This is a genomic window from Amycolatopsis alba DSM 44262, from assembly GCF_000384215.1.
Classification (GTDB): Bacteria; Actinomycetota; Actinomycetes; order Mycobacteriales; family Pseudonocardiaceae; genus Amycolatopsis; species Amycolatopsis alba.
In genome coordinates this window covers 2,300,442-2,356,272 of record NZ_KB913032.1, presented here as the reverse complement: position 1 = coordinate 2,356,272, position 55,831 = coordinate 2,300,442, and the positions used below count along the sequence as shown (strand labels likewise).

Sequence of the window (55,831 nt, the reverse complement as noted above, 5' to 3'; positions counted from 1 at the left end):
GCAGAACCACTGGCGTTCGAAGATCTTTTCCTGCTCCGCGGCGAAGATCGCGGGGTCGGTGTAGTAGCCGCCACCCAGCGTCGGGATGAGACTCGTCATCTCGGGACTCCGGTCAGCCGGGCCGGGTCGAACAGGGCGATCGGATGCCCGGTGGTGCCGTCCACCACCAGATCGGCGAGCACTTCGCCGACCACCGGGACGAACTTGAAGCCGTGCCCGGAGAATCCGCAGGCGACCACCACGCGGTCGTGCGCGGGGTGGCGGGAGATGACGAAATGCTCGTCGGGGGTGTTCGTGTACAGGCAGGTCGCCCCGCGCAGGAACGCGCCGGGCAGCGACGGCATCTTCCGCCTGACGAACTCCGAGATCTCGCCGACCTCTTCGGCGTGCACCGTCCGGTCGATGGTCTCCGGCGTGCAGGTCTCGCCGCCGCGGAAGAAAGCGACCTTCACGCTCCCGGCGTCGTCGTGGGAGGGGAAACCGTAGAACTGGCGGCCGCTTTCGCCTTCCCAGACGTAGATCGGATGCCGCTCGGCGCGGAACGGCCCCGCCCCGCCCGACGGCGCGAACCAGTACTGGACCTGCCGCTCGATGGTGAACTCGACGCCGAGTTCGCCGAGCAGTCCCGGTGCCCAGGCGCCGGGGCAGATCACCAGCTGTTCCGCGGTGTAGAAGTTCTGCGACGTCCCCACCCGGACCCCGGTGGACGTCTGCCGCCACGAAAGGACCGCCTCCTCGTGGTGCAGATCCGCCCCGGCCCGCGCGGCGAGCTGGAGATGCGCCGCCACACTGCCTTCCGGCACCACGAAACCGGCGTTCTCCTCGTACAGCGCGATTTCGTGGTCTTCCGGGCGCATCGTCGGGAACCGGCGCCGGATCTCCGCCGCGTCCAGCAGCTCGTGCGGCAGTTCCCATTTCCGGGCGCTGGCCAGGCTGCCCGACACCGTCCGCGAGCCGGGGCCGCCGAGCATGATCCCGCCGCAGCGGGTGAAGATCTTCCGGCCGGAGTCGCGTTCGACGCCGTCCCACAGTTCATGCGCCCGCAGCAGGAGCGGCACATACGCGGGATCCTCGAAGTACGCCTGCCGGGTGATCCGCGAGCCGCCGTGGCTCGACCCGAGGTTGTGCACCGGCGCGAACCGGTCGATCCCCAGGACACGCTGCCCGCGCCGGGCGAGCCGGTACGCGGCCGCGCTGCCCATCCCGCCGAGGCCGATGACGATGACGTCGTAGTGGGTCATGCGGCGCTCCTGAGCCGGGCCATACCGGGGTCGAACAGCGGTTCAGCCGCCACGACGGCGGGGATCCGCTCGCCGAAGTACTCGATCTCCAAAGGCGTTCCCGGCACCGACAGCCCGGCGGGAAGCCACGCGTACGCGATGTTCTTGCCGACGGTGTAGCCGTACGCGGCACTGGTGACGTACCCGGCGGGACGGCCGCCCGCGAACACCGGTTCCTTGCCGAGTACGACGGAATACGGATCGTCGACGGTGAGACAGGTCAGTTTCCTGGTGGCCGTTTCCCCGGAGCGGCCGACCAGCGCGTGCCGGCCGATGAAGTAGCCCTTGTCCATCCGCACCGCGAATCCGAGCCCGGCTTCGTACGGGTCGTGCTCGGCGGTGACGTCCGTACCCCACAGCCGGTACCCCTTTTCCAGCCGCATGCTGGAGAAGGCGTCCCGCCCGGCGGCGATGATCCCGTGCCGCTGCCCGGCTTCGGCGAGCGTGTCCCACAGTTCGCGGCCGAGATCGGCGCTCGTGTACAGCTCCCAGCCGAGTTCGCCCACATAGGACAGCCGCATCGCGGTCACCGGCACCAGGCCGACGTAGGCCTGTTTCGTCTTGAAGTATCCCATCGCCCGGTGCGAGAAGTCCGTTGTGGACAGTGGCTGCAGGACGGCCCTGGCGAGGGGTCCCCACAGGCCGATGCAGCAGGTACCGGGGGTGGTTTCGTGGATCTGCGCGGCGCCGTCGCCGGGCAGATGCCGCCGCAGCCAGTCGATGTCGATGGCGCTGTTGACGCCAACCTGGAACCGTTCGGCACCGAGCCGGGCGACGGTCAGATCGCTGCGCACGCCACCGTCTTCGTCGAGCAGCAGCGTGTAGGTGACCGAGCCGGGTTTCTTGTCGAGCTGGTTCGTGGTCATCGTCTGCAGGAACGGCAACGCGCCGGGACCGGTGACCTCCACACGGTTCAGTGACGTCATGTCGAACATCGCCACCCGCTGTCGCGCGACGAGGGCTTCGGCGCCACCGATGGGGGACCAGTATCGCGCGGCCCAGTCATTGCGTTCCGGGACGAGACCGACCTCGGGGAGGTTCGCGTTCGCCTCGTACCACTGCGGCCGTTCCCAGCCGTTCGCTTCGAGGAAGAACGCGCCGAGCGCCGCTTGGCGCTCGTGGAAGGGACTCGTCCGCAGCGGCCGCGGTTCTTCCATGGGCTGCAAGGGATGGACGATGTCGTAGACCTCGACGAAGCTTCGGCAGCTGCGCGCCATGACGTAGTCCGGGGCCAGCCGCGCCCGCTCGAACCGGGCGAGGTCGCAGCCGTGCAGATCGGCGCCGGGCTGCCCGTCGACCAGCCAGCGCGCCATCGCCCGCGCGACACCCGCCGAATGCGTGATCCAGACGGCTTCGGCGACCCAGAACCCGTCGAGATCCGGATGCTCGCCCAGGAGCGGCATACCGTCCGGGGTGAAGGAGAAGAGGCCGTTGATGCCCTCTTCGACCTTGGTCTCGCCCAGCAGGGGCAGCAGGTCGACGGCGGCGGCCCAGGACCGCTCGAAGTCCGCGGGGGTGAAGGCGAGTTCCGACGGCATGCCCTCGCCCGCGCCGATCTCCCCGGCGGGCAACGGCATCGGCCGGTGCCCGTACGCGCCGATGCCGATCCTGTCGGCGTGCTCGCGGAAGTAGAGGTCGGCGTCCTGATGCCGCAGGATCGGCCGGGTCCCTTCAGACAGGCGGGGCAGGGGACTGGTGCGCGCGTACTGGTGCGCCATCGGGACCAGCGGGATCACCAGGTCCACCAGTTCGCCGAGCACCGGGCCCCACATCCCGGCGCACGAGACCACGAGGTCCGCGCGGAAACTCCCGGTCCCGGTGGTGACGGCGGTGACCCGCCCGCCCGCGGTTTCGACGCCGACGACCTTCTGGTGCGCGAGGAACTTCGCGCCGCGCCCGATCGCGCGGCGAGCCTGCGCTTCGGCCGCCCGCAGGGGTTCGGCCAGGCCGTCGGAGGGAATGTGGAACCCGCCGAGCACCTTGGCCGGATCGAGCAGCGGATGCAGCGCGACGCATTCGCCCGGCTCGATCAGCCTGCTTTCGACACCCGAAGCGGTCGCCCAGCCGTGCCGTCGCTTGAGGTCGGCGAGCCGTTCCGGCGTCGTGGCCACCTCCAGCCCGCCGACCGGCCGGAAGCAGGGGCTCCCGTCGAGTTCGAGCGCGCCGTACTTGGCGACGGTGTACCGGGCGAACTCGGTCATCGTGCGGCAGGCGTTGGTCTGGAAGACCAGTCCGGGCGCGTGCGAACTGGATCCGCCGGTGGTGAACAGGCCGCCCTGTTCCAGCACGGTGAGATCGGTCCAGCCGCGTTCGGTGAGTTCGTCGGCGAGCGCGCAGCCGACGATGCCGGCGCCGATCACGACGACGCGGGGTCCAGAGGGCATGGTGGGAGGAACCTCCTGCCTGCCCGGAGGTCCACAAAGGACACGCGGGCATCGGGGTGACAGGCGCAGTTGCGGATGAGGCACGTTGTTCCGTCTTCAGCAACAAAGTGCGGCACGCGCGGGCGCGCTGTCAAGAGCCCGAAAAGGTCGCCTGCTTCACTCCGTGAAATACCCGAGCTGGTCCGAGAGATCCGCGGACGCCTCGGCGAGCGGCCGCACGATCTGCCGCACCCGCTGTTTCGAAAGCCGGTACGACGGACCGGAAGCGCTCATCGCCGCGACGACGGCGCCGCCGGGGCCGTGCACCGGCACCGCGACCGCGTGCATCCCCAGCTCCAGTTCCTCGAAACAGGCCGCGTACCCGTCCTCGGCGACCCGCTCCAGTTCCGCGGTCAGCTCGTCCGGATCGACCGTGGTCCGCGGCGTGAACTGTTCGAGTTTCCGCCGGAGCAAGCGTTTGCGCTCGACGTCGCCCATGTACGCGAGCAGGACCTTCCCGCTGGACGTCGCGTGCAGCGGCGTGCGCTGGCCGGTCCAGTTCTGCGTGGTGATCGCGGCCGAGCCGCGGGCCTGGCTGACGTTGATCGCGACGCCGTCGTCGGCGATCGCGATGTTGACCGTCTCGCCGAGCGTCTCCGCCAGGCCCTGGCACGTCCGCCTGCCCAGTTTCGCCAGATCCATCCGGCCGGTGGCGGCGCCCGCCAAGCGGACGATGCCGAAGCCGATCGCGTACTTGCCGCGTTCGCCGAGCTGCTCGACGAGGCCGCGGTTCTCCAGGACGCTCAGCAGGCGGGAAGCCGTCGACTTGTGCACGCCGAGTTCGCCCGCGATCTCGGTGATGCCCGTTTCCCCGTTGCGCGCCAGCAGTTCCAGCACGCTGATCGCGCGGTCGACGGACTGCACCTGACTGGGTGTTGCGTTCCCCGCGTCCTGGTTCCGCATGACGCAACAGTAGCCGTTTCGCCCGGATCCGTTCGGCTGAGTGGGCGAATCCCTTGACGCACCGCCCCCTCGGGCGCGATTGTTGCGCAGAGCACGTCCCGTCTCGTAATACGCAACATCAACAACCGTCGGTCCTTTCCCCGGAGGCCCCGATGATCCGTGCCTGCTCCGTCTCCGAACTTCCCGAGGGCGAAGCTCTCCGTCTCGAAGGCCCAGTGCCCGTATCGGTTTTCCATTCCCAGGGCGGCTACTACGCCCTGGACGACACCTGTAGCCATCAGGACGCGTCGCTCGCCGACGGCTGGATCGAGGACTGCTTCGTCGAATGCCCGCTGCACGCGGCGCGGTTCGACCTGCGGACCGGCGTCCCGGACTGCCTGCCCGCGAAGAACGCCGTACGCACGTACCCGGTCGTGGTCGCCGACGGGGTGATCTACGTGGACACCGGGGTGCGGCAGGACGTCGCTTGAGAACCGTCGCCGTCGTCGGCACCTCCCTGGCGGGACTCCGGTCGGCGCAGGAGCTGCGCGAGCGGGGATTCGACGGACGGCTGGTGATGATCGGCGCCGAACCGCCCTACGACCGGCCGCCGCTTTCGAAGGATTTCTTGCTGGGCAAGGTTTCCGCCGGTGATCTCGCGCTCGCCGGGCCGGACGGCCTCGACGCGCTGGCCGCCGAATGGCATCTGGGCGTCCGTGCCGAGAAGCTCGGCCGCGAAGGCGTGACGCTCGCCGACGGGACCACGATCGCCGCCGACGGCTACGTCATCGCGACCGGAGCGGTGGCCAGAACCCTTGGTGTGGCAAGGAACCTGAACGGCGTTCACACCTTGCGGACGATCGACGACGCCGTCTCGCTGAAACGGGATCTCGCGGCGGGGCCCGCTTCGGTGATCGTCGTCGGCGCGGGATTCATCGGCGCGGAGGTCGCGTCCGCCTGCCGTCTGCTCGGTCACGACGTCACCGTGATCGAGGCGATGCCCGTCCCGCTCGCCCCGGTCCTCGGCGCGCGGATGGGCGCGGTGTGCGGGGAACTGCACGCCGAAAACGATGTCCGGCTGATCACGGGCGTCGCCGTCGCCGGGTTCGCCGGGGCCGATCGGGTCACCGGTGTCCGGCTCGCCGACGGGAGGGAGTTCCGTGCCGATCTCGTCGTCGCCGGCGTGGGGGCGCGGCCCGCCACCGGATGGCTGACCGGCTCCGGGCTCGCCGTCGACGACGGGGTGCTGGTCGATTCCGGCTGTGTCACAGCGAATCCTCGAGTGATCGCGGTGGGTGACGTCGCGCGGTACCAGTGCCGTTCGCGCGGCAGGCGTGTCCGGTCGGAACACTGGACGGCGGCGAACGAACAGGCGGGGGTCGCGGTCGCGAACCTGCTCGCCGGCGCGACCGTCACGCATTTCGCACGACACGGTTACTTTTGGTCCGATCAGTACGGACGGCGGCTCCAATTCGCCGGAGTGGCCACGGAAGACGTGCGGATCGTCGAAGGCGACGTCGCTTCGAAGCGGTTCGTCGCGGCCTATCACCGCGGTGACGTCCTGACCGGGGTCTTCGCGATCGACTCCCCGAGGCCGTTCACCAGGCTCCGGCGCGCCCTCTAGGGGCCGAAGACCCTACTCGGATGGAGCAATTTGACCGATTCGATGATCTTTCTGGTGGTCACATCGCCGGGTCGTGCGCCCGCGCGGGGAAACTAGTGCGAACATAGGTTTATGAAGGCACGTGTTCTGGTCGTCGACGACGACCCTGCTCTCGCGGAGATGCTCACCATCGTGCTGCGTGGGGAGGGGTTCGACACAGCCGTCGTGGCCGACGGCTCACGAGCGCTGCCCGCGCTTCGTGAGCTGAAACCGGACTTGGTCCTCCTCGACCTCATGCTGCCGGGGATGAACGGCATCGACGTCTGCAAGGCCATCCGGGCCGAGTCCGGCGTGCCGATCGTGATGCTCACCGCCAAGAGCGACACCGTGGACATCGTCCTCGGGCTCGAATCGGGGGCGGACGACTACGTGGTCAAGCCCTTCAAGCCGAAGGAACTCGTGGCCCGCGTCCGCGCCCGGATGCGCCGCACCGAGGCCGAGCCCGCCGAGTCGCTGACGATCGGCGACCTCGCGATCGACGTCCCCGGCCACGAGGTGACCCGTGAGGGCAAGGCCATCCCGCTGACCCCGCTGGAGTTCGACCTCCTGGTCGCGCTCGCCCGCAAACCGCGTCAGGTGTTCACCCGCGAGGTGCTCCTCGAACAGGTGTGGGGCTATCGCCACGCCGCCGACACCCGCCTGGTGAACGTGCACGTCCAGCGTCTGCGTTCGAAGGTGGAGAAGGACCCGGAGCACCCCGAGGTGGTGTTGACGGTCCGCGGCGTCGGGTACAAGGCAGGCCCGCCGTGATCACCCCATGAGCGGACGCTTGCCGAGGCTTGCCCAGACCACGATGCGCCACGTCCGGCGCATCGTGGTTTTCGTGCGCCGCAAGATCGTCTCGTTCAACGAGCTGTGGCGGTACTCACTGCAGTTCCGGGTCACGGTGTCCACGCTGGCGCTGTCGTCGGCCGTGGTGTTCGTGCTGGGCATGGTGCTGCAGAACCAGATCACCGACCGGCTGCTCGAGACCAAGGAAAACGCGGCGATCGCGCAGACCAGGGCGGTCGTCGAGACCGCGGCCAATGAACTGATCGGCGTCGGTGCCGAAAGCCCGGAAGCGCTGACGGCGCGGATGAACAACGCGCTGAAGAAGATCTCCAGCACGACGACTTCGCAGGACGGCGCGGGATCGGCCGCGGGCACCTTCGAACCCGTGCTGGCCGCGGGCGGCCGCGATCAGTCGAGCAGGCCGGTGGCCGCCGGTCCCTACGACAAGGTGCCGGTCCGGCTGCGCCAGTTCGTGGAGACCGAACAGCTCAGCACCCTGATCCACACGGTCACCGAGCCCGACGGCGGCAAGACGACGTATCTGATCGTCGGCGCGCCGCTGAGCACGATGATCAACCCGCTCCAGCTCTACCTGCTGTACCCGCTCACCAGTGAGCAGAACACCGTCTCGACCGTGCAGAACACGCTGCTCGTCGGCGGTCTCGTCCTGCTGCTCCTGCTGGCGGGCATCACGAACCTGGTCACCCGGCAGGTGGTCCGGCCGGTCCGGCAGGCCGCCGCGGCGGCCGAACAGTTCGCGGGCGGAGACCTCGACCAGCGCCTCGCCGTGCTCGGCGAGGACGATCTGGCCAAACTCGCCGTGTCCTACAACGAGATGGCCGCGAGTATCCAGGGGCAGATCCGCCAGCTGGAGGACTTCGGCGGGCTGCAACGCCGGTTCACCTCCGACGTCTCGCACGAACTGCGGACCCCGCTGACCACCGTCCGGATGGCCGCCGACGTGCTGCACGCGTCGCGCGAGCAGTTCCCGGCCGGCCTCGCCCGCTCCACCGAACTGCTGGTCGACGAACTCGACCGGTTCGAGGCCCTGCTCGGCGACCTGCTGGAGATCAGCAGGCTCGACGCGGGCGTCGAGGAGCTTTCGGCCGAGCTGATCGACGTCCGGCCGATCGCGACCAGGGCCGTCGAACAGGTCCGGGTGATCGCGGGCAACGCGGGCAGTTCGGTCGAGCTGGTCCTCCCGGACGAGGAGGCGCCCGCCGAGGTCGACGCGCGCCGCGTCGAGCGGATCCTGCGCAACCTGCTGGCCAACGCGGTGGACCACAGCGAAGGCAACCCGGTGGTGCTGACGCTGGCGGTCAACGAGACCGCGGTCGCCATCACCGTGCGAGACCGCGGCGTCGGGCTCCGTCCCGGTGAGGCGGAACTGGTGTTCAACCGGTTCTGGCGGGCCGACCCGTCCCGCAACCGCCGGACCGGCGGCACCGGTCTCGGCCTCGCGATCAGCCAGGAGGACGCCCGGTTGCACGGCGGCGTCCTCGACGCCTGGGGCGAGACCGGCCACGGCGCCTGCTTCCGGCTCGTGCTGCCGCGGCAGCAGGACACGCCGATGGGGGAGAGCCCGCTGGTCCTGCCACCGCCCGATCACAAGGCGACCGACACGCACGGCTCGCCGTCAGGACTGCTCGAAGTCCGGCCGGCCCCCGACGCGATCCTCGCCGAACCCGAGGAGGTCGGCCGGTGAAGCGGCTGCTGACCCTGCTTGCGGTGTTCCTGCTGGTCGCGGGCTGCGCGAACATCCCGCTCGAAACCCAGCCCGCCGTCGTCCCCGGTGACAAACCGGGGCAGGCGCCGGTGGACGTCCCCGAACCGGCGGCGGGCATGGACTCGCTGACCCTCATCCGCCAGTTCATCCGCAATTCCGCGACGCCTGGCTCGGCGAACGCCGACGCGCGGGTGTACCTCGACGACGATGCCCGGCGCAACTGGAAGCCGTCGCCGGGGCTGACGATCATCGACAACACCTTCGGCACCGTGTACGACACCGCGTCGCAGCCGGGGAACCCGGACGAGCAGCTGGTGAACGTCCGCGGGTTCAAACTCGGCAACCTGGGCCCCGACAACGCGTTCATCCCGGTGAAGGCCGAGTACTCGCAGCAGTTCAAGGTGCGGAAGCAGCAGAACGGCCAGTGGCGGATCGCGGACCCGCCGCAGGAGCTCGCCGTCACCGACGAGGACTTCGCGCTCAACTACTTCCGGGTGCCGATCAGCTTCTACTCGCCCGACTCCGGCGCCTTCGTCCCCGACCTCCGGTACGTCGCGGCGAAACCGCAGGCCGGACTGCCCGGCCGGGTGATGGACCTGATCCTGCAGGGGCCGTCGGAAGGGCTGAAGGGCGCTGTCAAGGACCTGCTGAACGACCAGGTCGCCACCGACACCAACGTCCGCAGCACGGACGACGGGACACTGAACGTCGCACTGACCGGGATCGGCGGGGCCAGCCTCGTGGACCGGAACCTGATCGCCGCGCAGATCGTCCTCTCGCTGCAGACGGTGACACTGAGCCGGATCCGGCTGCTGGCCGACGGCACCGCGCTGGTGCCGGAACACGAATACTGGCGCTCCAGCGAACTGCCCAACTACAACGTGGACATCGCGCCCAACTCGGAACTGCTGGGACTGATGACCGTGAACGGGCGGGTCCGGTCACTCAGCGACGGGCAGCCGATCGGCGGGCCCGCGGGCAACGGCGGGTACAAGGTCATCAGCGGCGCGCAGTCCGTCGACGGCAGACGGCTCGCGGTGGTCGAAGAGCGCGACGGCAGGCAATGGCTCCGGGTCGGGGACCTCGGCCGCGATCTCGCTTCGGTCGACCTGTTCGGCGGCAGCCTGAGCAGGCCGACCTGGCGCCCGGTCGCCCGCGGCGGCGGACTTTCGGGTGAGGTCTGGACGGTCGTCGACCACAACACCGTCGCCAGGGTCACCCTGGCCGCGGACGGCCGCTGGGTGAAGGCCGGCGTCGACGCGACCATGCTCACCGGACTCGGCCAGATCACCGAACTGCGGCTTTCGCGCGACGGGTCCCGGCTGGCCGCGGTGGTCAACGGGCAGCTGGTGGTCGCCTCGATCGTGCGGACGGCGGACTCGGTGGCGCTGCGGGCGCCGCGCAAGCTGCAGGAACGCGACCTCAAGGACGTCGTCGACGTCGACTGGTCCGCCCAGGACCACCTGGTCGCCGCGACGTCGTCGAACACGCTGCCGGTGGTCATGGTGCCGCTGGACGGGCAGCGGATGGACGCCTTCAACAGCTCGAACCTCACCCCGCCGGTGCACGGCGTCACCGCGGCGCCGAGCAGGCCGAACCTGGTCGCGGACGCGGGCGGGCTGTGGGTCGCCTCCGAGCTGGGCGAGGTGTGGCGGCCGCAGGCGCACACCGTCACCGACGCGGACCCGTTCTACCCCGGCTGAGCGCTCGGCGGCCCGATCCGTGAAGGCCTCCTTCCCTACCTTGAGAGTAGGGAAGGAGGCCTTCACTACCTCTCAAGTCGCCACTTTCGCCCCAGACGCACCAGCAGTCACAGCGGCTGCCCCCTCGCCGCAGCTCAGCCGAGGGAACCCGACCTGCACACCCGACCTCCCGGCGGGAGCAAGGGACCTTTAGTAACGGCAGCTCTCCTAGCGGCGCTAGTGAACCGGGTAGTCCGTGAAGGACTCCTTGAGGGACTCAGAGTCCCTCAAGGAGTCCTTCACGGACCGAGGCGGGGGCCGCGTAGCGTCGCGAAGGGGCCCAGAGTTGCGAAGGAGCCTGGCGTCGCGAAGGAGCGCAACGTCGCGAAGGAGCCTTCTCCTCAACAGGGGGTCCAGCCTTCTTCTCGACTGCCTCTCCTGGCACGTCACCGAACCCCGGCACCTTCTCCTCGACTGCTGTCGTGACTGGTCTCCTGTGGACGAAAAGTGTCCTAAGGGGACCAGTCATGACGCAAAGGGGCCAGGAACTGTCGGGGCCCGGCGCGATCCTCGAAGGCATGATCAAAATCCTGGATCTCCTCATTCCCGCCCGCTGCGCGTCCTGCGGGGCGCCCGGCGCGCCGTGCTGCGCCACCTGTCAGACGGCTTGGGGTTCGCTCAGCGAGATCACCCGCGCTCCGACGGCCGGTCTCGTACCCGTCTACGCCCTGGCCCGCTACTCCGACGACGCCCGCCGCTTGATCCTCGCCTACAAGGAACGCGGCCGTCGCGACCTCGCGCCGTCCTTGGGGCTGGCTCTCGCCGAAGCCCTGCTTCACCTGCCCGAACCGGCAGCGGGACACTGTCTCGTCCCGGTCCCGTCGAGACGTCACGCCTCGCGTGTCCGGGGCGGCCCGCATGTCCGGCGCATGGCCGAAGAATGCGCGAAAGTGCTGTCGAGCAAGGGAAAACCGGCGACGGTCGCGCCTGTGCTCGAACTCAAGGCCGGGGTTCGCGACGCCGTGGGGCTCACCCGTGCCGAGCGGGCGGTGAACCTCGACGGCCGCATCCGGCTGGTCGCGGGAGCCCATCCGGCACGGGCCATTCTTCTTGACGACGTGATCACAACCGGAGTGACGGCCGCCGCTTGTGTGCGCCTTTTGGACATAAGCGGAATTCACGTTTCCGCGGTGGTCGCACTGGCCGCCGCCGGGTGATCGGAGGGTCACCTACAAGAGTGATGAATGATCGGGAACGGGAATGGGTACAAGGGCGTTGACAGGATATGAGGAGGCTTCCGGGGAACACACCGACAGCCCGCCACTCCACCGGGGTGGCGGCGGTTTCCCCTGGCGGCGTCACCCTCGGCTTTTTCCTGTCCGAAGGCTTGCGCCGTCCGCGTGAAAACAAATCACGGGGACGACGCCCGACAGGCCGGATTGCCCCGCTGGGCCCACCGTCACCGTCGCGTGCGGTGACGAGGTCTCACGTCCTGATATCCCCCGGCTCGGGGGCTGTTGCTCGCGGCGTGATGCAGCTAACGTGCAGCGCTATCAGCAATCCCGGCAGGCAGGGAGGTGACCAGCCCATGTCCCTGGCGCCGGAGCCGCGCTGAGTCCGCGCTCGGACATCCGCCACGAGACGTCGTGTCCGTATGCCGAGTTCCCTCATCGCCCGCGATCCGGGCTTCGTCCCCGCTTTACCGGCGCCCTAGTGAACACATCTACAGCTCGCAGTCATTTCAGCGAGGGAGGTCGTGTATGGACATCGTCGTTAAGGGCCGCAACGTGGAGGTGCCCGACCACTATCGGGCACTCGTCAGCGAAAAGCTGGCCCGGCTAGAGCGCTACGACAAGAAGGTCATCCGTTACGACGTGGAGCTCTTCCATGAGCCCAATCGCCGTCAGTCGAAGAACTGCCAGCGCGTCGAAATCACCGGTAAGGGCAGGGGCCCCGCCGTACGCGCCGAAGCGTGTGCAGGCGACTTCTACGCAGCGCTGGATTCCGCACTCAACAAGCTCGAGAACAGGTTGCGGAAGACACACGACCGCCGGCGCGTGCACTACGGCCGCAGCCGCCCGGAATCCGTCGCCGAGGCGACTTCGATGGCGGCCGCCGGTGGCATGACCACCGACACCCGGCATCTGGCGGGTACCGCTGTGCTCGAGGCGCCAGAGGCCGAACCCCTGGCCGACGGTTTCGCCGTCGAGAGCGGTGAAGAGTTCGAGATGCCCCAGCAGCGCTGGGATGACGGGGTGACCGAACATCAGCCCGGTCGCGTCGTCCGCGAGAAGAAGCACGACGCGGAACCCATGACGGTCGACCAGGCCCTCTACGAGATGGAACTGGTCGGTCACGACTTCTACCTGTTCAACGACTCCGACGCCGGATGCCCGAGCGTCGTCTACCGGAGGCGAGGCTTCGACTACGGCGTCATCCGGCTGAGCTAGCCGGTCCCTCCGACCACCCACAACGCCTATGAAGCGGCCCGTACGCGCACGCGTGCGGGCCGCTTCCTGTCCGGATCAGGCCGGATACGTGCCCGCCCGGTCAGGTACCGACCGACGGTGCGTGCGCGAACACCGAAGTGTTCCCTACGATGGGGGTCGGACGGCGGTGCGAATGCCGGCGCCGTCGTGTACGAGACTGCCCGAGATCGGCTCGGGTGCGATCACAATCAGCTAGTGAGGTCGACCGGATGGTGCTGAACCGCCTGCTCCGCGCGGGCGAGGGCAAGATGGTGAAGCGGCTGCGCAACATCGCCGATCACATCAACACCCTCGAAGACGACGTCAAGGAACTTTCGGACACCGCGCTGCGGGCCAAGACCGACGAGTTCCGTAAGCGGAACGCGGACGGCGAGTCACTCGACGACCTCCTGCCGGAGGCGTTCGCGGTGGCGAGGGAGGCAGCCTGGCGCGTGCTGGGCCAGCGGCCCTACGACGTCCAGGTGATGGGCGGTGCCGCGCTGCACCTCGGTCAGGTCTCGGAAATGAAGACCGGTGAGGGCAAGACCCTGACCCAGGTGCTTCCCGCGTACCTGAACGCGCTGTCCGGCAAGGGCGTGCACGTCATCACGGTGAACGACTACCTCGCCAAACGTGACGCCGAGTGGATGGGCCGCATCCACCGCTTCCTCGGCCTCGAGGTCGGCATCATCCTGGCCGATCAGACGCCCGACGTCCGCCGTCAGCAATACGCCGCCGACATCACGCACGGCACGAACAACGAGTTCGGCTTCGACTACCTCCGCGACAACATGGCGTGGAGCCTCGAAGACTGCGTGCAGCGCGGCCACAACTTCGCGATCGTCGACGAGGTGGACTCCATCCTCATCGACGAGGCCCGGACGCCGCTGATCATCTCCGGCCCGGCGGACCAGTCCTCGCGCTGGTACGTCGAGTTCGCGCGGATGACGCCGCTGATGAAGGCGGACATCCACTACGAGGTGGACATCCGCAAGCGCACCGTCGGTGTCACCGAGAAGGGTGTCGCCTTCGTCGAGGACCAGCTCGGCATCGACAACCTCTACGAGGCCGCGAACACGCCGCTGGTCGGCTACCTGAACAACGCGCTGAAGGTCAAGGAGCTCTACAAGCGCGACAAGGACTACATCGTCCGTGACGGCGAAGTCCTCATCGTCGACGAGTTCACCGGCCGTATCCTGCACGGCCGCCGCTACAACGAGGGCATGCACCAGGCGATCGAGGCCAAGGAAGGCGTCGAGATCAAGGCCGAGAACCAGACGCTCGCCACGATCACGCTGCAGAACTACTTCCGGCTCTACAGCAAGCTCGCGGGCATGACCGGTACCGCCGAGACCGAGGCGGCCGAGTTCCACCAGACCTACAAGCTGGGTGTGGTGCCGATCCCGACCAACAAGCCGATGGTCCGCGCCGACCAGGCCGACCTGATCTACAAGACCGAGCAGGCCAAGTTCGAGGCCGTCGCCGAGGACATCGCCGAGCGGCACGAGAAGGGCCAGCCGGTGCTGGTCGGCACCACGAGTGTCGAGAAGTCCGAGCACCTGTCGAAGCTGCTGCTCAAGCTGGGTGTCCCGCACGAGGTCCTCAACGCCAAGCACCACGACCGGGAGGCCCTGATCGTCGCCCGCGCCGGGCGCAAGGGCGCGGTCACGGTCGCCACCAACATGGCGGGCCGCGGTACCGACATCGTGCTCGGCGGCAACCCGGACATCATCGCCGACGAGGTGCTGCGCGATCGCGGTCTCGACCCGGTGGAGCACTCCGAGGAGTACGAGGCCGCCTGGCCGAAGGTCCTCGAAGAGGTCCAGGCCGACACCAAGTCCGAGGCCGACGAGGTCCGCGAGGCGGGCGGGCTGTACGTGCTCGGCACGGAGCGGCACGAGTCTCGCCGGATCGACAACCAGCTCCGCGGTCGTTCCGGCCGTCAGGGCGACCCTGGCGAGTCCCGGTTCTACCTGTCGCTCGGTGACGAACTCATGCGCCGCTTCAACGCGACCATGGTCGAGCGGGTCATGACCACCATGCGGCTGCCGGACGACGTGCCGATCGAGCACAAGATGGTCTCCAAGGCGATCAAGAGCGCGCAGACGCAGGTCGAGCAGCAGAACATGGAGATCCGCAAGAACGTCCTCAAGTACGACGAGGTCATGAACGAGCAGCGCAAGGTGATCTACGCCGAGCGCCTGCGCGTCCTCGAGGGCGAGGATCTCCGCGAGCAGATCGAGCACATGCTGGTCGACGTCATCAACGCGTACGTCAACGAAGAGACCTCTTCGGGCTACGCGGAGGACTGGGACCACGAGAAGCTGTGGACCGCGCTCAAGACGCTGTACCCCGTCCAGGTCACCTGGGACTCGCTGACCGAGGACGACGACCTCGACGCCGACGGCCTGCGCGAGGCGCTGCTCGAAGACGCTCACCGCGCGTACGACACTCGCGAAGTCGAGATCGACGGCAAGGTCGGCGAAGGCGCGATGCGCAGCCTGGAGCGCCAGGTGATGCTCACCGTGCTCGACCGCAAGTGGCGTGAGCACCTCTACGAGATGGACTATCTCAAGGAGGGCATCGGCATGCGGGCCCTGGCGCAGCGCGATCCGGTCATCGAGTACCAGCGCGAGGGCTACGACATGTTCCGCGCGATGCTGGAGTCGCTGAAGGAGGAGGCCGTCGGCTTCCTGTTCAACCTCCAGGTCGAGCAGGCCGAGCCCGCCGCCCCGTCGCCCGAGTCCGCGTCCGCGCTGCCCGCCGGTGTCGGCTCCGGGAACGGCCAGGCCGCCAACGGCGACGGACGGCACGCCCGCCCGACGCCGCCGCAGGGTCCGGCGACCGACACCGAGTCCGTGCCGTCCGCCTTGCGGGGCAAGGGACTCGGCGGTGGTTCGCAGTCCGGGCTGACCATGTCGGGCCCGTCCGAGGACGGCGGCGTCGAGTCGCATTCGGACAGTGCCGGCAGCGACGGCGGTGACCAGAGCGGAACCCGCCGGGAGCGTCGCGCCGCGCAGCGCGCCTCCCAGAAGAAGGGCAAGAAGGGCCCGCGCCGCTGAGACGGTCATCAAAGGGGCCTTCACCGCATCACGTGCGGTGAAGGCCCCTTTGTCATGCAGCGAGCCGGAGCGAGGAAACGCGCCGCGGCGGCTTCAGCAGGTGGAAGCGGGTACACACCCAGCCTGTCGGGGTCCGCTCGAACCGGGCGGCCAAGGCGAGGGAGCGGCCGTTCTGCTCGACCGTCGCGCAGGCCTCTACGACGCCGTCCGCCGGATGGCACAGGTGAATCGACTTCGGCCGGTAGCCGCCCGGCGGACGACGGCGGCCCTTGTCGAGCAGCGCGCTGTGAAGCGCCGGGTCGAGGATGGGCCGCACCTGGCTCGCCGGACGGCGTCCGTCGCAGGCTTCGAGGATGGTGGTCAGCAGCCTGCCCACCTGTCTGCGGTCCGGCGTGTCGGGAGCAGGCTGGAATTCCTCCACGACCGGTGGTTCCCCCGCCAGCCGCAGGTCCAGCACGAGCTGGTTGTCCGGCGGCGGCGCACGGTGCACCTGCCTGCCCTCGACCCGGTACGGCGGCTCATACGATTTCAGCCGTCTCAGTACGTACGAACGCATCAGGCAGCCCCCTCTTCCGCGGCCCCTCGGCCGCCCCCAGCAACTAAGGGGCCGGAGACAGGCCGCGCCGCGACAGGAACCGCCCGAGAGGATGAACCGGGCGGTGATCGCTTGTGTACGGTGGGCCGGTGCTGAAAGGGCTGGTCATCGACTACGTCGGGGTGCTCACGGACGACGGCGCGGCTGAGTTGTACGCCTTCCTGCGAGCCGCCAGGGCACGCGGCATCAAAACGGCCTTGCTCTCGAACGCCCCCGGCGCGTCGGACGAGGCCAAGCGGTCACTGGCCCCGTTCTTCGACACGCTCGTCTTCTCCGGCGAGGTCGGCGTGGCCAAACCCGAACGCGAGGTCTACCTGCTCACCGCGGGCCTGCTGGAGCTGCCCGCCGGCCGGTGCGTGTTCGTCGACGACGCCGCGCACAACGTCCGAGCCGCGGTCGCGGCCGGGATGGCGGGGGTGCACCACACCTCGGTCGAGGAGACGCTGACCGAGCTCAGCGCCCTCTTCCCGCAGCATCGGTAGCGCGGCGGACCAGCTCGAACGAGAGCACGGCGGCGGCCGCGGACACGTTGAGTGACTCGACCTCGCCGGGCATCGGGATCGACACCCACTCCGTCACCAGCTCGCCGACCTCGGCGCCGACGCCGTTCGTCTCCCCGCCCAGTACGAAGGCCGCGCGCTGCGGCAGTTCGACGTCGAACACCGTCTCGCGGGCCGAAGCGCCCAGCGCGTAGAGGCCGTACCCGGCTTCGGTCAGCATTTCGGCGGCCTCACGCGCGCTGCCGCACCGCAGCACCGGCGCGCGGAACGCGACCCCGGCCGAGGCCTTGACCACCATCGGGTCGAGGGCGGCGACCCCGCGCCGCGGCACCACGACCCCGTCCAGCCCGGCGGCGGTCGCCGTGCGCAGGATCATCCCGACGTTCGCCGGGGTGGTGATGCCGTCGAGCAGCAGCACCCGCGACGGCGGCCTGCCGTCGGACAGGGCGGCGTGCAGTGACCGCATGCGCGGGGCGACGACGTCGGCCAGCACCCCCTGGTCCTGCTTGCCGTTGCCCGCGAGCACCTTGACGCGATGCGCGCTCGCCCGCTGCACCGGCACCCCTGCGGCTTTGGCGGCGCGCTCGATCTCGGCGGCGTTCGGTCCCCGCACGGTGTCGGCGAGAATCACTTTGTCCACCTCGAGCGCCGCGTCGTCCAATGCCTCGAGCACCGGTTTCCGCCCGTACACCGTCAGGAACCGGTCCTTCGGCGAGATCGCCGACTCATCACCCACACCGGCGAGTGTCCCACTATGTAAGGATCGGCCCATGCCCGACCGCCTCTCCGCGCTGGACGCCTCGTTCCTGTACGTGGAAGACCACTCGACCCCGATGCACGTCGGCGGCGTGGCGATCTTCGAACGGCCGCGTGACGGCTTCACCCATGAGCGGCTGCTGCACCTGATCGGGCAGCGCCTGGCGTTCCTGCCGAGGTACCGGCAGCGGGTACTGGAGGTGCCGGGACACCTCGCCCGGCCGGTGTGGGTCGACGACGTCGACTTCGACCTCAACTACCACGTCCGCCGGTCCGCCCTGCCGCAACCGGGCTCCGACGGCCGGCTGTTCGACCTCGTGGCGCGGCTGATGTCACGGCGGCTCGACCCTGGACGGCCGCTCTGGGAGGCGTACTTCGTCGAGGGGCTCGCGGGGGACCGGGTCGCGCTGGTGACCAAGACGCACCAGTCCGTTGTGGACGGGATCGGCACCATCGAGCTCGGACAGCTGATCCTCGAGACCACTCCGCAGGAGCCGGAGCCGTTCGACGACAACTGGCATCCGCGCCGGGAACCGAGCCGCACCCAGCTGATCCTCGACGCCGTCGCCGAGACCGTGCAGCGGCCGACGGAACTGGTGGAGAACGTCCGCTCCATCGCCCATGACGCCACCGCGATGGCGGGCAAGGTCACCGAAACGGTCGGCGACGTCGCGTCGGCGCTGAAGACCATGGTGAATCCCGCGCCGTCCGGGCCGCTCAACGTCCGCACCTCCGGCGGCCGCATGTTCGCGGTGGTCCGCACGCGGCTGGAGGACTTCCGCAAGGTCCGCGCCGCGCACGGCGGCACGGTCAACGACGCCGTGCTCGCGGCCATCACCGGCGCGCTGCGGCAATGGCTGCTCTCCCGCGGGTCGAATCTGACCGCGACCACCACCGTGCGCGCGCTGGTGCCGATGGCCGTCCGCGACGCCGAGACGGCCGAGTACTCGACGCCGGCGCTGGTCGGGAACCAGGTCGACGCCTACCTGGTCGACCTCCCGGTCGGGGAGCCGAACGCGGTCCTTCGGCTGCAGCACATCGGCCATGCCATGGCGGACCACCTCGACTCGGGCCGTTCGGTCGCCGCCCGCGGGCTGCTGACCGTCGGCGGGTTCGCGCCGGCGACCCTGCATTCGCTGGGCGCGCGGGCGGCCGGTTCGATGTCGGGGCGCATCTTCAACGTGCTGATCACGAATTCGCCGGGCCCGCAGGTGCCGCTCTACGCGGGACAGGCGAAGATGGTGGAGATGTTCCCGGTCATGCCGCTGGTGCGCAATCAGGCGCTGGCGATCGGGGTCACCTCGTATCACGGCGGTGTCTACTTCGGACTGAACGGCGACCGCAAGGCCGTGTCCGATGTGGACCTGCTCGCCGGGATGATCGAGGAATCGCTGGAAGAACTGAAGGGTGCGCACTGGTGAGGGTTTATCTTCCAGGGACGATCGCGATGCTGCGCGACCTCGAAACCGCCGGTGAGTTCCGGGCGCGCAGCGGTACGGGCTTCGCGCTGACCCCGGCGCTGCGGGAGTCCTACGCCAGCGGGTCCGACGAAGAACTCGAGTACGCCGCGCTGCTCGACGCCGCCAGGGCGTCGCTCCGGCTGATCGCGGCCGAGGAGAAGCCCGAGCCGCGGCGGGTGGTGATCTCCGCCGACATCGACGAGGTCACCCAGCGCCCGGATCTCGACGCCGCCGTGGTCCGGCTGGCCGGGCCGGTGAAGATCGCCGAAGTCGCCGCGATCCACGTCGACGCGGCCGAGGCCGCCGAGTCCGTGCTGGCCGCCGCCGCGGTGATCGACCAGGCCGACCTCGGCGACCCGGACGCCGAATTCACCCTCGGCGACGCCGAAGACCACGAACTCGCCTGGTACGCGCCCCAGGAGCTGCCTTTCTTGCTGGAACTCCTGTAGTCCAGCGGGGTGTCGCGAAAGCCACTTTCGCGACGCCTGGTGTCCCGAAAGTGGCTTTCGCGACACCTGGAACCGGGTAAGCGGCCAGGTGACACGGCACGTTCGCCCTACCGGCATCAGAACCAGGAAGGGCCCGGAACCGGGCGTTCGGGGCGCCATCCGGTCGCCTCGGTGAGCCGGGCCGAGACGACGCGCTGCGAACGCGCCAGCACCGCCATCGATCCCACCCGATTCGCCAGCCACTTCGGCAGCGCGCGCGCCCGCCGGACACCGGCCGCGACGGCCATCGCTTCGCCGAGTTCCCGCTTCCGCACCGGATCCGCGGCCAGGTTGTAGACGCCGCTCGGCGCCCGCAGCGCCGCGATCGCGCCCGCCGCCGCGTCGTCCGGATGGATCGCCGCGGTCCAGTCGGTCCGGCGGCCGATGATCAGCGGCGAACCACGCCGCGCGGCCGTCAGCATCATCGTGGTCATCGGGTCGTCGGAGACCAGCAGCCCGATCCGCAGCCGGATCGCGGTGCGTCCCTCGTCGGCCAGCTCCGCGATGTTCGCGTGCGCCACCGTCGAAGACGCGATGTGGCCGTACGGCGCGAGCGGCGCGTCCTCGTCCAGTTCTTCGTCGCCGCCGTCGGCGTAGACGAACGAAATCCCTTCCTGCACCACGATTCCCAGCTCACCGACCCGGCGCGCGGCGGCCGCGAGCGTCCGACTGCCTTCGGCCCGAAGGCGGTCGTTCTCCGCCCAGCCGGACGCTTTCATCGCGTGGCGCGCGTCCGGGATCCGGGTCGCGACGTTCACCACCGCGTCGTGCCCGTTCAGCGCCCCGGCCAGGGAATCGACGTCGAACAGCGAACCCGCCACCGGTTTCGCGCCGGTCGCGCGCACGGCCGCGACCCGGTCCTCGCCGCGGGCCAGCCCGTTCACCTCGTGGCCCTCGGCCAGCAGACGCCGCACCAGCGGCCGTCCCAGCACCCCGGTCGCCCCGATCACCATCACCCGCATGTTCGTTCCCTCCTGTCCGCCTTCACGAGCTGGACGAGACGGGCGCGGGGAACGTGACAGGATCAGCCCGCCGGGATCTCCCCGATCTCCTCCGGCGGCGGCGCCTGGATGTCGGCCTGCGTGCCCCACTCGCGGTAGCGCGTGACGATCCGCGCCATCGCGCTGTCCGGAACACCCGAAGCGGCGAGGACCGGGGCGAGGTCGAGCACGATCTGCACCGGCCGGTGCGCGTCGTCGAGCCAGACCTCCATGGGGATCTTCCCGAGCTTGCCGTTCAGCTCCCCGACAGCCTCCGCGGACAGCCCGGCGGGCAGGTCACCGCCCAGCGCGGCCATGTCGACGTCCAGCCGGTAGTGCTCGGTGGAGACACCGTCGAGGTCGGCGTGCCCGGACTCGGTGAGCGTTCCCGCCCGCCGGAGCTGGTCGAGCGCGCGGCCGGGGTCGTTCTGTTTCGCCAGCTGGTCGATGCTGCCGCCGGCGACCTGGGAGAACGGGTCCGCCCCGTCGGGGGAGACCTTGACCCACGGTTTCCCGCCGGGAACGTCTTCGCGGACGTTCTCGGGGACCTTGGCGAAGACGACCTTGTCGACCAGCCGGAGTTCGAGCGGCTCGCCGAGGAAGTCCGTGGTCATGGCCAGCGCGGTGCCCGTTCGCGCGACCCTGGCCTGTCCCTGGCTCTTCGACCGCATCGTGCCCGCCGTGACGTCGGTGGTGAACTTCGCGGCCTTGCCGTCGGTGGCGGACGCGGCGCCGTCGGCGAGCGCGCGGGCGTCGGCGAACGAGACGGTTTCGCCGTCACACGCGCCGAGCAGCGCGCCGAGGACGAGCATGACGGCGGGCAGGGCCGTTCTCCGCATGAGGACCTGCTTTCACAAGGCGGGCACTCAAGCGAAACACAGCCGGGGGCCTCGCCCCGATCGGGGGAACGGCTCAGCGGCTGTCGCCGATGGCCTCGGGCGGCGGCGCGATGATCACCACGTCCGAGGCCCAGCTGTCGTACTTGACCGTGGCCTTGCCGATGCTGACCTGCACCGGACGCTGTTCGCCGTCCAGCCACACCTCGGCCGGGGCACCGCCGAGGTCGAGGACGTAGTGCGTGGCGGCGGTCCCGTTCAGGTCGGCCTGTTCGGACTTGGTGACCTTGCCGGACTTCGAGATCCGCTCGATCGTGCGCGTCGGGTCCATCTTCTCGACGACGTCCGTCATCAGCGCGCCGTTGGCCGCGGAGAGCGCGTCCTTGCCGCCTGCGGTGATCTTGACCCATTCCTTGTCGGTCTTGAGTTCCTGGACCTGGGTGTCGGACAGGTGGTAGTAGAGGACGCCGTCGGCGTAGATCAGGTCCCGTTTCTCACCCGCGACCTCGGCGACCATGGAGAACTTGCTGTTCGCTCCCTCGTAGAGCCCGGAGCTGGTCACCACGACCTTGCGGCCGTCCTCGGCGGTGGTCTCCAGTGCGATCTTGGACGACCGGGCCTTCTGCGTGCCCGCTCCGGCGGCCGAGGCCAGCTGTGCCGCGTCCGCCGGTGGCGCCGCCGGTTTCTCTTCGCCGGAACAGCCTCCCAACAGCAGGAGAGCGGTACAGACGACGGCGAATCCGGTGGCACGCATAGGACTCCCTCGGGTGAATGGTCTGTACCACTACCGTAGCGCCTATCGCGTGAATTTCCACCGTCCGATGGTCCGGAAGCGCGTGAAGGCCCCCTTCCCTCGGCTGACCAGAGGGAAGGGGGCCTTCACACGCGACAGGGGGTCTAGATTCCCTGCTTCATCAGTTCGGTGTAGTCGCCCACTTCGGCGGCAGGCGGCGGAGTGACCTCCACCGGCGTGCCCCAGTCGCTGTAGACGTAGGTCGACTTGGCTTCGCCGGTCTGGCGGCTTCCCGCCGACTTCATGAACGAGGTCATGTCCATGGTCATCTTCAGCGGGAGCTGCTCGGCGTTGAGCCAAAGTTCGGCCGGGATCCGCAGATCCTTGCCCTCGAACCGCTTCTCGATCTGCGCCCGCTGCTCGGGGGTGAGGTCGTCGCCGAGGAACAGCGCGATCTGCTTCTTGGCGTCGAACTCGACGAAGTAGTGGTTCACCGGGACGCCGTTCAGCTCGGTCTGCTCCGACCTGATGATGCGGCCGGTCTTTTCGACCATCTCCAGCTGCTTCGCCGGATCACCCATTTCGAAGGACCGCTGCATGGTCTTCCCGATGGCCTTCGTCTGGGGATCCTCGCTGTTCAGGTCGATCTTTCCCCAGCTCTTGTCCGTCTTGAGCCGGGTCTTCTCGGCCTCGGGCAGCTTGATGAACAGGGTTTGGTCGACCAGGCGCAGAACGCCGGATTCGCCGTCGATGCTCATGTTCGCCTCGAGCTTCGAAGCTGGACCGTCGTAGTACGCCACCAAGGTGCCCGTGACCTTGGAGTCTCCGGACACGGCATCGATGGTCGCCTTGGAGGACTTGGTCTTCCGCGTCCCCTGCTTCGCGGCTTCGACGAGGCCGAGCGTGTCGGTGAACGGGGTGGCCAGCGCGAGCTCGCCACCCTTGTTGTCGCCCGGCGCGTCCGGACGGGTGCCGCAGCCCGTGACCACCAGGGTCAGGGCCGCGGCCATCGCGGTGAGCTTGACTCCGGCACGCATCTACCGGCCGCCGGCCTTCTTCATGATCTCCGAGAGGTCGCCGACCTGGTCCGCAGGCGGGGCCTCGATGGTCACCGGGGAACCCCAGTCGGTGTACTTGACCGTGGTCTTGGCGACACCGTCACCGGGGGCGCCCATGGCCTTCACGAACGCGGTCTGGTCCGAGACGACCTGCACCGGCAGCTGGTCGGCGTTGAGCCACAGCTCGGTGGGGATGGTGACGTTCTTGCCCTTGAGCTTCGCGTTGAGCTGGTTCAGGGTCTCGGCGGGCAGCGGGATGCCGATGTCGCCCATGATGAGGGCGATGGCCTTCTCGGCCTCGATCTCGACGACGTAGTGGTTGGTCTTCTCGCCGTTCAGCTCGACCTGGTCCGACTTCGCGATCTTGCCTGCCTGCGAGACCTGCTCGAGGATGCGAGACGGGTCGCTTTCCTTCACGGCCTTCGACATCATCTTGCCGAGCACCTGCGACATCGGGTCCTGGCCGTCGGCCGAGATCTTCAGGTACGCCTTGTCGGTCTTCATCTCGGCCTTGTCGGCGGCGTCGAGCTTGAAGTACAGGGCTTTGTCGATGAACAGCATGTCGAGCTTCTTGCCCTCGCTGTCCATGACCATCGAGAGCTTGCTGTTCTCGCCGTCGTACAGACCCTGGCCGGATGCTGTGCTCTTCTCGGTGCCCGCGACGGTCTCCATCGTCATCTTCGACGACTTGGCCTTCTTGGTGCTCTCGCGGGTCAGTGCCGCGAGCTGGATCGGGTCGCCGAGCGGCGACGAAAGCGAGCTCTTCGCTTCGGAAGGTGCGGGAGCAGCCGCGCCGGACTGCTTCTCGCCACCGCAAGCGGACAGCGCCAGGACGGCGGCCGTGGTGACGGTGGCGAGTGTGGTTACGCGCTTCAAGTGGACCCCTCAGAAAAGTTGATCTAATCCGAACGGGTTATCGCGCGCGGGCCAAATTAGTTACCGATCGTCGTCATGTCCAGCTCGGGAGCCCAAGAGCCTTCGCAAAGAGTCCAAACGGTCCATGCTTGCGTGACCCTCGGTGACCACGTCGTCGAGCGCGCAATCCGGGTCCGAAGGCGGTCCGAGGTGGCCGCAACCGGAGGGGCACTCCTCGGCCGCCGCGGCGAACTCCTCGAACGCGAGCACGATGTCGTCGGCGGTCACGTGCGCCAGCCCGAACGAACGGATACCCGGCGTGTCGACCACCCAGCCGCCGTCGGGCAGCGGGAGCGCGACCGCCGCGACCGACGTGTGCCTGCCCTTGCCGACGGCGCTGACCACGCCGGTCGCCAGCCCGGCGTCGGGCACCAGCCGGTTGACCAAAGTGGACTTCCCGACCCCCGAATGCCCGACCAGCGCGGTGACCCGGTCCTTGAGCCGTCCGAGGAGTTCGTCCGGGAACTCGTCGTGCCGGGTGACCACGGCGGGGATGTCGAGGCCCGCGTAACCGGCGAGGAGTTCGTCCGGGCTCGCGAGGTCGGCCTTCGTCAGGCAGAGGACCGGCTCGAGGCCACCCGCGTAGCAGGCGACGAGGCAGCGGTCGATGAAGCCGGTGCGTGGCTGGGGATCGGCCAGCGCGGTCACGATCAGCAGCTGCTCGGCGTTGGCGACGACCACCCGTTCGAAGGGATCGGTGTCGTCCGCTGTCCGGCGGAGCACACTGGAGCGTTCCTCCACCCGGATGATCCGGGCGAGGGTGTCGGGCTTGCCGCTCACGTCGCCGACGATGCCGACGGTGTCGCCGACGACCACCGAGACCCGGCCCATCTCACGGGCCCGCATCGCGGTGACGACCCGCTCCGGATCCGAGTCGATCGCGCAGGTCCAGCGGCCGCGGTCCTTCCCGATGACCATCGCGGTGGAGGCGTCCGCGTGCTCGGGACGACGTTTGCTGCGCGGCCTGGTGCCCTTGCCGGGACGGATCCGCACATCGGATTCGTCCAGCTTGCGCCAGTCCTTGCCAGCCAAACCGCCTCCTGCTCTTCGAACACCGCGGAACAATGATCCCATGCTGCTCGCCATCGCCTGTCCGGCGTGTAACGATGACTGACGATTAGGGAGGTTTTCGCATGTGCGGGCGCTATGCCGCCACCAAGGACCCCGCGGCGCTGATCGACGAGTTCGCCGCGGTCGACCTGACCGAGGGCCGGATCCGGGCCGATCACAACGTGGCGCCGACCAAGGACGTCCCCACCGTGGTGCAGCGCCATCCGCGGGACGCCGACGGCGCGGTGCTCGAAGACGAGCCCACCGTCCGGTCGCTGCGGATGATGCGCTGGGGCCTGGTCCCGTTCTGGGCGAAAGACCCCGGAGTGGGTTCGAAGATGATCAACACGCGCGCCGAGACCGCCAAGGAGAAGCCGTCCTTCAAGAAGGCGGTCTCCGCACGGCGTTGCCTGGTCCCGGCCGACGGCTGGTACGAGTGGCGGCGCGACGGCAAGGAGAAGCAGCCCTTCTTCATGACCGGCCCCGGCGACGGGTCGCTCGCGTTCGCCGGCATCTGGGAGACATGGCGGCCGAAGGACGACAGGGACGCGGACCCGCTGATCACCTTTTCGGTGCTCACCACGGATTCGGTCGGCAGGCTCGCCGACATCCACCACCGCATGCCGCTGCTGATGCCGCGTGAGAAGTGGGACACCTGGCTCGACCCCGACCTGCCCGACGTCACCGACCTGCTCGTCCCGCCTCCGGCGGACCTGGTCGACACGATCGAGCTGCGGCCGGTGTCCAGCCTGGTCAACAGCGTCCGCAACAACGGCCCCCAGCTGCTGGACAGGGTCGAGCCCGTCGTCGAAAGCGCGCTCTTCGACGCGCCGAACTCATGACGACACTGGAGATCGACACCGCCTACGGCCCCGCTCGGGCCGAGCTGCACTGTGCCGAGGAGGGCGTCGCCGTGCTGATGCTCGGCCACGGCGCGGGCGGCGGGATCGGCGCGAAGGACCTGGTCGCGGTCACGCGGGCGGCGCAGGCGGCCGGGGTGCACGTCGCGCTCGTCGAACAGCCGTACCGGGTGGCGGGCCGCCGGGCCCCCGCCCCCGCCACGCAACTCGACACCGCCTGGCTCACCGTGGCCGATGAGATCTCCGAGCGTTTCGACGATCTCCCGATCGTGTTCGGCGGCCGCTCCTCCGGGGCCCGCGTCGCCTGCCGGACCGCCGCGGCGGGGCAGGCGGTGGCGGTGCTCTGCCTGGCCTTCCCCGAGCACCCGCCGGGTAAGCCGGAGAAGACCCGGCAGGGTGAACTGGACGCCGTCGAGGTCCCGACACTGGTCGTCCAGGGCGAACGCGACCCGTTCGGCCTGCCCAAAGCGGGGCCGCATCACGAGATCGTGGTGCTCAAGGGCGACCACAATCTGAGCGCCGACCTCGACGGCGTGTCACGCGCGGCCGCCGAGTGGCTCGAGCGCGTGCTGCGGCCGCTCGCCTGAGAGCCGTCGCCGGGCGTAGTGCACGGTGACCACGGCCAGCAGCGGACCCCAGAGCAGCAACGGCGCGTAACAGACGGCCATGACGATGCCGTAGACCGGCGAGTCCTCCCAGCTGCCCGGTGACATCGACGACCCCGCCTCGTTCCAGCCGAACAGTGCCTGGACGCTCAGCACGGTCAGGGCGATCGCGCCCGCGGCGGCCAGTGCGATCGCGACGAGCGGCGGGACCCGCCGTCCCCGCAGCACCGGGATCCAGCGAGGCCACACCTCACCCCACGGCCGGACGAGCCCGAGGGTGAGGAACGCGAGCGTCTCGGCGAGGAGGCTCAGGCCGAAGACGTAGGCGGTGCCCCAGCCAGGGATGCCGAACTCCGTCAGTCCTTGCGCGGTGAACCCGACCGGGATGCCGAGTCCCATCGCGATCCGCCACAGCCCGGAGGGCAGGGTCGTCAGCAACGTCGCGTGGGCGGCGAGGTTCGCCCACCTCGGCACGCCGGGCACGGTCTTGGTCATTTTCGTCGCTCCCCAGGAGTTCGTCGTTCGCTTGCCGACGACGATTCCCCAGCACGGGCGCGTGATCTTCCCGCTCCGGACCGACCCTGCTCCCTCGGGAGGGTGACCACCCCGACCCACTTGCTGCCACGTCGGGTGTCGCGAAAGCCACTTTCGCGACACCAGACGTCCCGAAAGTGGCTTTCGCGACACCCGAAGCCGGCACGCAGGCCGGCACCACGGTGACCCAAGCAGTCGACTGAACGCGGGAGATCACCCCGCGATCGGGGCGACCACGGCGCCCGTGAGCCGTACCAGATCACCCGGCGCGAGTTCGACTTCGAGGCCGCGACGCCCGGCCGAGCAGTGCACGGTCTCGAACTTCTCCGCCGAGGCGTCGATCACCACCGGCAGCCGGCTCCGGTGCCCGAGCGGCGAGATCCCGCCGAGCACGTACCCCGTCGCGCGTTGGGCGGCCGCGGGGTCGGCCATCTTCGCCTTCTTCCCGCCCGCGGCGGCGGCAAGGGCCTTCAGATCCAGCTGGCCGGTGACCGGGACCACGCCGACGGTCAGTTTCCCGTCGACGTCGGCGACCAAGGTCTTGAACACGCGCTCGGGGTCGAGCCCCAGCGCTTCGACGGCTTCGAGGCCGTACGACCCGGCCCGCGGGTCGTGGTCGTAGGCGTGCAGAACGTGCGCCACTTTCTGCTTCGCCAGCAGCGCCGTCGCCGGGGTTCCCTTGCCTGCCATGGGCGAAGTCTACGAGCGCGCCGGGAATGCCCGGCCGGGCCGCACTGTTGAAAGGCACGTGTCCACCACACTCGAAGCTCCCCGAATCCTGATCCCGCGCACGCCGGGCGGCCAGGTGATCCGTCCGCGCGTAAACTCGACGACGTCTCATGCGCACAAGCGCATCGACGCCGATCGGGAAGGGAACGGTTTGCCGAGCACGCAGAATCCCGCGCCGGACACGGGCACGGACGCCGAAGAGGCGGCCGCGCGGGCCGAGCGCTTCGAGCGGGACGCGATGCCCCTGCTCGACCAGTTGTACTCGGCCGCCATGCGGATGACCCGGAATCCGGCCGACGCCGAGGACCTCGTCCAGGAGACGTACCTGAAGGCGTACGCGGCCTTCGCGTCCTTCAAGGCGGGTACGAACCTCAAGGCGTGGATGTACCGCATCCTCACGAACACCTACATCAACGGCTACCGCAAGCGTCAGCGCCAGCCGGTGCAGCAGCCGACCGAGGAGATCACCGACTGGCAGATCGCCAAGGCGGAGAGTCACACCTCCAGCGGGCTGCGCTCGGCCGAGGTCGAAGCGATGGACAACCTGCCCGACGCCGACGTCAAGGAAGCGCTGCAGAAGCTGCCCGAGGAGTTCCGCCTCGCGGTCTACCTCGCCGATGTCGAAGGTTTCGCGTACAAGGAGATCGCCGAGATCATGGACACGCCCATCGGCACCGTGATGTCCCGGCTGCACCGCGGCCGCGCCCAGCTCCGCGACCTGCTCGCCGACGTGGCCCGCGAACGGGGCTTCATCCGCGCGGGCAAACAGCAGGAGGTGGCGGGGCGATGACCGACGACTACTGCTCCGGCGCCGACGACAAGGTCAAGTGCGAGGAAGCCCTCGCCGACATCTACCTGCTCCTCGACAGGGAGTGCAGCGCCGAGCGCGACGCCGCCCTGCGCAAGCACATCGAGGACTGCCCGCCGTGCCTCGAGGAATACGGCATCGACGAGCACATCAAGCAGCTCCTCGCCCGCAAGTGCGGCGGTGACCACGCGCCGGACGACCTCAAGTCCCGGCTGCGGGCCTCGATCCGCCAGACCGTGCAGACCAAGGGCGCGATCACCATCGAACGCACCGAGGTCAAGATCGAGCAGACTTTCGAGTAGCCCGCTCAGGACACACGAAGGCCCCCGTACCGGATCGGTGCGGGGGCCTTCGCTGTCTGATCGATGATCAGGAGTTGGGCTTCTTGCCGTGGTTCGCGCCGTTCTTCTTACGGTCGCGACGCTTGCGGGCGCGCTTCGACATGTTTCACTCCTCGTCCGAGTGGCCCTCGCGGGGTGATACGACACCGCTGGGCCAGGGTCAACCTGTCCAGTGTGTCATGCGGCCCTCACCCTGCTTGGATGGGGACGTGTCCACCCTTTCCGATCTGCTCGCGGAGAACACCGGCCTGTCCGGCGAAGCCGCGGACCATCTCCAGACCGTGGTCGCCGAATGGCAGCTGCTGGCCGACCTGTCCTTCGCCGACTTCCTGCTCTGGGTCGCCGTCTCACAGGAGCTGCAACCCGACGGCGGCGACTACGTCTGCGTCGCGCACGCGCGCCCGACGACGGCGCCGACGGCCCATCCGGAGGACGTCGTCGGCACCCGGTTCACCGAGGACGAGCATCCGCAGCTGGCCAAGGCGAGCCGCGAGGTGCGGATCTGCCGCGAAGAGGACCCGCATTGGTACCGCGACCTGCCGATGCGCCGCGAGGCCATCCCGGTGGTGTTCGGCGGAACGGTGATCGCCGTCCTCAGCCGCGAGACGAACCTGGCTGCCTCGCGGGTGCCGAGCCCGCTGGAGATCGCCTATCTCGGCAGCGCGGGCGACCTGTGCCAGATGATCGTCGACGGCACCTTCCCCAGTCCGGGGAACCAGACGGACACGCACACCAGCCCACGCGTCGGCGACGGCCTGATCCGCCTCGACCCGACCGGCACGGTGGTCTTCGCCAGCCCGAACGGGCTGTCGGCCTATCACCGGATGGGGCATGAATCCGACCTCGTCGGGCAGCGCCTCGCACCGCTGACCAGGTCGCTCATCCGTGACCCGTTCGACGCGACCGAGGTTTCGCACCGGATCATCGAGGCGCTCGACGGCAAGCCCAGCAGCCGCACGGAGGCCGATTCCCGCCGCGGCGCCGTCGTGCTGTTCCGTGCGCTGCCGCTGCGTCCCGCCGGGCAGGCCGCCGGCGCGCTGGTGCTGGTGCGCGACGTCACCGAGGTGAAGCGCCGTGACCGCGCCCTCCTGTCGAAGGACGCGACCATCCGCGAGATCCACCACCGGGTGAAGAACAACCTGCAGACCGTCGCCGCGTTGCTGCGGCTCCAGTCGCGCCGGACCTCCAGCGAGGAGGCGCGGCTCGCGCTCGGCGAGTCGGTGCGCCGGGTCTCGTCGATCGCGATGGTGCACGAGGCGCTGTCCATCTCGGTGGACGAGCGGGTCGACCTCGACAAGCTGCTCGACAACGTCCTCCCGATGGTCGGCGAGGTCGCGACGGCCGAATCGCAGGTCGGGCTTTCGCGCACGGGTTCGTTCGGCGTCGTCGTCGCCGAGATCGCGACGCCGTTGGTGATGGTGCTGGCCGAACTGGTCCAGAACGCCATCGAGCACGCGTTCCCCGACGGGCGGCCGGGCAAGGTCGAACTCGTGGTGGAACGGTCGGCCCGCTGGCTCGACGTCGTCATCCGCGACAACGGGCGCGGGCTGCCTTCGGGCTTCTCCCTGGAACGCAGCGACGGTCTCGGACTGCAGATCGTGCGGACCCTGGTGGAGTCGGAACTGCGCGGCTCGCTGTCGATCCGCGGGCTGCGCGGGGAGGCCGAGGAAGCAGGCGGCCGCCGGGCGGGAACCGAAGCGGCCTTGCGGATCCCGCTTTCCCGGCGGCTGTGATTTCGGGAGTCCGCAGTGGACTGTCCCTGGTGATCATCCTCAAGGGACAGTCTCATCCGGACACGTTTTAGGGCCGGCGCCCGAAGAGAAGTGGCGCCGGCCCTGTAACGGTTCCGCGGGAGGACTGGGAAAAGTCCTGGAAGCCATACCCCCGTGGGGGTGTGTCGGCCTCGCTTGTTAAGCTCAAGTCGGGTACGTATCACCTCGCGACACAGGGCCATACAGCCACTGCGCCGCGGGATTTCCCGAAGCTTGGGGTGCTACTCGATTTTGGTTACTGCGATGAAGCGTGCTGAGTCTTGAAAAACTCAGGCGGAGGTACGCGTGCCGATGTGCGTACGACGGCGCTTCAGGGCCCGTCGCTCGTCCTCGCTCATCCCGCCCCAGACGCCTGCGTCCTGCCCGCTGGCCAAAGCCCAGGCCAGGCAGTCGGAAGCGACGGTGCAGCGGTGGCACACGGATTTCGCCTGAGTTACCTGCGACAGAGCAGGACCGCTGGTTCCCACCGGGAAGAACAGCTCGGGGTCCTCGTCTCGGCAGGCCGCGTCATGGCGCCAGTCCATGTTTCTGAGCTCCTTCATAACGGCGCGGTACTCCGCGCCATAGTCGTCATGGCGGTCGTTTTTTTGGGTGCTTGTGAATGCTTTCACGAAGCACCCGTTTCGACAAGGGTTTTCTGAAGATCGGTGAGTCAGCTCACCCGGCCGAGCGACGCTTCTGACCTGCGGTTTCGTTCCGAAACGGCCTCCCGATGGGAAGGCCGATGCGGTGAGCGGAGGTTCTGCGTCGATGAGCGGCAGGTCGTACTTTGCCGCAGGCGATCAGCGGTCCGGTCGTCACACGATTACTGTCAGTGCTTCCGGGACGCTGAAGAACTCCACCCTCTTCCGCTGGCCGACGAGGTCGCCGTCCACCTGGAAGTTTACCGGTTCAGCAGCGTCGATGCGGATCATCGGCAGGTCATCGTGACGAAGGAGACGTCGTCCGCGTTGGTTGCTCTTCGTGAGCAATGCCTGCCGTACATGCTTGAACACGGTGGGCAATCCCAGACCGCTCAACGCGAAAAGGCCCAATCCCGTGTCGAACGAGCTGCCGGGGTTCAGGTGGACCGGACGGTCCCCCAGGTAACTCCACGGATCGGTGTTCGACACGAAAGCGGTCAGCACTTCGGTGGGCTCTTCACCCGGAATCCTGACGGTGAGGGACGGACGGCCGAGCGGGGGCCGCAGATGTGACGCCACCGCGGCCCTCATGTAGAGCCCCGCGCTGGTTTGCTTGCCCCGCCGCTTGGCCACGCGGCCGACGACGTCGGCGTCCCAGCCCAGGCCGGCGTTGAAGGTGAACCAGTGGCCGTCGGCGATCCCGAGGCCGACTTTGCGGCTTCGGTCGTTCTCGATGGCGTTGAGGAGCTGATGGGTCGCTTCCACCGGATCGTGCGCGATGCCCAGTGCGCGGGCGAAGACGTTCGCCGAGCCGCCCGGCACGACACCGAGCATGGGGATGTCGCCGACCTTCCCCGGATCGCCGTCGGCGTCCGCGAGGAGACCGTTGACCACTTCGTTGACCGTGCCGTCGCCGCCGTGGGCGACCACCAGGTCGATCCCGTCACGGGCGGCGGACCGGGCGACGGCCATCGCGTGGCCGCGATAGTCGGTCTCCACCACGTCGAGTTTGACCTGGCTGGCCAGCGCGTGCGCCAGCACGTCACGGCCACCGGCGGTGGTCGAGGTGGCCTGGGGGTTCACGACGAGGATTGCACGCACATACCGCAGGGTAAGTGACTCCGGCCCGAAGGTGGGAGCTTCACGTGACGCGAAGCTCAGCCGCGGAGGCGTCCTCGAGGCAGCACGCCTTTGAGACAGCACCGTGAGGCCCCTGTGGCGGGCGTCCCTCCTTCACTGCCGGTGAATGACAGCTCCGTCGTGACAAGTGCACCCGAGCGACCGCCCGCTCATCGACGACATCCTTATTTTTTCCCTGTCGGCGGCCGGACGAAAACGGCCGACCGGGTGGCATACGATTGAAAGTGCTCACGTACGGTGACCCGCCCTGGTGGAGCGCCGTGTCCGGAAGCCTGGAAGGCTGTTTCGCCGTGTCCATCGCCGACAAGCTCTCGCCCGCGCCCCGTGAAGTCCGCCTCGCCGGGGTCATCACCGCGCTGCCGGGGCTCGCCCTGATCGTGTTCGCCGTCCTGCTCCTGGTCAACGGCCAGGCCGGACCGGAGAACCTGCTGGCCGAGGTCGTCTATTACCTCGTCCTCGCCGCCGGAACGGTGGCCTGCGCGGCCGGGCTGGTGCTGGGGAAGACCTGGGCGAGGTCGCCCGGCGTGGTCGTCGCGCTGATCCTGATCGGGGTCGGCTGGTACGGCGCCGGCCCGTCCGGGCAGCCGCTGTGGGGTGTACCGCTGGGCCTGATCGGCGTCGCCGTCATCGTGCTGCTGTTCCGCCGCCCGGCTCGCGCGTGGGCGCTCGGGCTGCGGGAAGGCGAGACCGAAGAAGAGGCCGCCGAACGCGACGGCGCCGCGGGGCGCGCGGCGCGCCGCGAACGCGAAGAGCGCGACTCCTGAACTCGGGGCTTGCGTGCTCAGGGACGGAACTCGCGTGCTTGGAGACGGAACTCGCGTGATCGGAGCCGTACCTGCGAGTTCCGCCTCCAGTCACGTGAGTTCCGGGTCTGAGCACCCGAGTCGCGTCTTCGGGCCGGGCTAGACCTGGGCGGCGAGCGCCTTGAGGGGTTCGTCGGTGAGCCGGTCGACGGTCCACTCGTCCATCGGCACCGCGCCGAGGGACTTGTAGAAGCCCTGAGCCGGGTTCCAGTTCAGCACCGACCACTCGAGGCGGGCGTAGCCGCGCTCGACGCAGACGGCCGCGAGGGTGGCCAGCAGGGCCTTGCCGAGGCCGGAGCCGCGCTGCTCGGGGCGGACGTAGAGGTCCTCCAGGTAGATGCCGTGCACGCCGCGCCACGTGGAGAAGTTGAGGAACCACAGCGCGTAGCCGACGATCTCGCCGCCGACTTCGGCGACGTGACCGAACAGGCCCGGAGCTTCACCGAACAGGGCGACGCGCAGCTGCTCGGGCGTGAGGTGGCATTCGTCCGGGGCGCGTTCGAACTCGGCGAGGTCGTAGACGAGCTGGACGACGGCGTTGACGTCTTCTTCGCGGATCCGCCGGATTCGGTCGTCCATTTCAGTCCTCTGTGGTGGGGAGCAGGTTGAGGTGTTCGATCTGCGGCTCGCCGCGTTCGTCGCCGAGCACCGCGACACCGGCCGGGTCGAGTCCGAAGTGGACGCCCGCCGTCGACGGCAGGCCGATCCAGCGCGCGACCAGCACGCGGCTGAAGTGACCGTGGCCGACCAGGATCACGTCACCCTTGCCGAGCGGCTCGCGGACGCTGTCGATCAGCTTGTCCGCGCGGGTGTTGACGTCCTCCGCGCTTTCGCCGCCGGGGATCGGATGCGACCAGACCGTCCAGCCGGGAACGGTTTCGCGGATCACGGGCGTGGTGACGCCTTCGTAGTCGCCGTAGTCCCATTCGGCCAGCTCTTCGGTGACCTCGTCGACGCGCAACCCGGCCAGCTCGGCCGTCCGCAGCGCGCGGGTGCGGGGGCTGGAGAGGACGAGCGCGGGGCTTCCGCCGAGCACCGCGCGCAGGGTGCCGCCCGCCGCGCGGGCCTGCCCTTCGCCCGCGGCCGTGAGCGGGATGTCGGTGCGTCCGGTGTGCCGTCCGTTGACGGACCACTCGGTCTGACCATGCCGGAGGAGGAAGAGCCGATGAGCCACGGTTGCGAATATAGCCTGCGGTCCGGTTATGCTACCGGTGAGTAACATGATGAGGAGACCGTGATGGCGCAGAATCCGACCTACGCGATGTGGAACCGGCTGGCCGGGAAGCCGGTCGGCAAGCAGCTGTTCTCGGCGGCGATGTGCCTGCGTGTGCCGTACTTCCGGACGGTGCTCCCGTCGGTGCGCGAACTGCGCGCCGGCCGGTGCGAGGTGACGTCCCCGAAGTGGTGGGGTGTTTACAACCACATCAAGACTTTTCACGCGATCGCGGCATGCAACCTCGCCGAGATCGCCATGGGCATGCTCGCCGAGGCGACCGTCCCGGCGACGCATCGCTGGCTGCCCAAGGGGATGACGGTCGAGTACGTGGCGAAGGCCGAGACGGGCCTGCGCGCGGTCGCGGAACTGCCGGAGCTGCCGGAATTCGGCGACGAGGGTTTCGAACTCCCCGTGCCGGTGACGATCACGGACACGAACGGGAAGCCCGTCGTGACCGCGACCATCACCATCTGGGTCACCAAGAAGAAATAGGTACGACCGCGTCGATCGGGAGGTCAGGATTCCAGCGTGACGATCGAGGCGTTCGAGGACGGCGACGAGGCTTGGGTCCCTTGGCTGAGCGAGGCTCGTCCGGTTCCGGACTCGTAGGCCGGAACGCTCCCTTCGTGTCACGCCCGCTGGGTTCTGGCGCCCCCGAGTCGCGCTCCAGGATGTCCTGAAGGGGGCCTTTGGGACGTCGAACGTCTTGAAGGGGCCTTCGGGACATGAGGTCGAGCTTCCTCGGTTGAGCCGGGGGAGGTGACCTGCACGGACGTCGGCCGAGTGACGGCGCCCGCGGCGGGTCAGAGGGCCTTGAACTGCACGTAGGTCACCTGTTTGAAGGTGTTCTTCCCGCTCTCCGAGGGCAGTCCGAGCAAGTGGTCGGCTACTGGCGACAGTGGACCGCAGCCGGTCGTGCGCGGCAGGGCGAGCTGAGAGTCGACGACGCCGAACTTCACCGTCTTCGGGTTTTGCGAGATCACCTCGAGGGGTACCGCGGGATCGTCCTTGACCACCGAATGGAGCGGCGCGTCGAGGGTGCCGATCGTGCATCCCTTGGGCAGTAAGGGATGCCGCAGGACCGCGTAGAGGTCCAGCTCGCCGCGCCGTTCGGCGTTCGACAGGAAGTCCGAGTAGCCGCCGTACTTCAGCTGCAAGCTCGCGCCGAAGGTGTCCTTGATCCGCGCCGGGGCGTGCCGCAGTTCGCCGAACACCTGCGCGTACTTCCCGCCGATTTTGCCTTCGGAGAACGTCAGCCGTATCTCGCCGAGCTGGATCTCGCGGTCGCCGATGGTCAGGAGTCCTTGGGAGACAAAGGCTTCGCAGCGCCAGGTGCCGGGGTCGGCGCCGGCGGGCGGGGCGGGGCACGCGGAGAAGTCGAAATCGGGGGACGACGCCGCGGAGGCGTGGCCGGGCAGGGCGAGGAGGGCGGCGGCGGAGAGCGCGGCCGCGGCCGCTGCGAGGAGGCGTCTCATGACTCGAAAGAGTGGTCTGTCGCGGCCGCGGTCACATCGGGGAAGGCCCCCAAGGGGACCCCGGAGATCACCCCGTTCGAGTGAAAATAAACGGTGTTTACCCAGCTGACGCGAATCCATTTCGGATTCGGTCTTGAAGCCGCCTCGAACGGCGGGCGATCATCGGCCCATGTCCCCACTGTCGCGCCGCAAGTTCCTCGGGTTCACCGCGCTCAACTCCGCCGCCGCTCTCGGGCTCACCACGATTTCCACCGCGCAGGCCGAAGAAACGGCACCGGGCTTCTCGACGGCCGTGGTCGTCGGCACCGGTTACGGCGCCGCGGTCACCGCGCTGCGCCTCGGCGAGGCCGGGATTCCCACCGTCATGCTCGAAATGGGCAAACTGTGGGCCGATCCCGGTCCTGACGGCAAGGTCTTCTGCGACATGCTCCGGCCGGACCGGCGGGCCGCGTGGTTCAAGGACCGCACGCAGGCCCCGCTCGCCTCATTCCTGTGGCTGGACCTGGCCAACCGGGACATCAAGCGGTACCCCGGCGTCCTCGACAAGGTGGACCACGGCGACATGTCCGTCTACGTCGGCCGGGGTGTCGGCGGCGGTTCGCTGGTCAACGGCGCGATGGCCGTGACGCCGAGGCGGTCGTACTTCGAAGAGATCCTGCCCGCGGTCGACGCGGACGAGATGTACGGGACCTACTTTCCCCGCGCCAACCAGGCCCTCGGGGTGAACAACATCGACCAGGACTGGTTCGAGACCTGCCGGTCCTATCGCTACGCACGGGTTTCGCGGAAGGCCGCGGCGCGGGCGGGCCTCAAGACCGTGTTCGTGCCGAGCGTCTACGACTTCGAGTACATGAAGCGGGAAGAAGCGGGCACGGTGCCGCGGTCGGCGCTCGCGTCGGAGGTCATCTACGGCAACAACCACGGCAAGCGTTCCCTCGACAAGAGTTACCTCGCGGCGGCGCTGGGCACCGGGAAGGTGACCATCAAGACGCTGCACCAGGTCCGCGGGATCACCCGGCAGACCGATGGCACCTACGTCCTCACCGTGCACGAAACCTCCGAGGACGGCACGGTCGTGGCGAGGAAACAGCTCGGCGCGAAGTACCTGTTCCTCGGCGCGGGAAGCCTCGGTTCGACGGAACTGCTCGTGCGGGCGCGGGAAACCGGGACGCTGCCCGAACTGAACGACGAGGTCGGCCGCGGCTGGGGCACCAACGGCAACGTGATGCTGGGCCGCGCCAACCACGCGTGGGATCTCGGCGGATCGCTCCAGTCGGGGATGCCCGCGCTCGGCATCGACGCGTGGGACGACCCGGTGAACCCGGTCTTCGCCGAGGTCGCGCCGGTGCCCGCCGGGATCGAGACGTGGCTGAGCCTGTACCTGGCGATCACGAAGAACCCCGAACGCGGCCACTTCACCTACGACGCCGCGACCGACTCCGCGCGGCTGCGGTGGAGCGCCGAGCAGGGGAATCCGTCGATCGACTCGGCGAAGTCGTTGTTCGACAAGGTCAACCGCGCGAATCGCACGATCTACCGGAGCGATCTGTTCGGGGACACCCGGTCGTTCGAGAACCGGTTCACCTATCACCCGTTGGGCGGGTTGGTGCTGGGCAAGGCCACCGATCTCTACGGCCGGGTGAAGGGCTATCGGAACCTCTACGTGACCGACGGGTCGCTGATCCCCGGCAGTACCGGGGTGAACCCCTTCGTGACGATCACCGCGCTGGCGGAGCGGAACGTGGAACGGGTGCTGGCCGAGGACGTGCCGCGCTAGCTCAGTTCCCGGTCCGCAACTTCTCGTAATACGCCACGCATTCGTCGTACCGCGGCAGCAACCCCTGCTCCAGGGCTTCTTTCAGGTAAGGCGCGCCGGTGTCCTTTTCGGACACCACGGGTTCGATGTCCCGCGGCCACGGCAACGCGAGATCGGCGTCGAGCGGGTTGACGCCGTGCTCGCCCGCCGGGTTGTACGGCTCGGAGCAGAGATAGGACATGACCGTGTTGTCTTCGAGCGACATGAAAGCGTGGCCGAGGCCTTCGGCGATGTAGACCGCCTTGTACTCGGCGCTGTCGAGCAGCACGGACGTCCATTCGCCGAAAGTGGGTGAGCCGACGCGGATGTCGACGATGACGTCCAGCAGCGAACCGCTCGGGCAGTACACGTATTTCGCCTGCCCCGGCGGGGTGTCCGCGAAATGCAGCCCGCGGACGGCGCCGCGCTGGGAAACGCTGGTGTTGGTCTGGGCCAGGCGAAGCCGGTGCCCGACCGCTTCGACGAACGCTTCCTCTTGGTACGGCGCCACGAACAGGCCGCGGTGATCGGGGAAAACGCGCGGGGTGAATTCGAAACAGTCGGAGATGCTGAGGCGCCTGGCTTGCATGCCTCAATGCTAACGAGCCCTTCCCAAGCCGGACGGACGTCTTGCGAAACCTCTCTTGAGCTGCGGAAAGCCGGACCCGTTTGTGACATGAACCGCACCAGAGGGGCACACTGGTCCGCATGCCTGTCACAATGTTCTGACCGCTGCGTCCGCGGCCGTCGCCACACCCACGGCACCGATGGCCGATTGGACGCTTCGCCGACAGGCCGGCGCTACCGCGCTGGGCTGCCGTGTCGGAGGACGAGTTAACCCAGGTGGCCGGGCCATGCCCAGTTTTGGCCTGTTCACCGGCCAGTTCCCCCGCTCGCAGTCCCAGGAGAATCCCATGACCTTCGCTCGAATCGAGACTTCGCCGTCCTTAGACACGGCGGATGCAATGACGGGAACCACGATGACCACGCCAGTGACGGACACCGAGATCTTCGAAGGGCACGAGGGCGGCAAGCTCTCCGTGGCCGCGACGCGCCCGATCTCCTCGCCCCGTGACCTCTCGGTCGCGTACACGCCTGGGGTGGCGAAGGTGAGCCGGGCGATCGCCGAGGACGCGGCCAAGGCGAAGCGGTACACGTGGGCGGACAGGCTGGTCGTGGTGGTCAGCGACGGTACGGCGGTGCTCGGTCTCGGTGACATCGGCGCGAGCGCTTCGCTGCCGGTCATGGAGGGCAAGTCGGTCCTGTTCAAGACCTTCGGCGGGCTCGACTCCATCCCGCTGGTGCTCGACACGACCGACGTCGACGAGATCATCGAGACCCTGGTCCGGCTGCGCCCGTCGTTCGGCGCGGTGAACCTGGAGGACATCTCGGCGCCGCGCTGCTTCGAGCTGGAAGACCGGCTCAAAGAGGCCCTCGACTGCCCGGTCATGCACGACGACCAGCACGGTACGGCGATCGTCACGCTGGCCGCGCTGCGCGGGGCGAACCAGGTTCTCGGCAAGGACATCTCCGGCCAGCGCGTGGTCGTCTCGGGCGCGGGCGCGGCCGGGGTGGCCTGCGCCAGGATCCTGCAGAACGCCGGCGTCGCGGACGTCACCGTGCTCGACTCGCGCGGCATCATCCACTCCGGGCGCGAAGGCCTGAACCCGATCAAGCAGAAGCTCGCCGAGACGACGAACACGGCGGGCTTGCGCGGCGGCCTCGGCGAAGCGCTGAAGGGCGCCGACGTCTTCCTGGGCCTGTCCGGGGCGACCATCGACGAGTCCCTGCTGGCCGGGATGGCCGACGACGCGATCGTGTTCGCGCTGTCCAATCCGGACCCGGAGGTCCACCCGGCCGCGGCGTCGCGGTACGCCAAGATCGTGGCGACCGGGCGCAGCGACTTCCCGAACCAGATCAACAACGTGCTGGCGTTCCCCGGTGTCTTCCGCGGCGCGCTGGACTCCGGCGCGCGGGCGATCACGGAGAACATGAAGCTGGCCGCCGCCGAGGCGATCTTCGCCGTCGCGCAGGACGACCTGGGCCCGGACCGCATCGTCCCGAGCCCGCTGGACCCGCGCGTCGCGCCCGAGGTGGCCGCCGCGGTCGCGAAGGCCGCGGAGGCCGACGGCGTCGTCTAGGAGCTGAAGGGACTTTCGCCTTTCCTCCAGCCGAGCAGGTCTGGAAGACGGGTTGCGAAAGCCACTTTCGCAACCTTCAACGTTGCGAAAGTGGCTTTCGCAACGCCACCTTCCCGTCAGGGCCCACCAGGCGGTCGGTGTCGCCGGGAGGTGTCGCGAAAGCCGGAGTGCGTGAACACGCCGCCCGTCAGCCGATCAGTTCCGCCAGCCGATGCCGCGGCAGGTCGATCAGCCGCGCGTCCGTCAGGTCCGAAGGGACGTCCAGCGAGACGTTCGCCAGCCGCGCGTGCGCACGGGTCAGCAGCTCTTCCTGATGCTCGACCGCGTCCGCGACGACGACGGCGTGCCGGTTGTCCGGGGTGCTCCGCAGCAGCCGCAGTTTGTACTTCCGCCCGATCAGCCCGTTGAGCGCGCCTTGCGCCTCGGCGTTCGTCAGGTCGGGATGCGAGTTCGGGACCAGCAGCGCCAGCCGCCGCGCGTTGGTGCCCAGCAGGGTCCGCAGCAGCCACGGGCCGGGGTCGGCCGAAAGATCCATCGCGACCGCGTCGCCTTCGGGCCCGGAAACGGACCAGTCGACCGGCCGTGACTCCAGCGCCAGCCCGCCCTCGGTGGCGATTTCGTGCAGCTTGTCCAGCAGGGACGGCTTGGCCGCGCCTGCGGACTCCACCGACTGCGGTCCGTGCGTGTAGATCGCGGCCTTTCCTTTGCCGCCGCGGTTCTTCTTCGACTTCGCGGTCGGCTGGCAGACGTAGAGGTCCGCCGCGCTCCCGATCGCCTGCGCGCCGAAGTACCGGTTGAAATCCGGCAGGATCGCCTCGAAGGTCAGCCCGAGCGTCGCGAGCGCCCGCTGCACCTGCGCGCCCAGAGCGGGATGCCGGGGGCTGTAGCCGTAGGCGAGCAGCAGCCGCCCGTCCGAGGGTTCGGTGAGGGCCTGGACCCCGCGCGCGGCGAACAAGCCCATTCCTTCGGGGGTGTAAGGCGGATCACTGAACACGAGATCCATCCGCCCGGTCACCGACGGTGGCAGTCCGACCCGCAGATCCGTGTGCAGGGTGCGGACGGACCGCTCGCTGAGTTCGTCGATGTAGGCCAGCACGCGGTCGTCGAGATCGACGACCGTGAGGTCCGCGTCGGGCCGCAACGCGCGCACGGCCAGGGAAGTGAGGTCGTGGTCGCCAAGGAACAGCAGCTTCGCCTTGCCGAGGTCGTACCGTTCGTCCAGCCACAGCGCCCGGTCGAGCACGGTCTCCGGGGTCGCCTGCACGTGGTCGAGCGCGGCCAGCGGCGCCGGCACGTTTTCGACGTAGCTGGTGATGGTCTTCAGCAGGTCCGGGTCGGTTTTCCGGTCCGGGGTCTCGAAGCGCGCGTACTTCTCACGGGCGGCGGGGGCCAGCCGCATGCGCGACTCGGTGCGCTCGAGGTCGTCGCCGAGCGCGTTCAGGACGTCTTCGACACTCCGGCGTGGCGCGGTACTGACCCGGACCAGTTCGCCGAGGTCCCGCCAATCCGCCCGGAGCAGGGAAATCACCCGATGGAGCGGTCGCACGTGGACACCGTGCGCCGCGAGGACGTCATCGACGGAGAGACTCACGGCTCGCAGCCTAGTGACTCGTTCGCTGAGACACCGTGCCAACAGGGCCGATGTGGGCTACGGTTTTTCGACCAGACATGGGGAGAGACACGTGACTATCGAGTTCCGTGGCGTGACCAAGCGGTACCCGGACGGGACGGTCGCGGTCGACGACCTGAACCTCACCGTGGAGGACGGCACCATCACCGTCTTCGTCGGCCCGTCCGGCTGCGGCAAGACCACGTCGCTGCGGATGATCAACCGCATGGTCGAGCCGACGTCGGGCGCCGTGCTGCTCGACGGCAAGGACGTCAGCGAAGGCGACCCGGCGCTGCTGCGCCGCGGCATCGGCTACGTCATCCAGCACGCCGGGCTCTTTCCACACAGGACAGTCCTGGACAACGTCGCCACCGTGCCGCTGCTGACCGGCTGGGACAAGGGCAAGGCCCGCAAGCGCGCGGCCGAACTGCTCGAGACCGTCGGCCTGCCGGCGGAGCTCGGCAAGCGGTACCCCGCCCAGCTTTCCGGCGGCCAGCAGCAGCGCGTCGGCGTCGCCAGGGCGCTCGCGGCGGATTCGCCGGTGCTGCTGATGGACGAGCCGTTCTCCGCCGTCGACCCGATCGTCCGCGAGGAACTGCAGGACGAGCTGCTGCGCCTGCAGTCACAGCTGGGGAAGACGATCGTGTTCGTCACCCACGACATCGACGAGGCCGTGCGGCTCGGCGACAAGATCGCCGTGCTCCGGGTCGGTGGCGTGCTCGCGCAGTACGGCACGCCGTCCGAGGTCCTGCGCCATCCCGTCGACGACTTCGTCGCGTCGTTCGTGGGCAAGGATCGCGGCTACCGCGGCCTTTCCTTCCTTTCGGCGGAAGGGATCGTCGTCGAAGAGATCAACCGGGTCGAGGTCGGCAAGCCGGTCCCCGGTCCGTCCGACGAATGGCTGGTCGCGGTCAACGCCGAAGGCCAGCCGCGGGGCTGGCTGCGTCCTGGGTCCACTGTGGACGGGGAGCTCGCCGAGACCGACCTCGTCGCGGGCGGATCGCTGTACGTCAAGGGATCGCCGATCCGCGGCGCGCTCGACGCGGCGCTGTCTTCGCCCGCCAGCCTCGGCGTGGTGGTCGACGACGGCAACAAGGTGCTCGGCGTGGTCAGAGCCCGGCAAGTACTCGAAGTGATCGAAACGCTGCCACTGGGTTCCTGATGGGCGACTTCTTCGCGGAGCTCGGACGTTATCTGGGCAGCGCCAACAACCGCTCGCAGTTCTTCGGCGACCTGCTGGACCACATCTACCTCTCGCTGGTCCCGCTGGTGCTGGGCCTGGTGATCGCGGTGCTGGCAGGCTGGCTCGGCCACCGGTTCGCCGCGGTCCGGTCCGTGCTGCTGGTGGTGTCGAACCTGCTGTACACGATCCCGTCGCTCGCCCTGTTCGTGGTGATCCCCGGCATCATCGGCTCGAAGATCCTCGACAGCGTCAACGTCATCGTCGCGCTGACCGTCTACACCTCGGCCCTGCTGGTGCGGCCGGTGCTGGACGCGCTCGACGCCGTCCCGCCGCATGTCGTCGCCGCGGCAACGGCGGTCGGCTACAAACCCGCGCGCCGCTTCCTCACCGTGGAGCTGCCGCTTTCGGTGCCGGTGCTCGCGGCGGGTGTCCGGGTGGCCTCGGTCAGCAACATCAGCCTGGTCAGCGTCGGCGCGCTGATCGGCACCGGCGGGCTCGGCGTGCTGTTCACCGACGGCTTCCAGCGCGAGTACTTCTCGCCGATCGTCGTCGGGATCGTCGCGACCCTGCTGCTCGCGCTGATCGTCGACCTGCTGCTGGTCCGGCTCCGCGATCTCCTCACGCCCTGGGACCGGGCGGCGACCACGGCGGGGGCGAAATGATCGGCGACGTCCTGAACTGGTTCGGCGACCCGGCCCACTGGCAGGGCCCGGACGGCATCCTCACCCGGCTGCTGCAGCATCTCGGCTACACGGTGCTGGCGCTGGTCTTCGCGCTGATCATCGCGATCCCGCTCGGGCTCTACGTCGGGCACACCGGCCGCGGCGCGGTCCTGCTGGTGAGCGGTGGCAACGCGATCCGCGCGCTGCCGACGCTGGGACTGGTGACCTTCCTGTTCCTGCTCTTCACCGAAAGCGAGATCTCGACGATCATCGGGCTCGTTGTGCTCGCCATCCCGCCGATCCTCGCCGGGACGTACGCGGGCCTGCAGGCGACCGACCACGGCGTGGTCGACGCGGCGCAGGGCATCGGGATGACCGGCTGGCAGCGGCTGTGGAAGGTCGAGGTGCCCATCTCGCTGCCGCTGGTGCTCGGCGGGGTGCGGAACTCGGTGCTGCAACTGGTGGCGACGGCCGCCGTGGCCGCGTACGTCGGGCTCGGCGGGCTCGGCCGGTTCCTGCTCGACGGACTGGCCATTTTGGACTATCCCCAGGTGGTGGCGGGCGCGCTCCTGACGACGCTGCTCGCCGTCGTGCTGGATCTGGCACTGGCGGGCGTCCAGCGGCTGCTGGTGCCCAAGGGTGTCCGGTTGGCGCAGGTGGCGAGCGGGAAGAAGGCGAAGGCATGAGGCGGACGGTGGCGGCGTTCTGCGCCGGGATCGCTTTGCTGGCGGTGCTGGCGGCGGGCTGTGGCAACCCGCTCGCAGGTGGTGCCGAAGGCGGTACGACCGGTGACATCATCATCGGCGCGTCCGACGTCGGGGAAAGTCTTCTGCTGGCCCAGATCTACGCGGGAGCGTTGCGCAACGCGGGCGCGGAGAACGTGACCGTGCGCCCGCCGGTCGGCAGCCGCGAGGTCGTCGTCAAGGCATTGCAGGACAAATCGCTTTCGGTGGTACCGGATTACAGCGGGAACCTGTTGCGCTACTTCGACAAGGACACGCAGGCGACCACCCCGCAGGACGTCTACGCGCAGCTGAAGCAGAAGCTGCCGTCCGGGTTCGAGGTGCTCGAACAGGCGCCGGCCGAGGACAAGGATCTTCTGGTGGTGCGCAAGGAACTCGCCGATTCCGGGATCAGGACGTTCTCCGATCTCGGCAAGCGGTGCAAGGAACTCGTGCTCGGTGGTCCCGGCCAGTGGAGCAGCCGTTGGAAAGACAAGATCAAGACCCTCTACGGCTGCGAGTTCGCCGAGATCCGCACGACCGACACCGGCGGCCCGGTCACGGTCGCGGCGCTGAAGTCCGGTGACATCCAGGTCGCCGACCTGTTCAGCACGTCGTCGTCGATCGCCGCGAACGGGTTCGTGCCGCTGGTGGACGACAAGAACATGTTCCCCGCGCAGAACATCGTCCCCCTCGTCGCGAAGGGGACGTTGTCGCCGAAGGAGGTCGACGCGCTGAACCGGGTTTCGGCCGCGCTCACGACTGATCAGCTGACCGAATTGAACGTCCAGTTCAGCGAGGAGAAGCGCAACCCGCTCGACGTCGCCGAGGAGTTCCTGCGCCGGAACAACCTTCTCGCGCCCGCCTAGAGGCGGTCGAAGGCCGGGGAATAGCGGAACTCGCCCTGGAGTTCCGGGGTGTACGCGCGCAGGGTGCGGACCTGGAAATGCGGCGCCCAGTCCGCGACCGGCGGCGTGATCCCGTGCCTTTCGGCGAGTACGAAGCCGAAGCGGGAGTAGTAGTTCGGGTCGCCCAGCAGGACCACGGCCCCGTAGCCGAGCGCGTCCGCCGCGCCGAGGACGGCGTGCACGAGCGCGGAGCCGACGCCGGTGGCGTGATGCTCGGGCAGGACGCCGAGCGGGCCGAGGCCCACCGTCGACTTCTCGTCGGAGCCGAGCCGGGACGGGCTGCAGCAGACGTGGCCGACGACCTTCCCGTCGCGTTCGGCCACGATGGACAGTGCGCCGATCAGATCACCGTCCGCACGGAGCTCGTCGACGAGCTTCGCCTCGACCACCGGGACGCTGTGTTTCGCGAACGCGGCCAGATGGACGGCGTGGATCGCCTCGATGTCGGCCGGGATTTCCTGTCGGATCAGCATGCGCCAGAGTGTGCGCCCTCCGAAGGTAGGATGGAAATCGATTTCCGCGCGAGGACGTCGCGACTTTAGTAGGCGGCCATCCGTGTGTACTTCCACGCCGCTGAAACGATCGGTGGTCCGGGAAGCGACCACCAGATGTGCGGATTCCCAATTCTTCGTGGGCCGTACGGGCGTAAAACGCGACTAAAGGCGGGGGCTGATCGGTGCCCGAGCTGCGTCGATGCGGCGCCCATTACTACCGGGTTGTCCGTAATGCAAGGTCTTCCTTGGGGTGAAAACGGGACTTAGTCTCAGCCTGCGCTCTTGAGTGAACGCGCTTCACCTCTGATGCACCCCCACAACGATCCGGCGGGCCTTCATGTCCGCGGGTCGACCCTGCCTGGGAGGAATATCTTGAACAATTCCCTGGGATCCTTGAAGAGACGACTGCCGGTATTCGGCGTCACGGCGGCTGTCGCCGTGCTGACCGCGCTCGGCGGCACCACCGTCGCGTCGGCGGCGGAAGGTTCGATCGTCAACGCGGGCAGCGCGAAGGCGATCAAGGACAGCTACATCGTCGTGCTGAAGGACGGCTCGTCGGTCGAGGCCACCGCGAAGAGCGTGACGAACCGGCACGGCGGCACGGTCGAGAAGACCTTCGCGTCGTCGGTCCGCGGCTTCTCCGGTGCTCTGACCGAAAAGCAGGCGAAGCGCGTCGCCGCCGACCCCGCGGTCGCTTACGTGGAGCAGAACCAGACCGTTTCCATCTCGACGGATCAGCTGAACCCGCCGTCGTGGGGCCTCGACCGGGTCGACCAGCAGAGCCTCCCGCTTGACCAGAAGTACAGCTACACCACCACGGCGTCGAACGTCACCGCGTACGTCGTCGACACCGGCATCCTCACCACGCACCCCGATTTCGGGGGCCGCGCCACGCACGGCCGTGACACCGTCGACAACGACAACGACGCCACGGACTGCAACGGCCACGGCACCCACGTCGCCGGCACCATCGGCGGTACCGCGCACGGTCTGGCCAAGGGCGTCAAACTCGTCGCCGTCCGCGTGCTGAACTGCTCCGGTTCCGGGACGACCGCCGGTGTCATCGCCGGTATCGACTGGGTGACCGCGAACGCCGTCAAGCCCGCCGTCGCGAACATGAGCCTCGGTGGCGGCGCCTCGGCGACGCTCGACCAGGCCGTCCAGCGGTCGATCGCGGCAGGCGTCACCTACGGCGTCGCGGCCGGTAACGACTACGGCGCCAACGCGTGCAACACCTCCCCGGCCCGCACGCCCGAGGCGATCACCGTCGGCTCGACCACGAACACCGACGCCAAGTCCGACTTCTCCAACATCGGCACCTGCCTCGACATCTTCGCGCCGGGCAGCGGCATCACGTCGGCGTGGCTGAACAACGGCACCAACACCATCAGCGGCACCTCGATGGCGACCCCGCACGTCGTCGGCGCGGCGGCTCTGTACGTCTCCGCCAACCCGACGGCCACCCCGGCCCAGGTCCGTGACGCGCTGGTCAACGCGGGCGTCAAGGACAAGGTGACCAGCCCCGGCGCCGGCTCGCCGAACGTGCTGCTCAACACCGGTACCGGCGGTGGCCCCGGCCCCGAGCCGACGCCGTGTGGCACGCAGACCAACAGCGGCGTCATCGCCATCCCCGACGCCGGTGCCGCGGTGACGAGCACGATCACCGTCGCGAACTGCGCCCGCAACGCTTCGGGCACCACCAAGGTCGCGGTGAACATCACCCACACCTACGTCGGTGACCTGGTCATCGACCTGGTCGCGCCGGACGGCACCTCGTACCGCCTGAAGGGTTCGAGCAACGACTCGTCCGACAACATCAACACCACGTACACCGTCAACGCCGCGGCCGAGGCCGCGAACGGCGCCTGGAAGCTCAAGGTGCAGGACGTGTACCGGGTCGACACCGGCACGCTCAACAGCTGGTCGCTGACCGTCTGATCCATCCCTGGAGTACGTGAAGGCCCCCTTCCTCCTGCTGGGAAGGGGGCCTTTCCGTTTGTCCACAATGGATGTCGGACCTGCTTTTTTGTCAAAAGTTCGCCAATTTCCGAGTGTTGTTTCCGCGCCTTTCGCGGCGACAGGGAGTCCGGTCTCTGTGTGATATGAGGTCGGCTGCGGATGGGTGACGAAGCATCCTCGAAAGGCTGACATCGCCGAACAGGTCTGGGCAGGTCAGGCCGCCGGGTGGATCCTTCTTGGAGTCGGCGCGTACGCCTCACGGTAAATGGTCGCCTATTCGGCCATCGCACTGTGAAAGACGAAGACGAATCCGTATTCCGTGGTCGAACCCGATCGCGGCACCCGTGGTTTCCTTGATGTGCCTGCGGTCGGCGTGTCGGTGGCACGGACATGTCCAGCGTTTCGGTGGTATCGCAAAGGGGTGGCAAGGTGGCCGTGCTCGTCGAGAACCAAGTCGACGGTCCGAATTGTTATTGTGCGGGATACGTGGTTCCCGCCCAAGGGGAGGGCTCGGTGGGATCCGGGTCGACTCATCCGCTGGCGGCTTTGCGAGGCACTTTGAGTGAGGACTCCACTCAAACGTTGACGATCGTCGTCGACCATGACGTGCCTTTTCTCATGGGCAGCGTGACAACGGAAAGCGGTGCCTATCCCGCCGGGGTCAATGTCACCTTGAAGGACCCCGGTGGCAATACGGTGACGCCCAGCCAGACCGACGCCCGTTTCGTCGTGTGCAACAACAATGACCCGAGGATGCTGCAAAGCTGCATGATCCGGACACCCATGCCGGGTACCTGGACCGTCACGGTGGAGAACGCCGACAACAGCTCCTACGTGTTCTTCTCCACGATGCCGACAGCGGCGCAGTACCCCACCATCTACAACACGCTGACCCCGCTCGCCGACCGGGATGCGCTGGGGGCGGGACCAGAGGGGGCCAGCGGGTGCTGGGGATGCAAGATCACCTGCTGGGTCGTCGCCGTCGCGGCCGCCGCGCTGCTCGGGCTCGCCGCCGCGTTGCTCACGGCAGGCGCCGCCCCCGTCATCGCCTGCGCGGTGTTGTTGGGATCGGTCGGTCTCGCCATTTCGGCGGCGGGTGTCGTGGTCATCCTGCAGGCCTTGCTGGCGGGGGCGGGGGCCGCGGTGGGGATCATCGTGCTCAACATGTGCTCCTGGGTGAACGCCTGCCCGACCGGGGTCACGGCGACGCTCACCAGCCCGGCGACGGGAGAGACGGTCAGGAGGACGGTCCTCGTGAACGCCACGGCCACGAACGCGACCACGGTGGCGTTCTACGTCGCCCAGCAGACGCTCATCGGCACCGCCACGTCCGGGCTCAACTGGAACATCGACTGGGATACGACCCAGATCTCGAACGGAGAGCACACGGTGTCGGCCTTGGCCACGGGATCGAACGGTGCGTCCTGGTCGCCCGCGGTGAAAGTCATCGTCCAGAACTAGTGTGACGCGCGCCCAATCGGGGCGTTCGTCCACTAAGGACCATCACGAGGCTTTAGCCTCTGCGTATGCAGCCCGGACCGCCCTATCATCAGGGGCCTCAGCAGCCGTATCCACCGCAGGGGTATCCAGGGTATCCGCCGCCCGGATACGGGCCGCCGCCCAAGAAGTCGAACACCGGGCTCATCATCGGGCTCGTGCTCGGCGCCGTGGTCCTGCTCGGCGGTGGCGGGGTCGCGGCGTTCCTGCTGCTCTCCGACGACTCCGGCTCGTCTTCGTCCGCCGCGCCGACGTCGTCCAAGAAGGCCGGGCCGCCGGACAAGTACACGTCCATGCCCGGATGCGAGAAGATCGGCAGCGGGGTGCGGAACTTGCCGCCGCTCGAAACGCCGAAGGGCGAGGAGCCGGCGAGCACGTCGAACAACGACATCGTCTACACGTCCTCTTCGTGCTCCTGGCGTGAATCCGGTGCGCCGTCGGCTTTGGTGACCATGTACCTGTCGAAGTCGAAGGAACCTGGCACGGGCTCCGGTGAGGACTGGGCGAAGGCGGGCTACGACAACGCCATGCGGGACGGCGGCGAAGTGATCCCCACGCTCGCGAAGGCGACCAAGGCCGGTTACAACGACATCCGGTCCGACGGGCAGTGCTCGATCAAGCTCTACCAAGGCAACGTCGAAGCACAGATCATCGTGAGCGGTGCCGAGCCGTCCAAGCCGATCGACCAGAAGCTGTGCAAGGAGAACGCCCTGAAGGTCGCCAAGGCGACCTCCGAGGCGATCGGCTAGAGCTTTTCGACCTGGACCTGCCCGGTCGGCCCGTCGCCGAACGGGTTCTCCCAGCCGTGCCACTCGGCGGCGAGGACGTAGAGCGAACGCCCGTCTTCGCCGCCGAGGGTGCAGGAGAAGCAGCCTCGATCGGACTCGACCTTCTGCAGCACTTCGCCTCCTTCGCGGACGCGGACGCAGTGCTTGGCCGCCACGTCCGCGTACCAGACGGCGCCCTCGGCATCGAGGGAGATGCCGTCGGGGTGATCGCCGCCGAGGTCCGCCCACACCCGCCTGCCGGACAGCGAACCGTCCTCGCCGATGTCGAACGCGGTGAGGCGGTTGCCGTACGACTCGGCGACGATCAGCGTCTTGTCGTCGGGCGTGACGGCCATGCCGTTGCCGAAGAGGATCCCGTCGGCGACCTGGCGCACCTCACCGTCCGGGGTGACGACGGCGAGGACGCCGGGTGCCTGGAGGTCGTGCGAGCCGTTGACGAAGGCGTTTCCTCGGCCGTCTGCCACGACCTCGTTGCAGAACGCGGCGACGGGGGCGAGGTCCGCGTAGACGCTCAGGTCGGCGTTGAGCAGCTTCGCGTTCGGGCCGTCGACGATGATCAGGCGGCCGTCGGGAAGCCAGTCGAAGGTGAGCGGCATCGCGTTCGGCACGTTCGCGATGACTTCGCTCTCGCCGCCGGGGGTGACCGCGAGGATCTCGCCGCCGCCCCAGTTCGCCAGCCAGAGACGGCCGTCGTGCCAGCGCGCGGATTCGGGGAGCTTGAGGCCGTCGAGCAGGGTGTTCATGGTGTCTCCTTCGGTCGTTTGCCCCTACACGAACGGGCCCGGCCGTTTTCGACACCCGAACGCCGTGAAGGCCTCCTTCCCTACTTTGAGAGTAGGGAAGGAGGCCTTCACGGACTTCTAGGCGATCAGTCGAAGGCCCGCGCGATGAGCGCCTTCTGCTCGACCTCGTGCACCTTGGACGAACCGGCCGACGGTGCGGCCATCGGGCGACGCGACACGACGTCCAGGCTGGAGAACACCTCCGGGAGCTTCCGCGGCAGGTTCAGGCCGAAGAACGGCCACGCACCCTGGTTCTCCGGCTCCTCCTGGACCCAGACCGCGGGAGCGCCGTTGTAGCGCTCGAGCGCCGCCAGCAGCTTCTTCTTCGGCAGCGGGTAGTACTGCTCGACCCGGACGATCGCGATGTCGTTCGCCTCGCGCTTCGTCCGCTCGGCCACCAGCTCCCAGTAGAGCTTGCCCGAGGTCAGCAGGACTTTGCGCACCTTCGACGGGTCGACCACGGCGTCGTCGATGACCGACATGAACTTCGTCTGGCCGGTGAAGTCCTCGACCTGGGAAGTCGCGGCCTTGTTGCGCAGCATCGACTTGGGGGTGAAGACCACCAGCGGGCGGTTGACTCCGTCGAGGGCGTGACGGCGGAGCAGGTGGAAGTAGTTCGCCGGGGTCGACGGGACCGAGACGGTCATGGAGCCTTCGGCGCACAGGGAGAGGAAGCGCTCAATGCGGCCGGAGGTGTGGTCCGGTCCCTGGCCTTCGTGACCGTGCGGCAGCAGCAGCACGACGTCGGAGAGCTGGCCCCACTTGGCTTCGCCGGAGGAGATGTACTCGTCGATGACGGTCTGCGCGCCGTTGACGAAGTCACCGAACTGTGCTTCCCACATGACCAGCGCTTCGGAGTTGGCCACGGAGTAGCCGTATTCGAAGCCGACCGCCGCGTACTCGGACAGCGCCGAGTCGTAGATCATCACGCGGCCCTGGCCGTCGGCCAGGCTGGCCAGCGGCGAGTACTCCTGGCCGTTCTTGCGGTCGATCAGCACCGAGTGGCGCTGGGTGAAGGTGCCGCGGCGGGAGTCCTGGCCGGACAGCCGCACGAGGCGTCCTTCCATGGCCAGCGAACCGAAGGCGAGCAGCTCACCGAAGGCCCAGTCGATGCCGCCTTCGCGGGACATCTTGTGGCGGCGTTCCATGACCGGCTTGACCCGCGGGTGCGGGGTGAAGCCCTCGGGGACGTTGAGGAACGCGTCGCCGATGTGCTCGATGACCTCGGAGGTGGTCGCCGTGGGCACCTTGGCGGGGACCTGCTGCTCCTCTTCGACCGAGGGGCTGGCCTTCGCCGCGTGCTTCTCCAGCTCGCGGACCTCGTTGAACACGTGCTCCAGCTGGCTGGAGAAGTCGCGCAACGCGGCCTCGGCCTCTTCGACGGAGATGTCGCCGCGGCCGATCAGCGATTCGGTGTAGGTCTTCCGGACCGAACGCTTCGTGTCGATGATGTCGTACATCGCCGGCTGGGTCATCGAAGGGTCGTCGCCCTCGTTGTGACCGCGACGGCGGTAGCAGATCAGGTCGATCACGACGTCCTTGTGGAACGCCTGGCGGTACTCGACGGCCAGCTTGGCCACCCAGTGCGCCGCTTCGGGGTCGTCGCCGTTCACGTGGAAGATCGGCGAGCCGATCATCTTCGCGACGTCGGTGGCGTACTCGCTCGAACGCGAGTGCTCGGGCGCGGTGGTGAAGCCGACCTGGTTGTTGACGATGACGTGCACGGTGCCGCCGGTGCGGTAGCCGCGCAGCAGCGCCAGGTTCAGGGTCTCGGCCACGACACCCTGGCCCGCGAAGGCCGCGTCGCCGTGCATGAGGACGGGGAGGACGGTGAAGCCCTCGCCACCCTTGTCGAGGATGTCCTGCTTGGCGCGGACGATGCCCTCGAGGACCGGGTCGACGGTCTCCAGGTGCGACGGGTTCGCGGTCAGCGACACCTTGGTCTCGCCGTCGCCGAACATGCGGAAGTACTTGCCCTCGGCGCCGAGGTGGTACTTCACGTCACCGGAACCGTGCGCCTGGCCGGGGTCGAGGTTGCCCTCGAACTCCTGGAAGATCTGCGCGATCGGCTTGCCGACGATGTTCGCGAGCACGTTCAGGCGGCCGCGGTGCGGCATGCCGATGACGACCTCGTCGAGTTCGTGCTCGGCGGCCTTGTCCAGCAGTGTGTCCAGCAGCGGGATCGCGGTCTCGCCGCCTTCGAGGGAGAACCGCTTCTGGCCGACGTACTTGGTCTGCAGGAAGGTCTCGAACGCCTCGGCGGCGTTGAGCTTCGAGAGCACGTACTTCTGGACGGCGGGGTCCGGCTTCTCGTGCGGGATCTCGACGCGGTCCTGGATCCAGCGGCGCTCCTCGGGGTCGAGGATGTGCGTGTACTCGATGCCGACGGTGCGGCAGTAGGAGTTGCGCAGGACACCGAGGATGTCACGCAGCTTCATCCGCTCCTGGCCGGCGAAACCGCCGACCGGGAACTCGCGGTCCAGGTCCCACAGCGTCAGGCCGTGGGAGAGGACGTCGAGGTCGGCGTGGCTGCGCTGCCGGTAGTTCAGCGGGTCGGTGTCGGCCATCAGGTGACCGCGCATGCGGAAGGCGTCGATCAGCTCGATCACGCGCGCGGTCTTGTCGACCGGGCCGTCCGGGATGTCGGCGACCCAGCGGATCGGCTCGTAGGGCAGGCGCAGGCTGGTGAAGACGTCGTCGTAGAAGCCCTCTTCGCCCAGCAGCAGTTCGTGGATGCGCTTGAGGAACTCGCCCGACTCCGCGCCCTGGATGATGCGGTGGTCATAAGTCGAGGTCAGCGTCATGATCTTCGACACGCCGAGGTCGACCAGGGCCTTCTCGCTGGTGCCCTCGAAGTGCGCCGGGTACTGCATGGCGCCGACGCCGATGATCGCGCCCTGACCGGCCTGCAGGCGCGGCACCGAGTGGTTGGTGCCGATGCCGCCGGGGTTGGTCAGCGAGATCGTGGTGCCCGCGAAGTCGTCCGCGGTCAGCTTGCCGTTGCGGGCCTTCTTGACGATCTCCTCGTAGGCCTGCCAGAACTGCATGAAGGTCATGTTCTCGGTGGCCTTGATGGAGGCCACGACGAGCGTGCGGGAACCTTCCTTGCCCTTCATGTCGATCGCGAGACCGAAGTTCACGTGCTCCGGCGTGATCGCGAACGGCTTCCCGTCGATCAGCTGGTAGTGCCGGTTCATGTTCGGGAAGTTCTTCAGCGCGCGGACCATCGCGTACCCGATGAGGTGCGTGAAGGAGATCTTGCCGCCGCGCGTGCGCTTGAGGTGGTTGTTGATGACGATGCGGTTGTCGGCCATCAGCTTCGCCGGGACCGCGCGCACACTCGTCGCCGTCGGCACGGACAGCGAGGCGTCCATGTTCTTCGCGATCGCCGCCGCGGCGCCGCGGAGCTGCTTCGACTCCGGCTCGGCGTCCTTCTCGGCGGCCTTGGCGGGAGCCTTCTCGGCGACCTTCGGCGCGGCGGCCTTCGGAGCGGGCTTCGCCGCTGCCTTGGGTGCGGCCTTCGCCGGGGCGGTCTGCTTCGCGGTGGACTCGGCGTTGCGGACCGTCTGCGGCGTCGGCTTGGCGGCCTGGCCGTTGGCGCCCGCGCCCTCCTTGACGGTCTCCGCTGAGGTCTGACGTGCGTCGTCAGCCTTCGTCTGCGCGTCCTGCGTTGGCTTGAAGTCCGCGAAGAAGTCGTGCCAGGCGGCATCGACTGAGGTGGGGTCGGCGAGGAACTGGTCGTACATTTCCTCGACGACCCACTCGTTGGGGCCGAATTGTGACGCAGGGCTGCTGCTGGACACGGCTTGGACTCGCCTCTATCCGTCTCGAGATCTTGAACACCGCTGATGCGCCTACCAGGCTAACCCCCTCGGTGGCGGCCGTGTGATGGAACTGGCCTGTGTGAGGCGTGGCGCACTAGGCGATGGGTCACTGTCTCGATCAAGAGATCGAAACCCCGGCACCCCGCCGACCGGCCGGGGGAGCGGGGGACCTTTGCTGTCGTTTCGCTGTATGTGCAGATCAGGTCGCTGTTTTGTCGGGAAAGATTGACTGGTTCGTCGTGTCGGGACAGCCTGGAGTTCACGTCAGACGGTTTTGCTCGGTGGAGGATGCGGCCGGTGTCGTGCCGGCCGCCGATCGCCCGAGAGGTGGTGGCAGCCGATGTGGCTGGACGAGTGCCCGTCGTTCTGGGACGAGGGGCGCGTGCGCCCGCTGGTCACCGAGTCCGGCAAGGTCGTCTTGATGTGCGATTCGTGCTCCGCGGTGTGGCCGACGCTCGCCGACTTCAAGGAGATGGAGCACGTCGAGCCCGACGAGCCGGACTGGGCGGTGACGGCCGGGGTGCACGTCCGGCCGGGGACCTTCCGGTGGGCTTCGGAACGGGACCTGGAGGTCGCCGGGATGAGCGGCCTCAAGTGGCGGCCTTAGCCGGGGTACGGGCGCTCCGCCGGTAGCAGCGCTTCGGCGTCTTCGATGCGGTTCGCCGCGACCAAGGCGCCAATCTCACGCATGACCGGGGTCACGTCGGTGACAGCGGTGATCCATTTGTCGACATAGCGATCGACGGCCTCGCCGCTCAGTCCCATCTGGAGCGAGCGGTGCTTCAGGGGGCCGAGCCGGACGCTGCGCTCCGGATCCCACTGGATGCGGACCGGACTGGTCTTGACCTCGTTCCGCCACGCCTTCTGGTCGGGGTGGACGTCGCGGTCGTAGTGGCTGAGTGCCGCGTGTCCGAGCGCCCAGGCGAAGCCCTCGCGAGTGATGTCGAGGGCGAGCACGCGCTCTTGGCCGGGCTTCGCGGCCCAGCCGCAGCGGTACGCCATCCAGAGGAAGGACGGCTTGATCCAGGTCATGCGTTCGCGTTTGAACGGCGGCACGAACGTGCCCGCCTTCAGGGCGGCGTCGGCGATGGCCGCCGAGTACGCCTGATAGACGCGGATCGTGGTCTCGGTGTGGACGGCGCGGATCTGCCGCGCCGGGATCTCTTCTTTCATTTGCCGCTCAGCGTGACAGGTGCGGTGCCCGGACGCGACCGAAATTCCCTTGCCCGTCAA

General features: G+C 68.5%; 54 protein-coding genes (1 of these 54 running past the window's edge). 28 read left to right on the top strand and 26 right to left on the bottom strand.

Annotated elements, in window-relative coordinates; translation table 11 throughout:
• The 4 genes from AMYAL_RS0111015 to AMYAL_RS0111000 all read right to left on the bottom strand — a co-directional run.
• A protein-coding gene (locus AMYAL_RS0111015) for an aromatic ring-hydroxylating oxygenase subunit alpha (protein WP_020631362.1) crosses the window boundary here: on the bottom strand, positions 1-99 show its 5' end (the start). 1,008 nt of this gene lie to the left of the window's left edge; 99 of the gene's 1,107 nt are visible here — the first part of the coding sequence; it begins with the start codon at positions 97-99; its stop codon lies beyond the left edge, outside the window.
• Positions 96-1,241 (bottom strand): N-methyl-L-tryptophan oxidase, encoded by a 1,146-nt coding sequence (gene solA, locus AMYAL_RS0111010; RefSeq protein WP_020631361.1) that lies wholly within the window; start codon positions 1,239-1,241, stop codon positions 96-98. The genes AMYAL_RS0111015 and solA overlap by 4 nt, the downstream gene beginning before the upstream one ends.
• A complete protein-coding gene (locus AMYAL_RS0111005) occupies positions 1,238-3,664 on the bottom strand; it encodes a GcvT family protein (protein WP_026466951.1) in 2,427 nt (808 codons plus the stop codon). The genes solA and AMYAL_RS0111005 overlap by 4 nt, the downstream gene beginning before the upstream one ends.
• Positions 3,665-3,820: 156 nt before the next feature.
• Positions 3,821-4,606, bottom strand: coding sequence for an IclR family transcriptional regulator (locus tag AMYAL_RS0111000; protein WP_020631359.1), 786 nt, complete (start codon positions 4,604-4,606; stop codon positions 3,821-3,823).
• 152 nt (positions 4,607-4,758) lie between these two features.
• On the opposite strand from AMYAL_RS0111000, the gene AMYAL_RS0110995 reads away from it, so the two are divergent.
• From AMYAL_RS0110995 to secA, 8 genes are all read left to right on the top strand, one after another.
• Positions 4,759-5,076, top strand: a complete 318-nt coding sequence (locus AMYAL_RS0110995; RefSeq protein WP_020631358.1) for a bifunctional 3-phenylpropionate/cinnamic acid dioxygenase ferredoxin subunit — start codon at positions 4,759-4,761, stop codon at positions 5,074-5,076.
• The gene (locus AMYAL_RS0110990; RefSeq protein WP_020631357.1) at positions 5,073-6,209 is read left to right on the top strand and encodes an NAD(P)/FAD-dependent oxidoreductase; all 1,137 of its coding nucleotides are present in this window, start codon (positions 5,073-5,075) and stop codon (positions 6,207-6,209) included. The genes AMYAL_RS0110995 and AMYAL_RS0110990 overlap by 4 nt, the downstream gene beginning before the upstream one ends.
• Before the next feature lie 111 nt (positions 6,210-6,320).
• Positions 6,321-6,998, top strand: a complete 678-nt coding sequence (mtrA, locus tag AMYAL_RS0110985; RefSeq protein WP_005150760.1) for an MtrAB system response regulator MtrA — start codon at positions 6,321-6,323, stop codon at positions 6,996-6,998.
• A 43-nt stretch (positions 6,999-7,041) separates the two neighbouring features.
• Entirely contained in the window at positions 7,042-8,724 is a 1,683-nt protein-coding gene (mtrB, locus tag AMYAL_RS0110980; protein WP_020631356.1) for an MtrAB system histidine kinase MtrB, read from the top strand.
• A complete protein-coding gene (locus AMYAL_RS0110975) occupies positions 8,721-10,448 on the top strand; it encodes an LpqB family beta-propeller domain-containing protein (protein ID WP_020631355.1) in 1,728 nt (575 codons plus the stop codon). The genes mtrB and AMYAL_RS0110975 overlap by 4 nt, the downstream gene beginning before the upstream one ends.
• Positions 10,449-11,005: 557 nt before the next feature.
• Positions 11,006-11,644 carry a ComF family protein gene (locus AMYAL_RS0110965; RefSeq protein WP_026466949.1) on the top strand — a complete coding sequence of 213 codons (639 nt, stop codon included), beginning with the start codon at positions 11,006-11,008 and terminating at the stop codon, positions 11,642-11,644.
• Between the two features lie 543 nt (positions 11,645-12,187).
• Complete coding sequence (gene hpf / locus AMYAL_RS0110960; RefSeq protein ID WP_020631352.1) at positions 12,188-12,877, top strand: ribosome hibernation-promoting factor, HPF/YfiA family; 690 nt, start codon at positions 12,188-12,190, stop codon at positions 12,875-12,877.
• A 248-nt stretch (positions 12,878-13,125) separates the two neighbouring features.
• Positions 13,126-15,957, top strand: coding sequence for a preprotein translocase subunit SecA (secA, locus tag AMYAL_RS0110955; RefSeq protein WP_020631351.1), 2,832 nt, complete (start codon positions 13,126-13,128; stop codon positions 15,955-15,957).
• A 52-nt stretch (positions 15,958-16,009) separates the two neighbouring features.
• Here the strand turns inward: secA and AMYAL_RS0110950 are convergent, their stop codons facing one another.
• Positions 16,010-16,513, bottom strand: a complete 504-nt coding sequence (locus AMYAL_RS0110950) for an Rv3235 family protein (RefSeq protein ID WP_020631350.1) — start codon at positions 16,511-16,513, stop codon at positions 16,010-16,012.
• Between the two features lie 113 nt (positions 16,514-16,626).
• Here AMYAL_RS0110950 and AMYAL_RS0110945 point away from each other — a divergent pair, with 113 nt between their 5' ends.
• Positions 16,627-17,034, top strand: a complete 408-nt coding sequence (locus tag AMYAL_RS0110945) for an HAD family hydrolase (protein ID WP_020631349.1) — start codon at positions 16,627-16,629, stop codon at positions 17,032-17,034.
• Here AMYAL_RS0110945 and AMYAL_RS0110940 read toward each other — a convergent pair.
• A complete protein-coding gene (locus tag AMYAL_RS0110940; RefSeq protein ID WP_020631348.1) occupies positions 17,006-17,788 on the bottom strand; it encodes a TrmH family RNA methyltransferase in 783 nt (260 codons plus the stop codon). The genes AMYAL_RS0110945 and AMYAL_RS0110940 overlap by 29 nt on opposite strands.
• A gap of 34 nt (positions 17,789-17,822) precedes the next feature.
• On the opposite strand from AMYAL_RS0110940, the gene AMYAL_RS0110935 reads away from it, so the two are divergent.
• Positions 17,823-19,229 carry a WS/DGAT/MGAT family O-acyltransferase gene (locus AMYAL_RS0110935; protein ID WP_020631347.1) on the top strand — a complete coding sequence of 469 codons (1,407 nt, stop codon included), beginning with the start codon at positions 17,823-17,825 and terminating at the stop codon, positions 19,227-19,229.
• A complete protein-coding gene (locus tag AMYAL_RS0110930) occupies positions 19,226-19,717 on the top strand; it encodes a DUF6912 family protein (RefSeq protein WP_026466948.1) in 492 nt (163 codons plus the stop codon). Before AMYAL_RS0110935 ends, AMYAL_RS0110930 begins: the two co-directional genes overlap by 4 nt.
• A 116-nt stretch (positions 19,718-19,833) precedes the next feature.
• Here AMYAL_RS0110930 and AMYAL_RS0110925 read toward each other — a convergent pair whose 3' ends face one another.
• The 6 genes from AMYAL_RS0110925 to rsgA all read right to left on the bottom strand — a co-directional run bounded on the left by AMYAL_RS0110925 (position 19,834) and on the right by rsgA (position 25,310).
• Entirely contained in the window at positions 19,834-20,718 is an 885-nt protein-coding gene (locus tag AMYAL_RS0110925; RefSeq protein WP_020631345.1) for an NAD-dependent epimerase/dehydratase family protein, read from the bottom strand.
• Between the two features lie 62 nt (positions 20,719-20,780).
• Positions 20,781-21,575, bottom strand: a complete 795-nt coding sequence (locus AMYAL_RS0110920) for an SCO4651 family lipoprotein (protein WP_026466947.1) — start codon at positions 21,573-21,575, stop codon at positions 20,781-20,783.
• 73 nt (positions 21,576-21,648) lie between these two features.
• Positions 21,649-22,326 carry a hypothetical protein gene (locus AMYAL_RS0110915; RefSeq protein ID WP_020631343.1) on the bottom strand — a complete coding sequence of 226 codons (678 nt, stop codon included), beginning with the start codon at positions 22,324-22,326 and terminating at the stop codon, positions 21,649-21,651.
• A 143-nt stretch (positions 22,327-22,469) separates the two neighbouring features.
• Positions 22,470-23,342 carry an SCO4651 family lipoprotein gene (locus AMYAL_RS0110910; protein WP_020631342.1) on the bottom strand — a complete coding sequence of 291 codons (873 nt, stop codon included), beginning with the start codon at positions 23,340-23,342 and terminating at the stop codon, positions 22,470-22,472.
• On the bottom strand, positions 23,343-24,239 hold the full coding sequence (locus tag AMYAL_RS0110905; protein WP_020631341.1) for an SCO4651 family lipoprotein: 897 nt from the start codon (positions 24,237-24,239) through the stop codon (positions 23,343-23,345).
• Between the two features lie 60 nt (positions 24,240-24,299).
• A complete protein-coding gene (gene rsgA, locus AMYAL_RS0110900) occupies positions 24,300-25,310 on the bottom strand; it encodes a ribosome small subunit-dependent GTPase A (protein WP_020631340.1) in 1,011 nt (336 codons plus the stop codon).
• A gap of 101 nt (positions 25,311-25,411) precedes the next feature.
• Here rsgA and AMYAL_RS0110895 point away from each other — a divergent pair, with 101 nt between their 5' ends.
• Together AMYAL_RS0110895 and AMYAL_RS0110890 are read left to right on the top strand one after the other, a co-directional pair.
• Complete coding sequence (locus tag AMYAL_RS0110895; protein ID WP_020631339.1) at positions 25,412-26,170, top strand: SOS response-associated peptidase; 759 nt, start codon at positions 25,412-25,414, stop codon at positions 26,168-26,170.
• Positions 26,167-26,775, top strand: coding sequence for an alpha/beta hydrolase family protein (locus tag AMYAL_RS0110890; protein WP_020631338.1), 609 nt, complete (start codon positions 26,167-26,169; stop codon positions 26,773-26,775). Before AMYAL_RS0110895 ends, AMYAL_RS0110890 begins: the two co-directional genes overlap by 4 nt.
• On the opposite strand, the gene AMYAL_RS0110885 is transcribed toward AMYAL_RS0110890, so the two are convergent.
• Together AMYAL_RS0110885 and ybaK are read right to left on the bottom strand one after the other, a co-directional pair.
• A complete protein-coding gene (locus AMYAL_RS0110885; protein WP_020631337.1) occupies positions 26,725-27,288 on the bottom strand; it encodes a hypothetical protein in 564 nt (187 codons plus the stop codon). The two genes, AMYAL_RS0110890 and AMYAL_RS0110885, sit on opposite strands and share 51 nt — an antisense overlap.
• Before the next feature lie 252 nt (positions 27,289-27,540).
• A complete protein-coding gene (ybaK, locus tag AMYAL_RS0110880; protein WP_020631336.1) occupies positions 27,541-28,017 on the bottom strand; it encodes a Cys-tRNA(Pro) deacylase in 477 nt (158 codons plus the stop codon).
• Positions 28,018-28,207: 190 nt separating this feature from the next.
• Between ybaK and AMYAL_RS0110875 the strand changes: the two genes are divergently transcribed.
• Complete coding sequence (locus AMYAL_RS0110875) at positions 28,208-28,846, top strand: sigma-70 family RNA polymerase sigma factor (protein ID WP_026466946.1); 639 nt, start codon at positions 28,208-28,210, stop codon at positions 28,844-28,846.
• Positions 28,843-29,166, top strand: coding sequence for a mycothiol system anti-sigma-R factor (rsrA, locus tag AMYAL_RS0110870; RefSeq protein WP_020631335.1), 324 nt, complete (start codon positions 28,843-28,845; stop codon positions 29,164-29,166). The genes AMYAL_RS0110875 and rsrA overlap by 4 nt, the downstream gene beginning before the upstream one ends.
• A 67-nt stretch (positions 29,167-29,233) precedes the next feature.
• Here rsrA and AMYAL_RS51055 read toward each other — a convergent pair whose 3' ends face one another.
• Positions 29,234-29,308 (bottom strand): 50S ribosomal protein bL37, encoded by a 75-nt coding sequence (locus AMYAL_RS51055; RefSeq protein ID WP_369299112.1) that lies wholly within the window; start codon positions 29,306-29,308, stop codon positions 29,234-29,236.
• Between the two features lie 106 nt (positions 29,309-29,414).
• Here AMYAL_RS51055 and AMYAL_RS0110865 point away from each other — a divergent pair, with 106 nt between their 5' ends.
• A complete protein-coding gene (locus AMYAL_RS0110865; protein ID WP_020631334.1) occupies positions 29,415-30,938 on the top strand; it encodes a sensor histidine kinase in 1,524 nt (507 codons plus the stop codon).
• Positions 30,939-31,246: 308 nt separating this feature from the next.
• Here the strand turns inward: AMYAL_RS0110865 and AMYAL_RS0110860 are convergent, their stop codons facing one another.
• On the bottom strand, positions 31,247-31,501 hold the full coding sequence (locus AMYAL_RS0110860; protein ID WP_026466945.1) for a WhiB family transcriptional regulator: 255 nt from the start codon (positions 31,499-31,501) through the stop codon (positions 31,247-31,249).
• A gap of 273 nt (positions 31,502-31,774) precedes the next feature.
• Positions 31,775-32,701, bottom strand: coding sequence for a diacylglycerol/lipid kinase family protein (locus AMYAL_RS0110855; protein ID WP_026466944.1), 927 nt, complete (start codon positions 32,699-32,701; stop codon positions 31,775-31,777).
• Between the two features lie 299 nt (positions 32,702-33,000).
• Between AMYAL_RS0110855 and AMYAL_RS0110850 the strand changes: the two genes are divergently transcribed.
• Positions 33,001-33,504, top strand: coding sequence for a hypothetical protein (locus tag AMYAL_RS0110850; protein ID WP_245192872.1), 504 nt, complete (start codon positions 33,001-33,003; stop codon positions 33,502-33,504).
• A gap of 138 nt (positions 33,505-33,642) precedes the next feature.
• On the opposite strand, the gene AMYAL_RS0110845 is transcribed toward AMYAL_RS0110850, so the two are convergent.
• Positions 33,643-34,122: a GNAT family N-acetyltransferase gene (locus AMYAL_RS0110845; protein ID WP_020631330.1), complete on the bottom strand. Its 480-nt coding sequence runs from the start codon at positions 34,120-34,122 to the stop codon at positions 33,643-33,645.
• Between the two features lies 1 nt (position 34,123).
• A complete protein-coding gene (locus tag AMYAL_RS0110840; protein WP_020631329.1) occupies positions 34,124-34,717 on the bottom strand; it encodes an acid phosphatase in 594 nt (197 codons plus the stop codon).
• Positions 34,718-34,780: 63 nt separating this feature from the next.
• Here AMYAL_RS0110840 and AMYAL_RS0110835 point away from each other — a divergent pair, with 63 nt between their 5' ends.
• Positions 34,781-35,251: a hotdog fold domain-containing protein gene (locus AMYAL_RS0110835; protein WP_020631328.1), complete on the top strand. Its 471-nt coding sequence runs from the start codon at positions 34,781-34,783 to the stop codon at positions 35,249-35,251.
• Positions 35,252-35,562: 311 nt separating this feature from the next.
• Here the strand turns inward: AMYAL_RS0110835 and AMYAL_RS0110825 are convergent, their stop codons facing one another.
• Entirely contained in the window at positions 35,563-36,234 is a 672-nt protein-coding gene (locus tag AMYAL_RS0110825; RefSeq protein WP_020631327.1) for a hypothetical protein, read from the bottom strand.
• Between the two features lie 169 nt (positions 36,235-36,403).
• On the opposite strand from AMYAL_RS0110825, the gene AMYAL_RS0110820 reads away from it, so the two are divergent.
• Positions 36,404-38,011 (top strand): GMC oxidoreductase, encoded by a 1,608-nt coding sequence (locus AMYAL_RS0110820; RefSeq protein ID WP_020631326.1) that lies wholly within the window; start codon positions 36,404-36,406, stop codon positions 38,009-38,011.
• Between the two features lies 1 nt (position 38,012).
• Here the strand turns inward: AMYAL_RS0110820 and AMYAL_RS0110815 are convergent, their stop codons facing one another.
• A complete protein-coding gene (locus AMYAL_RS0110815; protein ID WP_020631325.1) occupies positions 38,013-38,618 on the bottom strand; it encodes a dTDP-4-dehydrorhamnose 3,5-epimerase family protein in 606 nt (201 codons plus the stop codon).
• A gap of 376 nt (positions 38,619-38,994) precedes the next feature.
• Between AMYAL_RS0110815 and AMYAL_RS0110810 the strand changes: the two genes are divergently transcribed.
• The gene (locus AMYAL_RS0110810; RefSeq protein ID WP_026466942.1) at positions 38,995-40,170 is read left to right on the top strand and encodes an NAD(P)-dependent malic enzyme; all 1,176 of its coding nucleotides are present in this window, start codon (positions 38,995-38,997) and stop codon (positions 40,168-40,170) included.
• A gap of 187 nt (positions 40,171-40,357) precedes the next feature.
• On the opposite strand, the gene AMYAL_RS0110805 is transcribed toward AMYAL_RS0110810, so the two are convergent.
• Positions 40,358-41,761: a bis-aminopropyl spermidine synthase family protein gene (locus AMYAL_RS0110805; protein WP_020631323.1), complete on the bottom strand. Its 1,404-nt coding sequence runs from the start codon at positions 41,759-41,761 to the stop codon at positions 40,358-40,360.
• A 91-nt stretch (positions 41,762-41,852) separates the two neighbouring features.
• On the opposite strand from AMYAL_RS0110805, the gene AMYAL_RS0110800 reads away from it, so the two are divergent.
• From AMYAL_RS0110800 to AMYAL_RS0110785, 4 genes are read left to right on the top strand one after another with little or no spacing between them, the layout of a single operon-like run.
• The gene (locus tag AMYAL_RS0110800) at positions 41,853-42,941 is read left to right on the top strand and encodes an ABC transporter ATP-binding protein (RefSeq protein WP_020631322.1); all 1,089 of its coding nucleotides are present in this window, start codon (positions 41,853-41,855) and stop codon (positions 42,939-42,941) included.
• A complete protein-coding gene (locus AMYAL_RS0110795; protein ID WP_020631321.1) occupies positions 42,941-43,624 on the top strand; it encodes an ABC transporter permease in 684 nt (227 codons plus the stop codon). Before AMYAL_RS0110800 ends, AMYAL_RS0110795 begins: the two co-directional genes overlap by 1 nt.
• Positions 43,621-44,310 carry an ABC transporter permease gene (locus tag AMYAL_RS0110790; protein ID WP_020631320.1) on the top strand — a complete coding sequence of 230 codons (690 nt, stop codon included), beginning with the start codon at positions 43,621-43,623 and terminating at the stop codon, positions 44,308-44,310. Before AMYAL_RS0110795 ends, AMYAL_RS0110790 begins: the two co-directional genes overlap by 4 nt.
• Entirely contained in the window at positions 44,307-45,215 is a 909-nt protein-coding gene (locus AMYAL_RS0110785; protein WP_020631319.1) for an ABC transporter substrate-binding protein, read from the top strand. The genes AMYAL_RS0110790 and AMYAL_RS0110785 overlap by 4 nt, the downstream gene beginning before the upstream one ends.
• Here the strand turns inward: AMYAL_RS0110785 and AMYAL_RS0110780 are convergent.
• Complete coding sequence (locus AMYAL_RS0110780; protein ID WP_020631318.1) at positions 45,212-45,727, bottom strand: GNAT family N-acetyltransferase; 516 nt, start codon at positions 45,725-45,727, stop codon at positions 45,212-45,214. The genes AMYAL_RS0110785 and AMYAL_RS0110780 overlap by 4 nt on opposite strands.
• A 393-nt stretch (positions 45,728-46,120) precedes the next feature.
• Here AMYAL_RS0110780 and AMYAL_RS0110775 point away from each other — a divergent pair, with 393 nt between their 5' ends.
• From AMYAL_RS0110775 to AMYAL_RS0110765, 3 genes are all read left to right on the top strand, one after another.
• Positions 46,121-47,686, top strand: coding sequence for a S8 family peptidase (locus AMYAL_RS0110775; protein WP_051137519.1), 1,566 nt, complete (start codon positions 46,121-46,123; stop codon positions 47,684-47,686).
• 450 nt (positions 47,687-48,136) lie between these two features.
• A complete protein-coding gene (locus AMYAL_RS0110770; RefSeq protein WP_143267687.1) occupies positions 48,137-49,168 on the top strand; it encodes an Ig-like domain-containing protein in 1,032 nt (343 codons plus the stop codon).
• 65 nt (positions 49,169-49,233) lie between these two features.
• Positions 49,234-49,953: a hypothetical protein gene (locus tag AMYAL_RS0110765; protein ID WP_020631315.1), complete on the top strand. Its 720-nt coding sequence runs from the start codon at positions 49,234-49,236 to the stop codon at positions 49,951-49,953.
• On the opposite strand, the gene AMYAL_RS0110760 is transcribed toward AMYAL_RS0110765, so the two are convergent.
• Positions 49,950-50,735 carry an SMP-30/gluconolactonase/LRE family protein gene (locus AMYAL_RS0110760; protein WP_020631314.1) on the bottom strand — a complete coding sequence of 262 codons (786 nt, stop codon included), beginning with the start codon at positions 50,733-50,735 and terminating at the stop codon, positions 49,950-49,952. The genes AMYAL_RS0110765 and AMYAL_RS0110760 overlap by 4 nt on opposite strands.
• 125 nt (positions 50,736-50,860) lie before the next feature.
• Positions 50,861-54,577, bottom strand: a complete 3,717-nt coding sequence (locus AMYAL_RS0110755; protein WP_084702110.1) for a multifunctional oxoglutarate decarboxylase/oxoglutarate dehydrogenase thiamine pyrophosphate-binding subunit/dihydrolipoyllysine-residue succinyltransferase subunit — start codon at positions 54,575-54,577, stop codon at positions 50,861-50,863.
• Positions 54,578-54,938: 361 nt separating this feature from the next.
• Here AMYAL_RS0110755 and AMYAL_RS0110750 point away from each other — a divergent pair, with 361 nt between their 5' ends.
• Entirely contained in the window at positions 54,939-55,205 is a 267-nt protein-coding gene (locus AMYAL_RS0110750) for a hypothetical protein (RefSeq protein ID WP_020631312.1), read from the top strand.
• Here AMYAL_RS0110750 and AMYAL_RS0110745 read toward each other — a convergent pair.
• Positions 55,202-55,771 carry a DUF4291 domain-containing protein gene (locus tag AMYAL_RS0110745; protein ID WP_020631311.1) on the bottom strand — a complete coding sequence of 190 codons (570 nt, stop codon included), beginning with the start codon at positions 55,769-55,771 and terminating at the stop codon, positions 55,202-55,204. The genes AMYAL_RS0110750 and AMYAL_RS0110745 overlap by 4 nt on opposite strands.
• Positions 55,772-55,831 lie beyond the last annotated feature (60 nt).

What these genes read in the sequence shown, in the direction of transcription:
- AMYAL_RS0111000 (WP_020631359.1), bottom strand. Translation starts at nt 4,606, where the DNA reads ATGCGGAACCAGGACGCGGGGAACGCAACACCCAGTCAGGTGCAGTCC.
- AMYAL_RS0110760 (WP_020631314.1), bottom strand. Translation starts at nt 50,735, where the DNA reads ATGAACACCCTGCTCGACGGCCTCAAGCTCCCCGAATCCGCGCGCTGG.
- AMYAL_RS0110750 (WP_020631312.1), top strand. Translation starts at nt 54,939, where the DNA reads ATGTGGCTGGACGAGTGCCCGTCGTTCTGGGACGAGGGGCGCGTGCGC.
- AMYAL_RS0110795 (WP_020631321.1), top strand. Translation starts at nt 42,941, where the DNA reads ATGGGCGACTTCTTCGCGGAGCTCGGACGTTATCTGGGCAGCGCCAAC.
- AMYAL_RS0110845 (WP_020631330.1), bottom strand. Translation starts at nt 34,122, where the DNA reads ATGGACGACCGAATCCGGCGGATCCGCGAAGAAGACGTCAACGCCGTC.
- AMYAL_RS0110790 (WP_020631320.1), top strand. Translation starts at nt 43,621, where the DNA reads ATGATCGGCGACGTCCTGAACTGGTTCGGCGACCCGGCCCACTGGCAG.
- AMYAL_RS0110745 (WP_020631311.1), bottom strand. Translation starts at nt 55,771, where the DNA reads ATGAAAGAAGAGATCCCGGCGCGGCAGATCCGCGCCGTCCACACCGAG.
- AMYAL_RS0110895 (WP_020631339.1), top strand. Translation starts at nt 25,412, where the DNA reads ATGTGCGGGCGCTATGCCGCCACCAAGGACCCCGCGGCGCTGATCGAC.
- AMYAL_RS0110995 (WP_020631358.1), top strand. Translation starts at nt 4,759, where the DNA reads ATGATCCGTGCCTGCTCCGTCTCCGAACTTCCCGAGGGCGAAGCTCTC.
- AMYAL_RS0110885 (WP_020631337.1), bottom strand. Translation starts at nt 27,288, where the DNA reads ATGACCAAGACCGTGCCCGGCGTGCCGAGGTGGGCGAACCTCGCCGCC.
- AMYAL_RS0110910 (WP_020631342.1), bottom strand. Translation starts at nt 23,342, where the DNA reads ATGCGTGCCGGAGTCAAGCTCACCGCGATGGCCGCGGCCCTGACCCTG.
- AMYAL_RS0110820 (WP_020631326.1), top strand. Translation starts at nt 36,404, where the DNA reads ATGTCCCCACTGTCGCGCCGCAAGTTCCTCGGGTTCACCGCGCTCAAC.
- AMYAL_RS0110915 (WP_020631343.1), bottom strand. Translation starts at nt 22,326, where the DNA reads ATGCGTGCCACCGGATTCGCCGTCGTCTGTACCGCTCTCCTGCTGTTG.
- AMYAL_RS0110765 (WP_020631315.1), top strand. Translation starts at nt 49,234, where the DNA reads ATGCAGCCCGGACCGCCCTATCATCAGGGGCCTCAGCAGCCGTATCCA.
- AMYAL_RS0110920 (WP_026466947.1), bottom strand. Translation starts at nt 21,575, where the DNA reads ATGCGGAGAACGGCCCTGCCCGCCGTCATGCTCGTCCTCGGCGCGCTG.
- mtrA (WP_005150760.1), top strand. Translation starts at nt 6,321, where the DNA reads ATGAAGGCACGTGTTCTGGTCGTCGACGACGACCCTGCTCTCGCGGAG.
- AMYAL_RS0110935 (WP_020631347.1), top strand. Translation starts at nt 17,823, where the DNA reads ATGCCCGACCGCCTCTCCGCGCTGGACGCCTCGTTCCTGTACGTGGAA.
- solA (WP_020631361.1), bottom strand. Translation starts at nt 1,241, where the DNA reads ATGACCCACTACGACGTCATCGTCATCGGCCTCGGCGGGATGGGCAGC.
- AMYAL_RS0110835 (WP_020631328.1), top strand. Translation starts at nt 34,781, where the DNA reads ATGGCGCAGAATCCGACCTACGCGATGTGGAACCGGCTGGCCGGGAAG.
- AMYAL_RS0111005 (WP_026466951.1), bottom strand. Translation starts at nt 3,664, where the DNA reads ATGCCCTCTGGACCCCGCGTCGTCGTGATCGGCGCCGGCATCGTCGGC.
- hpf (WP_020631352.1), top strand. Translation starts at nt 12,188, where the DNA reads ATGGACATCGTCGTTAAGGGCCGCAACGTGGAGGTGCCCGACCACTAT.
- AMYAL_RS0110860 (WP_026466945.1), bottom strand. Translation starts at nt 31,501, where the DNA reads ATGGACTGGCGCCATGACGCGGCCTGCCGAGACGAGGACCCCGAGCTG.
- AMYAL_RS0110825 (WP_020631327.1), bottom strand. Translation starts at nt 36,234, where the DNA reads ATGAGACGCCTCCTCGCAGCGGCCGCGGCCGCGCTCTCCGCCGCCGCC.
- ybaK (WP_020631336.1), bottom strand. Translation starts at nt 28,017, where the DNA reads ATGGCAGGCAAGGGAACCCCGGCGACGGCGCTGCTGGCGAAGCAGAAA.
- rsrA (WP_020631335.1), top strand. Translation starts at nt 28,843, where the DNA reads ATGACCGACGACTACTGCTCCGGCGCCGACGACAAGGTCAAGTGCGAG.
- AMYAL_RS0110815 (WP_020631325.1), bottom strand. Translation starts at nt 38,618, where the DNA reads ATGCAAGCCAGGCGCCTCAGCATCTCCGACTGTTTCGAATTCACCCCG.
- secA (WP_020631351.1), top strand. Translation starts at nt 13,126, where the DNA reads ATGGTGCTGAACCGCCTGCTCCGCGCGGGCGAGGGCAAGATGGTGAAG.
- AMYAL_RS0110780 (WP_020631318.1), bottom strand. Translation starts at nt 45,727, where the DNA reads ATGCTGATCCGACAGGAAATCCCGGCCGACATCGAGGCGATCCACGCC.
- AMYAL_RS0110785 (WP_020631319.1), top strand. Translation starts at nt 44,307, where the DNA reads ATGAGGCGGACGGTGGCGGCGTTCTGCGCCGGGATCGCTTTGCTGGCG.
- AMYAL_RS0110890 (WP_020631338.1), top strand. Translation starts at nt 26,167, where the DNA reads ATGACGACACTGGAGATCGACACCGCCTACGGCCCCGCTCGGGCCGAG.
- mtrB (WP_020631356.1), top strand. Translation starts at nt 7,042, where the DNA reads ATGCGCCACGTCCGGCGCATCGTGGTTTTCGTGCGCCGCAAGATCGTC.
- AMYAL_RS0110925 (WP_020631345.1), bottom strand. Translation starts at nt 20,718, where the DNA reads ATGCGGGTGATGGTGATCGGGGCGACCGGGGTGCTGGGACGGCCGCTG.
- AMYAL_RS0110810 (WP_026466942.1), top strand. Translation starts at nt 38,995, where the DNA reads ATGACGGGAACCACGATGACCACGCCAGTGACGGACACCGAGATCTTC.
- AMYAL_RS0110950 (WP_020631350.1), bottom strand. Translation starts at nt 16,513, where the DNA reads ATGCGTTCGTACGTACTGAGACGGCTGAAATCGTATGAGCCGCCGTAC.
- AMYAL_RS0110965 (WP_026466949.1), top strand. Translation starts at nt 11,006, where the DNA reads ATGATCAAAATCCTGGATCTCCTCATTCCCGCCCGCTGCGCGTCCTGC.